Source organism: [Clostridium] celerecrescens 18A (genome assembly GCF_002797975.1).
Classification (GTDB): Bacteria; Bacillota; Clostridia; order Lachnospirales; family Lachnospiraceae; genus Lacrimispora; species Lacrimispora celerecrescens.
Map to the genome: position 1 here is coordinate 5,231,804 of NZ_PGET01000001.1, position 41,035 is coordinate 5,272,838.

Consider the following 41,035-nt stretch of genomic DNA (forward strand, 5'->3'; position numbering starts at 1 on the left):
GAATAGCATTATTTCTAACACTGTTCATTATGGACCCGGTGTTAAAGGATGTGAACACCAATGCTTACCAACCTTATGTCAGGGAGGAGATAAACCAGCAGGAGGCACTTAACCGGGCGACAGTTCCTATGAAACGGTTTATGCTCAAGCAGACGAAGACGGACACTTTGAATGTGTTTATGGATTTGTCCAAAACCGAAAAGCCGGAGAACATTGAGGAACTTCCTATGACAGTAGTGATACCATCTTTTATGACTTCAGAGCTGGAGCGGGCCTTTACGGCGGGTTTTATGATTTATCTGCCGTTTTTACTGGTTGATATTATTGTGTCCAGCACTTTGATGTCCATGGGTATGGTCATGCTGCCGCCGGCTATGATATCCCTTCCATTTAAATTACTGTTGTTTGTAACGGTTAATGGCTGGGAGCTGCTGTTTTCTAATTTGGTTAACAGCTTCCATTACTGACAGGACCTTCAACCTAGAATTAGCGAACAGCGTGCCCCGCTTTATCGGGCATCAAATGGATATGTAAGCATATCCGCTTGATTCATCAGGAGGTAAAATATGACGGATGTAGCAGTGAACAGCCTAATGTATGAGTTATTCGGTTTGGTGGTTAAAATGGCTGGTCCCGTGCTGATCGTCAGCATGGTCATCGGTATCATTATTTCCATAATACAGGCAGCAACCCAGATCCATGAACAAACCATTACCTTTGTTCCGAAGCTGATTGTAATTGGCCTGATGCTTTTGATGATGGGGGATCATATGATGACTACACTCAGTGATTTTACTATCAATATTTTTAATACCATGCTCAAATAAGAGGAAACACCCTACGGGTATACCTTTATGTCCAAAAAGCTTGGACAGTAATGATGAAAGGAAGATTCAGATGCCGGAAATAGGACAGATGATGCTGTTTTCCCTTATTTTTATGAGAATGTCAGGTTTTATTCTTTTGAACCCTATTTGGGGCAGAAAAAATATTCCGGCACAGGTCAAGGGCGGCATGATCATGGTATTTACGCTGCTTATTTATTCTTTTTCCTCGGCCCAGGTGCCCGAACCTGTGAATTCCATTGAATTTGCAGTGCTTCTTTTAAAAGAATTAGCTGTAGGGTTTGCCATTGGCTTTGTCATGGAATTATTTCTTATGATCATTACATTTGCCGGGACAATTATGGATTTTCAGATGGGATTGTCCATGGCAATGATCTATGACCCTCAGACCAACGCTCAGATTGCTCTTACGGGAACGCTTTATCAGGCGTATTTTATTCTGTTGTTCTTTGCGGTGGATGGCCATCTGGCACTGTTTCGGCTGCTTATAAATTCAGCTGAGATAGTTCCTTACGGACAGGTCGTGTTGGGAAGCCGTGCGGCGTGGGCAATGCTGGAAATTTTTATTCAATGTATTACTATGGCTGTAAAGTTTGCATTTCCTTTAATTGCCATTGAATTTTTAACTGAGATTGCAGTTGGGGTTTTAATGAAAATAATTCCTCAGATCAACGTGTTTGTTGTAAACATACAGGCTAAGATCGCAATTGGTTTCATAATGCTGATTTTTCTGTTTTCTCCTATGACGGATTATGTAGGCGGTGTGATAAGCCAGATGCTTTTAACAGTTCAGGATATAATCAGACTCTTATAAATGCAAAGGATGTGATGAACGGCAATGCAGGATCCTTCAAAAACCGAAAAGGCCTCACCGAAAAAACGGCGGGATGAACGAAAAAAGGGTCATGTTGCCATGAGTAAGGATGTAGTTATGATAGCTTCCTTACTTGGAACCTTCGTGCTGCTGAAAATTTTATTTCCTTTTATGTATCGGACCATACGGGATTATATGATTAAATATTTAAGCCTGGCTCCCGGGGTGGAGAATCTGTCTGATTATTCCGCCGGTATTTTTGCAGATACAGCGTGGTCGGTTTTAAAAGCAGCTCTCCCCATTCTTTTGGCAGGTATTGTACTGGCTGTACTGGGAACCGGGGTACAAACAAGATTTTTGTTTACAAAAAGTAATTTAGCCCCAAAGTTTAGCCGGTTAAATCCTATACAGGGGATAAAAAATATTATTTCTTTAAAAAGCCTGATAGAACTTTTGAAAAATTTGCTGAAGATTACCATACTTGGAATCATCCTGTATCAAATCATAAAAGGTGATTTAACACCTATAGCAAGAACCATTGATATGGACTTAAAAGATTCTTCTGTGTATGTGCTGAGTGCCATTATGGATATGGTCTTCAGGGTTTCTCTTATCTTCCTGGCCGTTGCTGGCTTTGACTTCTTTTATCAGCGGTGGGATTATGAACGCCAGATCAGAATGTCAAAGCAGGAACTAAAAGAGGAATTCAAGCAGACAGAAGGAAATCCTGAAATTAAGGGACGTATCCGAAGCCTCCAAAGAGAGAGGGCCCGTTCCAGGATGATGCAGTCGGTCCCTGAAGCGGATGTGATCATACGTAACCCCACCCATTTTGCGGTGGCTCTGCGCTATGACATAGAGAAGGATAATGCTCCTGTTCTATTGGCCAAGGGCCAGGATGAACTGGCTTTGAGGATTGTAGCGATAGGCGAGGAACATGGGGTATATGTGATTGAAAATAAACCTTTGGCAAGAGGCATTTTTGCCGCTACCCAGGTAGGGAACGAGATTCCTTCGGAATACTATGGTATGGTCGCTGAAATCCTGGTGTATGTATACCGCATGAATAACAAGATCATAGAATAAAGAAAAACAGCAGAGAAACTGAAAGAAATGGTGTAAAAGAATGAAGACATTACTGAAAAATTCTGTAGTAGTATTTGTCATTTTGATCGTACTTCTATTGATTATTCCATTGCCTCCGTTTTTTGTGGACGTAATGATTATTATAAATATTTCCCTTTCCATGATTATCTTGCTGATAACCATGAACATAAAAGAACCTTTGGAATTTTCAATCTTTCCGGCCCTGCTTTTGGTGACTACCCTGCTTCGTCTGGGATTGAATGTGTCTTCCACGAGAAATATTTTGTCTAATCAGGGATCCTCAGGACAGGTAATCAAAGCCTTCGGTGATTTCGTTTTACAGGGAAATGTTGTTGTTGGTTTTATCATATTCCTCATTATCGTTCTGGTAAACTTCCTGGTTATTACAAAGGGAACGGAACGTGTATCAGAAGTTGCGGCCAGGTTTACCTTAGACGCCATGCCTGGTAAACAGATGGCCATTGATGCGGATTTAAGCTCCGGTCTGATCAATGAGCAGGAAGCAAAGCTGAGACGGTATAAGGTACAGAAGGAAGCAGATTTCTACGGGGCCATGGATGGTGCCACGAAGTTTGTAAAGGGAGATGCTATCATGTCCCTGATCACCACTGCCATTAACTTTATTGGCGGTGCCATTATCGGCATGGTGCAATCAAATCTGGAGTTTGGACAGGTGATGTCCATTTATTCCATAGCCACGGTGGGTGATGGACTTGTTTCCCAGGTCCCGGCTCTTCTGATCGCTACGGCCACCGGTATGGTGGTAACCAGAGCCGTATCGGAAGGTACATTAAATGACGACGTATCCAGTCAGTTCATGGCTCAGCCCAGGGCGATTATGCTTACTGGTTTTGTTATGATCGTATTAATGCTGGTACCTGGAATGCCTAAGATTCAGTTGGCGGTTATGGCAGCGGTGCTTATTATAGCTGGTTATCAGTTAGGACATAAGGTTCGGCAGTCAGCCTCCGGCCTTCCGGAAACGGCGTTAGCTATGGCAGCGCCCGAAGAAGCGGCACAGGGTGCTTCCGACGAAGAGTCCTACTACCGGGATGTGAACAATGTTTACGCTCTTATAAACGTTGAACCTATTGAGATGGAATTTGGCTATAGTCTGATCCCGCTGATCGACGAGAGCAGTGGTGGAAAGATGATCAACCGGATTGTTATTTTCAGAAGACAGTATGCACAGGATATGGGACTTGTCATTCCTTCCGTCAGGCTTAGAGACAGTTCCAGTTTAAACACCAATCAGTATGTTATAAAGATCAGAGGGGAAGAAGTGTCCAGGGGAGAAATTTTAGTGGATTATTATCTGGCATTGGAACCTCCCGCTCTTTCTGGTGAAGTTGATGGAATTGAAACCGTGGAGCCGGCTTATGGAATTCCCAGTAAATGGATCAGGCCTGAAAACAAAGAAATGGCGGAAATTTACGGCTATACCGTTATTGATCCACTTTCTGTTATGCTGACTCATTTATCAGAGACCATCAGGCAGCACGCTTATGAACTGTTAGGGCGGCAGGAAGTTATGCAGTTGCTGGAAAATGTGAAGAAACATTCTCCGGAGCTGGTGGACGAACTATTCCCGAACCAGTTTACATATGGCAGCATTCAGAAAATTCTCATTAACCTTTTGAAGGAAGGGGTTCCAGTGAAGGACATGGAAACGATTCTGGCAACCATAGCAGATTCTCTTCCGACCACCAGGGATATGGATGTGATTACAGAGAACATCAGAATTGCATTAAAGAGGACCATAACCAGAATGTTCTGCGAAGGAGGACAGATGAAGGTACTCACCCTGGATGCAGAGCTGGAGAAAAACATTATAGGCAGTATGGCAAAAGGAGAACAGGGCATCTATCTGGCCCTCAGCCCGGATGTCATGCAGTCTGTGATTGGACAGGTGGGAGAGAAGATGAAGAAATTTGCGGATTTAGAGCAGAAGCCAGTGATACTCACAAGCCAGGTTGTAAGGCTCTATTTCTACCGATTGATCGAGCAGTTTTATCCCAATGCCTATGTCCTTTCCTTTAATGAGATTGCAAACAATATTCAGATTCAGGCAATCGGGAATATTACCCTTTGACCGGATTTTGTTACAGAAAGGCAGTGTTAGTCGGAATGGAACAGGATTTAAGCCAATATACCAATGAAGATTTATTAATTAAATACAAACGAACAAAAGACATCAGGGTCAAACATGAACTTGTGATGCGGTATATAAACATGGTCAGGAACATATCACTCCAGATGAGGGACGTATATTTAAGCTTTGCTCAGGTGGAGGATATTGTCAATGAAGGCGTATTAACGATTATGAACGGGATCGAAAAGTTTGATCCGGAATTAAATGTAAAGTTTGAAACTTATATTTCCAAGCGGATTCGTGGGATGGTTATCGATATGGCGAGAAAGCAGGACTGGATTCCCAGAAGCGTAAGAAAAAATGCTAAGATCATGGACAATGCGGTCATAGAATTGTGTAACCGTCTGGGGCGTTTTCCTACTTCAAAGGAAACGGCGGATTATATGGACATCACCATGGAAAAATATCAGGAAACTCTGGGTAAGACAAATGTTTACAGCATCATTTCCCTGGACATGGTCCTGGAGGCGGGAAGTGAAGAGAAAAAGTCAATGCAGCTTCCGTCGATGAACGAACATGACCAGCCTGAAAATCATTATCTCCAGAGGGAATTTAAGGAAATTTTGGTTTCTGCCATAAATGATTTAAAAGAAAATGAACAAAAGGTTATATCATTGTACTATATGGACGAATTAAATATGAGGGAGATTGCACAGATCATGAAAGTCAGTGAGCCAAGGATCTCCCAGATTCATTCCAATGCGCTTCAAAAGCTCAGATTGAATCTGACTAATTTCATAAATGAGTAGTAGGAAGGGAGAATAGAAATGTTTCAAGGATTCTACAATCTGGCATCAGGAATGCTGTATCAGACCAGGAACTTAAATGTAATCGGAAATAATATGGTCAATAGTGCAACACCGGGGTTTAAGCCTGACCGCATGGTCAGCACCACGTTTCGGGATGAAATGCTTTACCGGAGCGGAAATCGTGACAAAAGCAATCCTGTTCAGATTGGGTCCGTATCAATGATACGTGCTTCCAGAAGCACAGTGACCAGCCATAATCAGGGGGCGGTGGAGGAAACCGGAGGAAACCTGGATTTTGCTTTAACAAAACCAGGATTCTTTGCCATTGAGGATTCCGCAGGAAATCAGGTTTATACCAGAAACGGGTCTTTTACGATAGATGAAGAAGGATATCTTACCTCACCTTCCCGGGGCAGGGTGCTAGGGGAAGATGGAACCCCCATTGAGCTTCCTTCTGACCATATTACAGTGGATCCGTTAGGTAATATTTACGAAATGCCCATAAAAGGACTGAAAAACGGAGAGGACGATGGGAATACAGAGGAACAGGAACCAGTCCTCTTAGGAAAAATCCGCGTTGTGGACTTTGATGATTACTCTCAGCTTGTAAAGGGAGATAACGGCGTCTTTACCACGGCAGCTGCCGGGAATGGGGTGGATGGAGGAATCCAGTGGAAGTCACTGGAACGGTCCAATATTGACCCTATTGATGAGATGACTCAGATGATCACCAGCCAAAGGGCAACTCAAAGTGCTGCCCAGGTACTTCGGATATATGACCAGCTCATGGGCAAGGTATCCACTGAGATAGGAAGAGTATAAGGGGGAATAGCAGATGAACCAGTCTTTTTATATTGGAGCTTTGGGAGCCTTAAATCAGCAGACAAAGCTTAATGTGGTATCAAATAATATAGCTAATGTAAATACAACAGGCTTTAAACCTCAATACAGTGTGTTTTCGGATCTGATTTATGCCCAGACAAGGAGTTCTCAGGGCGGCAGTGCGGCGCAGACTGGCAGCGGTACCAGGGTAGACTTATTAAAGTCCGATATGACCGAAATGCCTTATAAAGAAACGGGACTTGAGAACGATCATGCCATAGAGGGAGAAGGCTTTTTCATGTTAAAGGACCCGGTTACAGGGGCCATTACCTACTCCAGGGACGGTCACTTTCAGCTTTCCATGATGGAAGACAATTATTACCTGGTAAATTCTTCGGGAAAGAGAGTCTTAAACATGGACCAGCAGGAAATTACCTATCCCGTTAAACCGGCTGTTTATCCTGGATCCGAAGAGGAAATCGAAGAAGAGGAAGAAGAACTGGAAGAAGATGAGCATGATCCAAAAGCCATAGGTGTGTATACCTTTGCAAGAAGAGACGGAATTTCCGACATAGGAAATAATGAATATACGGTAACAGAAAAAAATGGAGCTCCCATTCTGCTTGAAAATGCAAAAGTGATCAAAGGTGCCGAGGAGGTGTCCGGTACAGACTTTGCCCAGGAAATGACCAGGATGATGGAGGCGCAGAGAGCTTATTCTTATTCACTTAAAATGGTGCAGACCTCCGATGAAATTGAAACAACCATAAATTCTATTCGGCAATAGGATAGCTTATCAGGAAGGAGGGTGATATCATGAAGATAACACGTTACGATGAAATGAGTGGATTAGGACTGGACTTAATCCGGGAGATAGGCAGCATAGGCACAGGAAATTCAGCCACAGCGCTTTCCTCCATGCTGGGAAAGACCGTGCGCATGACTCTTCCGGATGTACAGATTCTCGATTATAACGATGCCATAAAGTTCTTGGGTGACCCGGAAGAAATTGTGGCGGCTATATTGGTAAAGATGTCAGGAGAGATCAACGGACTAATGTTGTTTGTTCTGAAGCTGGATTTTATCAACCAGGTCTTATCCAGCCTTATGAAGGAGGAAATTGAAGACTATTACCAGTTAAATGTATTGGAAACCTCTGCACTTGAAGAGGTGGGAAATATTATCATATCTTCTTACGTCAATGCCATCTCCTCCCTCAGTGACGTCTCCATTAGTTTGTCTGTTCCTGATACAGCGATCAATATGCTGGGCGGGATATTAAGCGTGCCCATGGTGGAGTTTGGCTATCAGACGGATAAAATGATGATGATCAGCGGTCAGTTTATCATAGGGGGCAAGGTGCTCCACAGTGATCTTTTAATGATGCCGGAGATTCAGTCATTGAACTTTTTAATGGAAAAGCTGGGGATAATCAATGGATAAAAATCTGACGGTTGGAATCGCAGACATGAAGTTTGCCAGGCAGGAGGGAATTTTAATCACGTATGCCCTTGGTTCCTGCATTGGGATTAGTTTGTATGACCCAATGATTAAGCTGGGAGCTTTGGTACATATTATGCTTCCCGAGGTATTCGGTTCAGGTGATGGGAATATATTTAAGTACGCAGATACCGGACTGGCTGAAACGCTGCGTAAGATAGAGATCATGGGAGCGAGAAAGCCCAGATTGATTGCTAAGATTGCCGGAGGAGCCAAGATGTTTGAATTACAGGGAAACAGTACTCTTGGTAATATCGGCGCCCGTAATATTATCAGCGTGAAACAGATTCTCCGCTCAGAGGGAATCCGCCTTGCGGCTGAGGATGTGGGAGAAAACTACGCACGGACCATGACCTTTGATGTCAGTACGGGAGGAGTCAGAATAAGGACTTACGGCAGAGCGGAAATTGATTTGTAAACATTATGAACCGGAGGAATTATGCCGATATTTTATTAGGCAGATGTTTTTGCCGGATTATATTGAGATAAAGGAGAAGAAGTATGGCAGAAACAGAGATTTTGTTAGAGTCAGGTACCAATGAGATCGAAATAATGGAATTTACCATTTACGGTGAATTGTATGGCATTAACGTAGCAAAAGTACGTGAAATCATGATGTCAGATAAAGTAAAGCCCATTCCTCATGCTCACCCTTCTGTGGAGGGAATATTCAAGCCCAGAGATATCCTTCTCACTGTAATTGACCTTCCTCACTATCTGACAGGAAGCAAAACAGAGCAGCAGCCGAAAGATTTATTCATTATTACAAACTTTAATAAGCTGCACATTGCGTTCCGTGTTCACAGCGTGGTGGGAATCAGCCGCATTTCATGGAAGGATATACAGAAGCCGGACAATACCATCAGCCGGGGGGAGGAAGGAGTGGCAACAGGCATTGCCCAGTGCGGGGAGGATTTGGTAACAATCCTGGATTTCGAAAAAATCGTAGCGGAAATTGCCCCGGAAACAGGGATTCAGTTAAATGAGATTAACAAATTTGAAGACAGGGAAAAAAATGGAAGCCCCATTCTGATTGCAGAGGATTCCATATTGTTAACCAGGATGATAGAAGCCTCGCTTAGGAAGGCGGGCTACCATAACCTGACTTTTAAGAATAACGGACAGGAAGCATGGGACTACTTAAATCAGATCCGGAATGATTCGGACTTTGCTAATAAAATAAGCCTGATTATTACAGATATTGAAATGCCGGAAATGGATGGTCACCACCTGACAAAGCTGGTGAAGGATGATAAAGCGTTACAGCACATTCCGATTGTTATTTTTTCTTCAATGATCAATCAGGAATTAATGATCAAAGGAAAGCAGCTGGGCGCAGATGAGCAGTTATCCAAACCGGAAATCGGCCATCTGGTGGAAGTGATTGACCATTTGCTTCAAAGGAGGTAAAACAATGGATAGATATGTCACCCGGCAGCCTATTAAGGCACTTAAGGAGGACAGGATCATTGGCTACGAGGTGCTCTTTCAGAAAGATTATGACGCCCTCTATAATAGTACCGATGTAGCGGCGGCAGATACCATAGCAGGCTTTCTTATGCAGAACACGGAAAGGATTTTTCAGGATAAACTTACGTTTGTAACATTTACTCCTTCTTTATTGTTCCGGAATATGCCGAAAATTTTTGATAAGGATAAATTAATTATTCAAATTGAAGATCATGTGATGATCCATCCCTTATCTCCTGCTATCATCAAAAGATACCGCACGGAAGGTTATATATTTGCAATCAATGATTTCCAGTTTTCTCCTAAGTATTTTACCATGCTGGATTATGTTACCTACATAAAAGTGGATATCAGCAATAAGCACGAAGGAAGAGAGCGGGTTTCCTTAAATAATCTTATCAACACCATGAAAGGTTTTGATAAGAAATGCATCGCAACCGGTGTTAATACCAAAGAGGACTATGAGCTTGCCATGGAAGTCGGTGCTGACTATGCGGAAGGCAGTTATGTCGCGGAAGCTATGGCCAAAAAAGTAAAACGGATGGAATTCCTGGAAGGGAACTTCTTCCAGCTTGTTGTGGAAGTATCGAAAGACGAACCGGATATTGATCAGATCGAAAAGGTTATAAGCCATGACGCTGCATTAAGTTACGCTCTACTTAAAATTGTAAATTCTGCTTATTTTGCTCTGCGCAGACGAGTGTCCTCCATCCGCCAGGCTCTGGTTACCATGGGGATCAGTCAGTTGAAGCAATGGGTATATCTTTTAAGTTTTAACAATGATTTTGAAAGTGATGAGTCCCGTGAGGCTATGCTTAAGCTGTCCTTTCTTCGGGCTAATTACGCGATGGTCCTTTCTGACCATATCAAGGATCTGCCAATTATCCGATCAGAGGTTTATATGATGGGAATGTTCTCTACCTTGCAGTACATGATTGATGCGCCATTGGAAGAAATACTGGAAGAAGTACCTGTGGCACAGGAGATCAAGGATGCATTGCTTAAGCAGGAAGGAATATGCGGATCGCTCTATAAACTCATACTTAGCTATGAAAATGCAGACTGGAAAGCTGTAAAATCTCTATCAAATGAATTAGGTATCCCTTCTTCTCTTCTGGCACAAACCTACATGGATTGTGTAGAAACGGTAAATGAGATATGGGAAGGGGTTGTAAGCAACGCTGACAGGGAAACAGAGAACATAATAAAAGAAGCCCACACCTAATGGTGTGGGTTTTCTTTTACAGCAGAACAAGCTTTGGTCAATTCTACAACTACTTGCTGAGAAAATCGGGTGGAATAAAAGTTTAAAAGAGGAGAAACGGTGGTATTCTCTGCGACTATGTATTTGGGAGGCAGATGGGACAGTGCCAGGGCTGTGACATCTGCGGTGCACCGATCACAGTTGCAAACATCGAATTTATCCATGTATTCTGATACCGCATTCTTTACGATGTATTCCATAACATTGAGATATTGAAATGATGGAATCGATATTTCCGGAGCATCAGGCTCTGTTTCCTGGTAAAGAGGAGGAGTCTCCGGTTCAGGAGCATCTTCCACCCCTTCGGCTTCCTCTAACTGCTCCCTGATCAATTCTGCCACCGGGTCGGGGGCTGAAGAAGACATGTCTATAATGGAAATAGGAGTAGGAGGAGAAGTCGGCTGATTTGAATCCGTAAGTTCCCTGATTTTTTCCGTGGAATCGGAGGTTTGCCGGGCTGCAAGATTTTCCCTGGCAGCCTCTTCTTTAGAGGATTCAGCCTCTTCTCCTGCTAACAGATTCATTACATGAGCTGTTTTACTGCTTTTTCTGGCCATAATTAAAACTCCCTTCGGGTAATTAATTTTTACGTTGTTTAATCAATTCCAGAACCTCGGAAATCAATTCCTTGTAGTCCTGAGCCGGATTGGATCTTGGGGCATAATCCAGTAGATTCTCTCCCTGGGCAGGGGCTTCCGCCACACAGACACTGGATCGAATATGGGTATTAAATACCGTAGAGTTGATCTGCAGTGCGATTTTCTGAGCCATTTCCTTTACTTCTTTGGAAAGGAGGGTTCTGGGATTATATTTGTTAAGCAATATTCCAAGGACCACCAGATCCGGATTGACGGAGGAACGGACGGTATTGATGGTATCTTTAATCTGGGAAACACCCAAAAGGCTTAGGATCTCCGGAACCATGGGGATGATCAGATAGTCAGCAGCTGCATATGCATTTACAGTGAGAATATTTAATGCAGGAGGAGTATCGATAATGATGTAATCGTAATATCCGGCCACAGTAGAGAGAATATTTTTCAGAATACATTCCCGCTGCTTTCCGGTAAACTCCAGTTCAGCCCCGCTTAACAGGATATTGGAGGCGATTACATCGCAGCGTTTTGTAGACTGAATGGCCTCCTGCAGGGAAGCGGTACCTTTTAAAACTTCGTAAATGGTTGCGCCGGATTCGATCTGCAGACCAAGGCTGAAGCCTAAGTTGCCTTGAGGGTCTAGATCCACCGCTAAAACTCTTTTATTATTCATGGCAAGACCGCAGGCAAGAGCACAGGAAGTGGTTGTTTTGCCTACGCCGCCTTTTTGATTTGTAATTGCAATGACTGTTGACAACTTCTATTCCTCCAATCGTAAATTAAAATAAAACTATTATCTTTAGTATACAATATGTCGATAAATAAGTATAGTAAAAACAAGAAAAAAGCAGAATTTTGGAGAATCAGATGATGTGTGTATTTAGAAAGGAGCTTCATTATGGCATCAGTATATAATAGTGTGACAAATAGCAGCTATTCTTCTTCTGTCCGCGGTTTCGGCGGCCTTGCCAGCGGCTTAGACCGGGATAGTCTGATTGAAGGAATGACCGCAGGTACAAGGGCGAAGATTGCGAAGCAGCAAAAGAGTAAACAGACCTTTCTGTGGAAACAGGACGCTTACCGCTCTATCAGTACGAAGCTGATTGAGTTTTCAAAAAAATATACATCCTATACAAATACGGAAACAAATCTTTCCAGCGCCTCTTTCTGGGCAAAAAGCAGTGTTACGCCATTAGGAACTAACAGCAAATATGTCCAGGTATCTGGAAGTCCTTCCAGTTCAAGTGCTGTTTCCATTGTAGGTGTGAAACAGTTGGCCCAGAATGCTTCTGTGGTTTCCAGCGATTATGTCACCGACGGAACGTTAAGTACAGGAGAGATTGATTTAAATGAAATCAAGACAGTCAGCACCCTGGAAGGGGAGAGCTTAAAGTTTCAGATTGGAAACAAGACGTTTAATGTTCCGTTAAGAAGCGGTACCGATCAGGATGGGAATCCATATAATTTTTCCAATGGAACGCAAACAGTGAAGTCCATCACAAAAGCATTGGAAGGAGTATCCATAGGAGGAGGCAAGACTCTGGCTGATATGATTGAGGTAACGGCGGATCCTGCTGGCTCCATAAATGATCCAGTGGGAACGCCATTTAAGCTGGATTTCAAATCAAAGGATACTGCAGGAAATGATATTCGTCTGGCAGGAGGAAGCGAGGGAGCATTGAAAGCCCTTGGCGTAGACAGTGGGGAAGCCTTTGCGGAACTTGGAGAACAGGGGAAGACGGTTATAACAGCCAGCGGAATGTCAGATGAATTAACGACGAATCAGAATCTTTTTAAACCTCTGACCTTTCAGGAGCAGGTTGATGGTAAAAAAATGTCCTTTACATATAATGGTGTTACAAAATCCATAATGCTTTCCTATAAGGCCGGAGATAGTTTGGATGATTTTGCAAATGATATTGAGAAAAAGCTTGCAAAAGAATTTGGAACAGGAAGAATTGACGTGAGAGCCGTAGATGTGACAGGGGATAAAGGGAAACTCCAGTTCACTACACAAAACCCGGATGGAACGAATGACAGATCTTCAGATCTGGCAATCTCCTTTGCCGATGCAGGAGTGATGGGAAAGGATGGGGCTTTAAATGTAGCAGAAGGGGAATCTAACCGACTCAGTATGAATGCAACTTTTTTAGAATCTGGGTTAAATGCAGATTCTTCGAAGTCGGAAACGGACCCATTGAACATCACCATCAATGGCGTGGATATCAAAGGGCTGACTTATGGAAGCAGTATCAATGATATTATCAAAAAGATCAATTCCTCCGATGCCGGTGTAACTGTGAGCTATCTTAGAAATGCGGACAGGTTTTCCATTGTATCTAAGGAGGAAGGGGCATCCGGAAAGATTGAATTTAATGCAACAACTACAGATGGCCAGAATACGGATAATGTGAAGCTGTTCGGATCCTTAGCCGGTACCCAGGATCCTAATACAGGAGTGGTAACTCCTCCCGCTGCAGTTGAAGGTAAAGATGCCGTTATTTACGTGAAATACGGGGATGCTTCGGCTCCGGTTGAATTGACCAGGGGAAGCAATTCCTTTAACCTGGATGGCTTAAATGTTACGGTCAGCGGAACCTTTAATGAGACAGGCGTATACGATAAAGAGCAGGAAGTCACCTTTAATGCCAAAACTGATACGGATAAGATCGTAAAAGTTATTTCTGATATGATCAAAGACTATAACGAAATCATTAAACAGGTAAATGAGCAAGTTTCAACAAAGCCAAACCGAAAATATGAGCCTTTGACGGACCAACAGAAGGAAAAGATGAAGGATTCCCAGATTGAAAAATGGGAAGAGGAAGCCAAAAAAGGTCTCCTTTTTAATGATCCTGAGCTGAGAAGCCTTTCTGACAGCCTGCGTTTTGTATTTTCGGCTGGTTCCGAGGATCAAAGGAAGCTGGCATCCTTTGGAATTACCACAAGCAAAGATTACTCAGAGCAGGGAAGCCTTGTACTTGACGAGACAAAGTTTCGAGCAGCTTTAGAAAATTCTGCTGAAGATCTAAAAGATCTCTTTACCAAGAAAGCGGATAAGACGACAGGAGAAACAGACGGCTTTATGTCCCGTCTAACTACCATAACCGATAACTATGCCTCTACAAAAGGAGCAGTCAAGGGCAGCCTGATTGAAAAGGCTGGTTCCACCTATGCTCCCACCAGCATATTGTCCAATACTATTAAAAAATCGATTGACGGAATCGATAGTATTATTGAACGCCTTCAGTCACAGCTGAAAACAGAGACAGACCGGTATATAAAGCAGTTTACTTCCTTAGAGACATTGATTTCACAGATGAACTCTCAAAGCAGTTGGCTGAGTTCAGTCGGTGGTCAATAAAGAATGGCGGTGCATAATATGAATGCAAATGGTTATCAGAATTACAAAGCCCAGGCGGTAAATACCATGACTCCCGGAGAAATGCTTGGTCTCCTGTATGATGAGTTGTTAAAGCGTCTGACTAGAGCGGAACTTGCCCTGGAAAAAAAAGATTATGCGCTTTTTGACCAGTCCATGCAGCGTTCCAATGACATTGTCAATTATTTAAAAAATACCCTGGATCATAAATATGAAATAAGCTCCGAGCTGAATCGGCTGTATGACTTCTTTCTTTATGAGTTCAGCCGGATTAGCGCCGGGAGAAATTCAAAGGTAATCGCAGAAGTCAGACCCTTGATTGTGGAATTGAGAGATGCCTTCAAAGAGGCTCAGCGGTTAAGCAGTTAAAAATGATGCCGGAGGGATAATTTCTCTCCGGCTATTTAATATTCAATTATGGGAATAAGAGAGGATGAATATGGAAGATTCCATGCTGGTTGAAATTCTTAAAGAGATGCAGAAGAAATATATGTTTATTGTTGAAATTGAGCGCATTACCCGGGAGATGGGAGATGCACTATCCCGGAATGACAGGGAATCCGTACAAATGTTGTTGGGAATGCGCCAGGATGAAATGAACAAAGCGGATGGATGTATCAGGAACATAGAATGCCTGTTATCTGCCCTTCAACCGGAAGAGGGCAGTCTGGTGAGAGAGTGGCTTAATGGCAGCGAAAACAGGAAGCCTGACAGTCCTATGGCTGATAGACTGGTGGAGAAAGGAAAGAGTATCAAACTCGCACTAAACCGGACCATTGAAGTGGACCGCCACATAAGCATGCGATTATCAGGAAAGGACTCTTTCTATCAATAATAATCAGGGAAGTCGGATTGCTTAACCCGGAGGGCCGATCATCCAAAGGGGTCCTCCGTTTGAAGCATGGTAGTTTAATTCTTTCAATATTAGAGAGGGATCCCAGTCTATTTGAGAATTATCGTATTGATTTGCATCAGCAATTTTTATCATTCCTTCTTCGGTAAAACGGGTAAGAATAATAAAATGACCATTTTGAGTAAAATGCCCCTTTTTCATAAGCGCTACGACCAAATGACCGGAATTTAATGCATCCGCCAACCCCTGGACCGTATAATTTTTAACGGGTTCAGCGGTCAGACCATAGGCCAGGGCGCTGTCTAGTATCAGTCGGTGATAAGAACCCTGACCGGGTGCCCAGGACTTGTTTGCTGCCGCCCACGCAGCCATATCAGGAGGAAGCACCTGATTGCCGGTAAGGCTTGTGACAACCATAGCCATGACCGTGGGACCGCAGCCATAGGTGGTAAGAGGATCCTTTCCTCCATATAGAAAGCTGCCCCATCTTGCATCAGACTGGTTATAGTAGGTAAGAGGCCCACATACGCTATCCAGCATGAGATCATATCTCCCCTCCTGAGGAAAGTCTGCAGTTGGCACTTCAGGGGTTACATTTTGAGAATAATCTGCATTAACTGATTGTTCTTCCTGGATCACCTGATCAAAGGAAGATGGAGAGGCCATAAAAGGAATTACACTCAGAAACAGGGTTCGGAACAGGATATATTGGATGGTATTCAACACATTCACCTTTTCTACAATAATAGTTATTTCTATGTTATTTATCGAACTACTGTCTGATAAAGTTAAGATTGCTGTAAAAAAACCGATATATAATATGTAAGGTGTTATATTTCAGCGATAAAAATATGCTGACAGCAGGGAAACGTATATTGATTAAAGGTGGAATCGTGAATGAGTAAAGGATACGAAGAACGGTATTTAATGACATTGCTGTCATCAGTGATAAATCAGAAGGAATCACCGGCACCGCTGAGGTACATAAATTGGGAGAAGATGTTTCGAATTGCTGATTATCATCGTGTAGCGCATGTTGTTTATTATGGAATTATGGGATTAGATGAAGAGATTCCTCAGTCCGTCCGTCAGCGTTTTTTTGGTAAATATTTAGAATCCGTTCATCGGGTTGAACGTTTACGTTCAACAGAAAGGCAGGTACAGACCCTTCTGGAAAGGAACGGGATAAACTGCTTTTTTTTAAATTATTCTGATTTTGTTAAATGTTATCCCATTGAAGAAATGTGCTGCAGGGAATTTATCGAGATCGGTACAGAAAAGAAGTATGCTCAGGTCATCAAAACACTTCTTTGGGACGCGGACTTTGAAGAACGATATACGGAAAAACGAGGCGAACTTTACTATCGGGTTCCAGGGAACAAGGTTTTGTGTTTCAATCAAGCCATGTTTTTCAGCAAGTCCATGCAGAAGTTTTATATCAATTTGGTTCGTTCTCTGCCAAATAAAAAGGGGTTGAACCATGTCCGGGAGATGAATGCCAGTGAGATGTATTTATTCCTCATGTGCAGGCTGACGGATTCTTATGCCAGAGGGGATATCAGCCTGAGCCAGATTATGGATTTTTGGGCATTTTATAAAACTCATGGGGAATTCTTTTTATGGCCTTATATTTACGAACGTTTGAAGGAACTTAAAATAGAGGAATTTGCGGAGCGTCTGGAATATCTTATCCTCCGCTGGTTTGGCACTGGAGCGGGAATTGAAAATGTGGAGATATACGATAACATGGAATCTTACATCTTCAGCAAAGGAACGGAAGGGCGTGAAGTCAGTGAGAAGTTCCTGCCCCTCATCAAAACGGTAGCTGATTGTTACTCCAGGGATAGGAAAAAAGAAGAATTCAGAAGGCTGGTAGCGTGGCTGTTTCCGGATCGGGAATATATGGAAACCATATATCCCATATTAGAAAAAATGGGAGCATTTCTTCCTGTTTTTTGGCTGATCCGTCTTGAAAGATATTTTAGAAGGCTGGTTGTCAGTAGAATAGAAGAAAGATTCCGGATCTCTAAAAAGACGCTTTTTCGGTTTATCTGGAAAAGATATAAGGGAGTAATAGAGGAAGTGATAGAAGAAAAAGAAGAGGTTGAGGAAAAAGAAGAGGTTGAGGAAAAAGAAGAGATAAAAGAAGAGATAAAAGAAAAAGAGCAAAAAGAGTTAGTACAAAGAAGAAATAAAAAGCATAATGAACATAAAGAGCAAGATGAATATAAATTGTTAGAAGAACATAAAGAACATAAAGAACATAAAGAACATATAGAGCATAATGAAGAAAAAACAGCGGAAATACCGAAATAAAATCAGGTATTTCCGCTGTTTTTTGACTGGCTCATCAAATCCTTGATTTTGGAAATTGAGCTTTCGTTTAGTTGGGAGGAAGCGGCCTCCTGATTGGCTGAGGCAGCTTCCAATAATTCGGTTCGAAGAATTGAAATTTCTTTTGGTGCATCGATGGCTAGTTTTACCCAGTCATTTCCAGTTTCCAGAATTGTAATAGTGATATTATCACCGATTGTTAGAGACTGGTTATTTTTTCTTTGAAGAATCAGCATACGAATCCCCTTTTTTTATAAAATCCTTAAGCGGGTGACGGAAGCGGTAAAGAGGATTATCTAAAATTATCTGTCTGGCTTCCCGGGTTTCTGTATTAACAGCAATAGGAGCCTTTAAATTTACCGTGCTGTCCTCCATGGGGTCATGGATTACACTGATAACATAATATGAAACCTTATCTTCACTGTCTGCAGTCTTTAACAGCATCTGATCGTCCTGAGATAATTCTGGTTCGTATTTCTCATAAAACTGGAATGGATTCATGAGAATAAAGGAAACGCTTAAATCATCTACGGACTGCAGGCAGATCAATGCATCACTGTTCTCCTGAAAGGCCAGAGGAACATAATTTTTTAAGTCAGTAAAACCAAACAACCCGTCAGAAAAATGTATGAATTCTTTTTCTGAACAGGAAATCTTGCCAAAATATTGAGTATTGATTTCCATAATTACCTCCAGAGTACAGGGTTAAGCGAGAATATCTACCGGAGTATGATTGAAGTAACTGGCCGCGCTGGGCGGAACATAAAGGGGCTTGCCGATATATTCAATATTCACGTCAGGCATTTGAGTGATTGATAACTCAACATTTCCGGGTATAAATTCAAAATTTCCATTTGCCACCTTTATGTCAAAGCTTAATTTATCCATTTGATATTGCATGGATAAATCCGGATCAGACCATTCGATATCAGGGCCCGTAGTAGGAAGAAAACGTAAACCGAATTCTCCAGTAGGCTGTTGGGCACGCTGACTGAATATCTGATCGAGTGTGATTTTAGGGTCTAACAACATGGCACCTTCCTTTGCATATGTAGCAGTAGCCTCCAGAGCGGCGGACTTACCCTTGGCAGCGGCTTGGCGCACGCTTTCCATTGTGGTAGGGCAGACTGAATTACGTGCATCGTACGTATCCAGATGTAATTTAATGGGGCGATTTTTTATGGTCAGGCCGCCCTTGATTCTGTCGGTTATCAGTTGTGATCTAGAACTGGAATATTCCAGTTTTGCTCTATGGATCTTCAGTTCGTATTCCATGGGTATGGTAGTAATCTTTAGCAATGCTTCCATTATAACACACCTCCATCAATATTACTTCATGAAATCAATAAAAGATGGAGATAAGATACTGGTTCCTACCTTAAGGGCGGCATTGTACGCGTACTGATTCCACATATAATCGGTAATAGCAGCAGCAGGGTCCATTCCTTCCACCTTTAACATCTGTTCTTGCAGAGAAATATCGTTATTTTCAAGCCGGTCCTTTGTAGTAGTTAAAAATTCTGATTTAACGCCCAGATTTGTAACCTCATTTAATACGTTGGTTCCTAAATCTTTAAACTTGTTCATAAGTTTTCCATAAGCCTCTGTATCAAAATCATCTGCCTCCAGGGCATCAGCCAGCTGTCCGGCTAATAAAATGACATTATCGCTCATCCCGTCCGCGTCTTTTCCAAATCCAGTGGCTTTTATGCCGGGAAGTGATATGTTAAATGCACTGGAGGGTACGACACGGTCGACGCCGTCGAGAGAAAGGCCCATCCCTAAGTCAACATAAAGAGTTTCATTGGACAATCTAGAGAGATCTTTATAATCTTGGCTGCCGAGTGCGGCATCCACATTAATGCCTCGGTATGTAAGGCTTTTCCCATCCTCTGATAACACAAAGGGCGGATTCTTTCCGTCTGAACCTGCAAATAAAAATGTGTCCTCGTAGGTGGAGTTAAGGCTTAAGGCCATGGATTTTTGAAACTGGCGAATGGCAGCGGCATAGGTCGCCCGTGTTTCAGGCGTCTGCTTGTCACCGCTCATAGCCTGTATGTTGTAATCAGAACTAATGGTTTTCATCGCATTCGATATCTGCATAAGGGCATCTTCCTGTCCATCCTGACGGGATTGGACGTCCGATAAGGTGTTTAAGTTATCCAGATTCTTGTAATATTTGCGGTGAAGCTGAGATGCGCGGGCTGCAGATGCAGGATCCTCTGCAACTCGGTTAAAGCTCCGCTGAGTCATAACATGGTCTCTGGATTTATTTAAATTGGCTATTGAAGCCGCAAGATTGCTTTTGTAATTCCGTATAATCGCATTAGTTGAAATTCTCATTAGAAACCTCCTATCTTCCTACGATGCCGGTACTGTTTATTAATGTGTTCAGTGCTTCGTCCAGGGTTGTCATTAGACGGGCAGCAGCTGAAAAGGATCTTTGGTACTGCATCAGATTAATTCCTTCGTCATCTAAGGAGACACCAGATACGGCATCCTTGCTGTCTGCAGTCTGTTGAAGCACAGATAAATGGTTATCAAGAATTGCCTGATTGGCGGAACTGTCAATACCCTGAGTGTTTTCCAGGTTAGAGTAGCACTGGGAAAAGTTTCCGGTATAGTGGGTAATATATCCGTTCTGTGGGACCCCGTTGTTATCCATGTAGGTGTATTCATATTTGAAAACTCGCTCATCAGTCAGGGATTTCAACATTTTAATAATATTATCATTGGCAGTGGAACCAGCATCCTCTTGAGTGGAAGAGATGATGTGAATGGTGTTGTTCATCCAGTCATCAGATATTTTAATGTTGCTGGCAGTAAAGCGGTTGCTTCCATCGGAAGTCTGGAACAAATCAAAGTTTCTTACATTGACAGGGTTTGCTTTATAGCCAAGGGATATATCTTTCCCATCAGCGGCTTTGATACTATCAACATCCGATGTTATGCCATTGTCACTGCGCCATTCCAGCTTTCCGGAAACATAAGACCATTTGCCGTTTTCGCTGTTGCCATTCACCAGCATAGATAGGGAAGATGGCTCGGTATTCAATTTAGCAGTCAGATTGTTTAAACTATCTTCAAGAGTTGCTCCAATGGGAATTTCGCCTGTACCGCTGCCAAATGTATATGTTGTGCCATTGACCTTAATTGTTTCTCCTCTTAAGAAGTTTCCGGTTGCCTTGGAAAAATCCATGCTGAATACTGCTTCCCCAGTAGAAGTGTCCTTTGATGCTGTACCCATACCCGGCAGCTGAGTCACACCGGTATAAGGTTTTGTATTGACATTCAGCTCATTAAAGTTCTTTGCAAAACTCTGGACAAAAGCTTCAAAAGATCTTTCATAATATCCGATTCCTCTGTAATCTGTGGCAGGGTTGTCCATTTCTCCGGATTTATTTAATATATCAACAGTCCCTTTTAAAGTTCCCTCTTTCAAATAATTCGTAATATCCGTTTTCAAGGAGCTTGTATCCGAGCTGTTCTGGAAATTGCTGGCAGGAATCAATGATATGGAAACTGTTCCGTCAGGCTCCCCGTTGTATCCTTTGTTTCGTGTCATAGAAATTGAAGCGACATTTTCACCATGTTCTCCTGCCGTAAGAGGATAGGTTATTCCATCACTGCCTCGGAATTTTACAACTGGATATTCAAATTTAGCACCTGAGGCAACGACCACATCATTGTAAGTAACGGTGATGGGAAGGTAACCAGCAAGCTCATCGAATTTTTCATTTCTCTGATCCAAAAGTTCAAGAGCGGGATTTCCCTGTACCTGGCTCTTCCAGATGGCGTCGTTTAGCTCTCCGATATCAGAAAGAAGACTATTGATTGCAGGGATATCCGTATTTTCCAGGCCATTGATGGTTTCCTCACGGACACTTTTAAGGTCAGCTGCCTTTTGGTGTATGTAATTTACAATGACCTGGGTCCTGGAACGGACGATGCTGTCAAACTCGCTGTTATTTGCATTGGAGGACAGCTGATCAAGGCTGGAACTTAAATCGCTGAGAGCTTTTTTTAATGCATCCCGATCGGTCTCATCAAAAATATCGGCTAATTGATCTAAGGTGGCCTGTCTTGCATCAGCTGTTCCTACCTTGGCAATCTGATTCCGGAACTGAACATCCAGAAATGGATCTCTTATCTGGGAAATGCCGGTAATCTCAACACCGTAGCCTATTTTAGAACCAGGGCCGGTGCTTACGTGATCTGCGCCTCTTGTATTAAAACTTACCAGATCCACCCTCTGTCTGGTGTAGCCCTTTGTGTTAATATTTGCTATATTCTGTCCGGTTACATCAATGGCTCGCTGGCTGGCAGTCATAGCCAGCTGTGCAATGGTAAAGCCAGAGAAAGTAGAGCGTGTCATAATAATCCCTCCCATTTTGCATTGTCTGGAGCCATTTTCCCTTGAGAATTCCTAATGGCTTTGTCTATCATATGAAGATTAAGTTCAATCATGGTGCGTGCACCGTCACTTATTTCCTGAAACAGCCTGACCTGATAGGAGAGCCTGTCAAACAGTTCTTTTAGCTGGTTATGCTCCTCACCCTCAGGGACTTTTGAAAGAATCTGCTGAAAGGTATCCCCCTTCATTCCAAGCCGTTCCTGGCAATCCTCCCGTTTTTTATCAAGGCCTCTCAGCTTTAATATGGAGGCCTGTTCCTTGTTCATGCAATCTTCCACATAAGTGACCCGGTTTTTCTTAGCGGCTTCCAGTTTTATCTGTTCAACCTGTACCAGGTCCTGAAAAAGCTGGATCATATCCTCAATTACTGCGGTAAAATCATTCATGGAAATCTGCTCCTTTGTATAAAAGAATCCTTTCGGCGATCTTATTTGCATCCACCTGATAGGTTCCGTCCTCAATCTTCTGTCTTAAGAGGTCCAGCTTTTCTTCTGATGCGGTCTGCTTAATTTCTTTCATGAGGGCATTTTTAAGGGTCGAGATGAATTTAGAATCCATTGCTTCCTGTGGAGCGGAACGGATAGTAATTTCATCGTAATTGTTCTTACCGGATTCAGAAAGGCTGATTTCGCTCTGATCCTGGTTCTGCCGTGTCACGGAGGTATTATACAGCGTACCGTAATAGTTCTGAGAAATACGCATTTACTTACTCCTTTCTAAGAATTTTATAAGGAAGTTCGATTTGCCTGTCGGCTCATCGAACGGTTGATTTTCTAAATGACCTAAGTACCCTAGTGGGTATAATGGTTAAGATTCAGGCGGCACTCTTGTTTTTCGTTATTAAGAAAACCAAACCACGGAAATTTTTTTATTACACCTATAATATCGTCAGTTTTAAGAAAATATTAACTTCTGGAGCAGAATTTCTCAATTAAAGAGAACTTAAGTGCTTCATCAGGACGCCTGCTATATTTGCGCAGGACACCTGCCTGGTAACAGCTCCTATGTTGTAGGCTACCATTGGCATTCCGTAAACAACGCAGCTTTCTGCATCCTGCCCAATGGTAAAAGCCCCCTTTTTTTTCATATTAAGAAGTCCTTCGGCCCCGTCTCGCCCCATGCCGGTCATGATGATCCCCACGGAGGAGGCTCCGGCTGTGTCGGCTATGGACTGGAACAGAACGTCAACGGAAGGACGGTGTCCGCTTACTTTTTCACCGGGATAGCAGCTTACCGTGTAACGGCTTCCCATTTTAACTACCTTCATCTGTAAGTCACCGGGAGCGATCAGCACTTGCCCCCTTTCAATGGCATCTCCGCTTTGGGCTTCTTTCACATTCATGGAGCAAAGCCGGTTTAAACGGTCTGCATACATTTTGGTAAAGCCCTCCGGCATATGTTGTGTGACCACAATACCAGGCGTGTCTGCAGGAAGGTCTTTCAGCACCTGGAGAGTGGCTTCTGTTCCGCCTGTGGAAGCGCCTATGGCAATTATGGTATTAGAGGCATTCAAGGAGAAAGCCGTTTTTCCCATGGCGGACTTTCCTGTTTCTGTGAGAGCAGGGGGAGAAACCGGGACTTTAATGACTGCTCGGGAAGCAATAAAAATTTTGCTGATCAAGGTATTTAAGAATGTGCTGGCAGTATTACTGCTGGACATGTCTGGTTTTTTTACAAAGTCCACAGCGCCTGCGGAAAGGGCTTCAAACACGTTTAAATTAAGAGAAGAGACTAAAATGACTGGAACAGGATGTTTAGGAAGAAGTTTTTTTACAAATTCCATACCATTGATCATGGGCATTTCTACATCAAGCGTCACTACGTCTGGTTTAAGTAAAGGAATCTTTCGTTCTGCGTCAAATGCATCGACCGCATATCCGACCACTTCTATATTTGGATTTTGAGAGAGATTATCAATTAATACCTTGCGAAACAGCAGGGAATCATCTACTATGAAAACTCGGATTTTTTTGGCCATAATTTATTCCTCCTGTTATTTCTTCATATCTGCCCACGTTTTATTGGCAGAGCCCACACCGCAGTTGAACTGCAATCCAAAATCCGTGTAATATAAAATCCATCTACTGAAATGGAGAGACAGTAAATAGATTTTATATTACGCAGATCATTCTTTTCGGTAAGTAGCCGGCATTAAATACCGGTAAGGCGTTTTTTCTTTGTTGATTGTTTCGGAGTGTCCGATAAATAAGTATCCGCCTGGGGCAGTTGCATCATAGAATCGCTGAATCAGCCCGTCTTTTGTATTCTGATCAAAATAAATCATGACATTTCTGCAAAAAATAATATCAAATTTTAACCGGAACCGAATGGGGTCCATTAGATTAAAGGTCTGGAAAATAACATTTGATTTAATTGCCGGAGCTACGGAATATAATCCCTGCTCCGGGGATTTGACAAAGTATTTGGATCTCCATGCAGGAGATAAGTTCTTTAAGGATTCCTCATCATATACCGCTTCCTTTGCGGCCTTTAATGCATTTTGAGAAATATCTGTGGCAAGGACCCTGGTATCCCAGAGGGCGGCCTGGGACCCCAGAGTATCCTTGATAATCATGGAAATGGTATAAGGTTCTTCGCCGGATGAACATCCGGCGCTCCATATGCTTAAAACTTTATTCTTTTTTGTGCTTATAAGATAAGGAAGAACGGTATCACGAAAAAAATTAAAATGTGCCTCTTCCCGCATAAAGTAAGTGTAGTTGGTTGTAAGCTTGTTGAGCATTATTTCCAGATCAGCCTGATTCTTTGATGATAGAATGTGATCCACATAATCAGTGAAGGAAGTGTACCCCATGGAAATGATGGTGTTTGACAATCTTCCCATAATGAGCTGCATCTTTTTAGACAGGTCGATTCCGTAATTTTTCTTCATGAAATCCACCAGCCGTATGAAATCATGCTGCGAAATTGTTAACATAGAGTAGCCGTCCTTTATGAGTTATTGACTAAGGTCTCGCAGTCCAGAAGAAGGACAATGTGGTTATCTGAAACGGATATCATACCGCTGACCAGTTCTTCCCGGTTATTGGCCGGAACCGGAGAGATTCTGGAATAATCAATATCAAGAACCTGCTCCACAGAATCCACGATGATTCCAATATATACGGAATCCACATTAAGAACTATGATACAGCTTGAGTTGGTATATTCTATATCCGGTTTGCCAAGTCTTGACCGGATATCCATGATGGGAACGATCTGCCCTCTTAAGTTGATGATTCCCTTTACATATCCTGGCACCATGGGCATGGCCGTAATGGTATGGTTGGTGATGATTTCAATGATATAATTGGTGCTTACACCAAAAGTAAGGTTTTCTGTGCGGAAGGTTAAATAGCGTTCCGTGGTTTCTGTCCGAGCGGAAGTAAAAGCTTCGGATGTAGCTGTATTTTCTGCTGGCATTTGTATTCCTCCGATTTTCATTTGCTTGCCCATTCTTTCTGGGCATAAAGGTATACCTGAAATTATTTCAATTAATAATACTGATTTTGTGATGCGGCATACAGGTTTAAAACATCTAATATGATGCTGATACTGCCATCACCAAGTATGGTACAGCCGCTGATACCTGAATCCTTAATGTTAAAGCTGTTTAAGAATACTGGAAGAGGCTTTACAACAACCTGCTGTTCCCCTAAGAGCTCATCGACAAAGAGACAGTAAGATTTATCACCGGATTCCACCCAAACCAGAATTCCGTCTTCAATACTTGTAATTTCTGTTTCAATGTTATAAAGTCTGTGAATGCGTATGATGGGGTAGAACTGGTTCATGCACCTTACGATCTCATTGCCTTCCGTATCGTAGATCACTTCTTCATTCTTCACCTTAAAGGACTGGCGGATATTCGCAATGGGGATGGTAAAGACAGATTTTCCCACTGAGATCTCCATACCGTCCACAATGGCCATGGTGAGTGGGATTTTCAAAGTAGTGCACATTCCTTTGCCTAATTCACTGGAAATGCTTATGGTACCACCGATGTTCTCCACATTTTTCTTGACCACATCCATACCCACTCCACGTCCGGAAAATTCAGTGACAACCTCATTGGTAGAAAAGCCAGGAGCCAGAAGAAGGTTTAAGATTTCCTTTTGTGAGTATTCACTTTCCGGTTTGGTAAGAATGCCGTTTTTCTTTGCTTTTGCAAGAACTCCTGCCGGATTAACACCCTTTCCGTCATCGCTGATGGTTATGATGACTTCGTTGGTTGTATGGCTTGCTGAGAGAGTCAGTTCACCCTGAGGATCTTTCCCGGCAGCAATACGTTCCTCGGCGGTTTCTTCTATTCCATGGTCCATGGAATTGCGGACAATGTGCATGATGGGATCTCCGATGCTGTCCACGATGGACTTGTCAACTTCCGTATTTTCACCGATAATGGTTAAGCGTACGTCTTTTTTCAGCTTTTGCTTCATATCCCGGACGATACGGTTCATTTTCTGGAATACGCCGGAAACAGGAACCATGCGCAGGGACATTACAATGTCCTGTAAGTCATCGGTCAGCTTGCGAAGCTGCCTTGTGGCCTTTAAAAAGCTGTCAAGGTTCTTTAAATTCTGAATATCAGGCGAGGAAGTCACCATGGACTCCGTAATAACAATCTCACCGACAATTGCCACCAGGTTGTCTAACTTTGCCAGATTTACGCTGATCAGATTCTGTTTGCTCGGCATCTGATGAGCGTTACCAGGGGCAGGAGAACTTATGGCCGGGGTGCTTTCACCTGCAGATGGGGCTGAAACAGCCGCAGCATTCTTCTTTTCTGTACTGGGAGCAACCTTTGCACGGGGATTTTCAATCAGCTCATAGGAACGGATGTTGTTCATATTGTTGATCTGTGATATGGCTGAGTCAGCTTCCTCACGGGTTTGGAACGTCAGGAAAAAGCCTTTCTCAATAATAGTTCCGCTGCTCTGGCTGTTGGTCTCTACATCAGAGGGATAATAACCAAACTCCAGTCCGGATTCTTTTAATGCGCTGATAAGCATAAAAGCCCGAAGGTTTTCCATTCCGCAGCCTTCATCAAAAAAGATACGAAGGAAAAAGGCAGCCAGATCTTCCGGGCATTCTGCGACGTCCAAACGGATTTCGTCCAGGCTGGTAGCAGACACAGGTGTAGAAACGACCGGTGCTGGCTGGGCAGCTTCTTTGGGACTGGAATGATCCGAATGATTTTTTTCCACGGCAGCGGTTGGACTGTCATCGCTGATTTTTTTCAGGAAGCTATTAATTTCTTGTGTCAGATGGTCGACATTATCACTAAGTGGTTCATTGTTTTCTACTTTTGAAACTTCAGCACGAAGCATATCAGTAGAACGGAACATTAAATCAAAAAGAGTGCTTTTGTGGGAACTGTCAAGGGAATCCAGACCATTCTCACGGATAAAAAAGAATAAATCTTCAATACGATGTGCGATCTGCATCAGAGAGGAAAATTCCATCATAGCAGAAGATCCTTTGATTGTGTGCATGATGCGGAAGATTTCATTTACGTCATCTACTGTAAAATCTCCTGCTTTTTCGGCTTCTATCAGGAGCTCGTCTAATTGCTCCAGGAGGGAATTGGTTTCAAAGAGGTACATATCAAGCATATTATCCATGCCGTTATCCATAGTATTTACACCGCCTTGTTTAGTTTAGTATATATCTATTTATCGGTATGGTTGGATAAAAAATAATAGCAAATTAAATAACCTTTCGAAAATAATATAAAATATCAGTTAAATGGAGGCATAGTATGGCAGATATTTTGAAAGTCACAACACCCCTTTCCGGTTATGATAATTCAACAATAAAAAACAACCCCCAGGCTGGACAGGGAGTCCAGATACAGAACCCAATCGATCCCTCAAAGGTGATGCGGGCGGATAACCGGACGGATTCCGGGGGAAACGGGAATCAACAGCTTGCATTTCAGTACGGTTCGAATTTCGGTTCATTTCTGAATCAGGTAAAAAACATACCTGATCTTACCAAAATTATGACCGATATTTTTTTCCAGAGTGAGGAAATGCTGACTGGCGGAGTCATGGGAGAAGAAGCGGCACAGAAGATCGCTTCCTTTTTTGAGGCAGCTCAGATGCAGGGAGAAGAGATTCTTCCATTTATAAAGGAACAGGCGGAATCAGCAGTTCGCTTTAACGGCGGCATTTTTGACCAGCTGCGTCATGTGATGGCAGAAACAACTTCTGTGGATTTAAAAGCAGAGATTTTAAATTTTATCAGAAAATTCAATGATATGTCTTCCGGTAAGCATATACTTCATGATATATTTAATACAGTAAAGGATATGGAGGCATATGTTTTTAGACAGACAAGAGAGCAGATAGAGGCTTTGCTTAAGGAACTGGACTTATCTGCTCCCGAAGGGCATACTTCAGAAAACAGCGCGCTCTTAAAGGAGAAAATCCTTCCTTTTTTGGGCCGATATATCGCAATGAATCACGACATGGGCACGATACGGGATAAGATATCACTTTTAACGGTATTAATAGCCAGGTATGAAAATGGGGACAGGGAAGAGGTGCTGCAGTCCTTTTCAAAGCTTGCAGGTTATCAGGGATTTCGCAAATTCTTTGGAGCCATGACTACAGAGCAGTTTGGTGAACTGCTTGATCAGGTCGATTTAGAGCAGGCGGCAGGGAAAAACCAATGGGCGGATAAGTTTGTTGATTTCTTAAGGACTGGTGTGAGTGGAGGAACTGGACTTGAGAATAAGCAGATGTTTCAGAACATGCTTCAATCCCTGGTTTTAAATGAAAGTGTTTATATGCCTCTGTTGCATCTGGCATTCCCCATGGAGATTGATGGGCGGAAGCTATTTTCCGAAATGTGGATTGATCCAGACGAGGAGGGCAGCAGCACCCAGGCGGGGGCAAAACACACGACCAGAATTTTCGTCAAATTTGATATCAGGGAATTGGGTCAGTTTAAGCTTCTGCTTCTTTATGGGGATAATGCAGCCTCCTTACAGCTTTTCTATCCGGAAAAAATGCAGAAAACAGAGGCGAATATTTATAAGGAGATTAAAAGTATCCTTGAGCGGTATCATTTCCGGGCAGACAGCTTGTATCTCCAGGCAGGAGGCGGCCCCTCCTCCCCAGTAGAGGTATTTCCCAAAATCCATGAAAGGAAAAATTCAGTTGATGTCAGAATTTAAAAATACATTAAATAAAAAAGCGGTTGCGATAAAATATGACGATGCAAAGAATTCTGCACCTGTTATCGTGGCCTCCGGTATGGGATATATGGCGGAAAAAATAATAGAAACTGCCAATGAAAGCGGTGTTCCCGTTTATGAGGATAATTCTCTTGCAACCATTTTGACCCAGCTTGAGCTTGGGAGCCAGGTGCCGGAGGAGTTATACCAGGCTATTGTGGATATTTACCTTTATTTCTTAAATTGTGTGCCAGGTACGGTAGAAAAAACGGTACCGGAGCCTATAAATGAAATAGGGGAAGAGGATTTAATGAAAGAGGAAATAATAAAAGAGGAAACGGTGGAGTAGTTTATGTTTACTGAGTGTGAAAAAGCGAGTGTCTTTTCTTTAACTGGTATCTTTATCGCAGAGGTAAAGGTAGTTGATTCCCATATGGACAGTATGGGGCTTATCTTTAATGAGGAAGATATGGATAAGGTGAGCACAGAATCCGTGATCGTATTTCACGACGGTGTCCAGGGGCTTGTTACATGCAAATGCCGTTTGTCAGGCAGGGTAAAGATCAGCGGCGAGGAAATTGGAGAGATCGGTAATGCGATCTATAAGGTTCCATGCGTGATCGATGAATTGATCGGTGTAGAACAAAGGCGTCGTGACCTTAAGGTCAGAGTCTCGTTTCCGGTTACTCTGGAGACGGCGGATTCAGACGGAAAAGTTACACATATAGACGCTAAGGTAAAAGATTTAAGTGCAGGCGGGGTCGGGCTTGAATCGGCAGTTGAATTAAGTGTAGAGCAGATCTTTTCCTTTCTGTTTGAAACGGACAGCGACTGTACCAGGCTCAAAGGCTGTATTCTATGGGTAAAGAAAATATCAGGCGAGAACGAACCGCCACGCTACCGGTATGGCAGCCGTTTCTTTGATATGACATCTTATCAGGAGTCCATGGTCAGGAAGTTCGCTTTTTTGGAACAGCTGAAAAAAAGGAAAACACAGTAATAGCGCGTTATGCGATAGTATTTAACTTCTTTTTACGGACGAAGAAACGGAGGAATAAGAAGATGTTTACTGTATGTAAAAAGGCCTGCATTTGCTCTTTTTCTGGGAATCTTCTTTCGGAAGGAAAAGAAACCATAGCATTGCTATTAGCAACTTGACGATAAAAATTTACAAATTGTAAAGTAAGGACTTATTAAAAAGGAGCGATTTCATGAGACAACAAAAGAGGGGATTGGCAATAGCAATTTTAGTCGCTTTTTGCCTGTGTCTCTTCCCTGAAAAAGCGATGGCAACAGAGGCAATTAATTCAATCAGCATTAAGGTGGTACTTAATATCGAGGCAGGTGACCGTCTGCCTGATATACAAATTAATCAAACAAGTGGGGAGTGCTATGTGACTTCCGGTGATAAAAAGTACACTGTCAGGGAGGCAAAGTGGGTCACCTCCACCTCAAAGGATATATCGGTGGGGGAAGAACCCAGGATGAGCGTTACTCTAACCCCTTCCGATGAATACGATGCTTATTTTAAATCTTCTTATGAGGCTACCAAGATGAAAATCACGGGAGGTTCCTATGTCAGCGCAAAGCGTAATGGTAGTGACCTGGTTGTCACCTTAAGGACGAAGCCTGTCAAAGGCCTGTACGCGGAACCGGAAGACGTGGGCTGGAAGGATACAAGGCTTGGCCAGGCTGTCTGGTCCAAAGGGGATAACACGTCGGGTGCTTATGAATTATGGCTTTATTGCGGTAAAAAAATAATATTAAAAAAGGAACAGGTAAAGGCCACCTCCTATAATTTCTATCCATATATGACAGAGGAAGGGACCTATTCTTATAAAATCCGTTCTGTTCCCTTCAAACAGGATGAGCTTAAGAATGGAAAGAAGAGCAGCTGGGTGGAGTCAGACGAACTGGTGATCAGGGACCGGGATGTATCCGATGGAACAGGAAAAGACTCTGACACAATTGCCGGTACAACAAATGGCTCGGGGATAAAAGAGGGCTGGGATCAGCAGTCCGGAGTGTGGTACTACCGGTATGCCGATGGAACAGTCCAGGCTAATTCCTGGATGGAACTTGACGATGTATGGTACCGCTTCAATCAGGAAGGGAAGATGGTAACCGGCTGGTTTATCCTGGATTCTGATATCTATTATATGAATTCCAAAGGAGCCATGGTGACCGGCTGGAATAAAATCGACAATACATGGTATTATTTTTATCCGGACAACGGCTACGAGGCCCCCTTGGGAGCCGCTGCAACGAACTGGCAGGTCATAGACGGTTATTATCATTATTTTAACAACCAGGGTGCCATGCAGAAGGACTGGATCAACCAGGCAGGGAGGTGGTACTATTTAAATACTGTACAGGGAAACTTAGAGGGTGCTATGCTGAAGGGCCTAATCACCCGGAATGGGCATACATATTTTACCGGGGAAGATGGAGTCATGGTGACCGGATGGCAGAAGATCGATGGACTGTGGCGATATTTTAATCAAGATGGTACGATGGCTGTTAATACGGTAGTCAATGGATTTCCGGTAAATGAAGATGGAGTATGGGTACAATGATGAGAGATAAGAGAAGAAAACTGCATTCTATGTTCCTTACTGTTTTGGTGGCAGCATTTACATGCTTGCCGGCTGTTATGTCCTTTGCCGCCGATTCTGTTGTAATTCGAAGCGTAAATCTTAAGTTTGACAGCCAGTATGGGAATGAAGAAATACTGATGCCTGGAATTTCTACTACCAATGCAGGAGTATCAGTTAAGGAGGTTGTCTGGAAACGGGATATCAGCAAATGGAAGGCAGCAAAGAATGAACGGGTCAGTGTGTTTTTAACATCAGACACCTCAATATTTGCAAACACCTACAACCGGTCAGAGTGCAAGATCACAGGGGCAAAGTTTGTTTCCGCCAAAGCATTGGATAACAATACCCTGGAAATAAAGGTGGATTATGTTCCTGTAGTTATTTTAGGAAGAACAGCCAGGGCCGGCTGGAGCGATAGCAAAAAGACGAAGGCTGTGTGGGATAAAGTTGAATTTGCTACTGGATATCAGGTTGCTCTATATGCAGATGACAAACTGAAGAAGCGTATTTCGGTAGAAACCAATACGGTGGATCTTTCTGAATACATGGATAAGGATGCTGTTTATTACTATGAAGTCCGGGCAATCGGCTATACTGCCGATGACCGGAAATATATGAAGGAAGGGGATTATGTCACTTCTGATGATACCATTATGGAATATGACGGAGATACATCAGGAGCATGGAAGGGAAATACCTACAAGCAGGAGGATGGTGGAATCGCCAGGAATTGCTGGAAGCAGATATTAAATGACTGGTATTATTTTGACGGGAATGGAACTTACCAGACAGGCTGGCTCCATTCAGGTCAAAGATGGTATTATTTAAATCCCAAGGATGGAAAGTTACTCATGGGCTGGCAGTTCGTCAATGGGAAATGGTACTATTTAAATCCGGGCGGAGGAGAAATGCTGACGGGCTGGATACAGCCCCAGCCAGGGATATGGTATTATTTAAATCCGGATGGCAGCATGGCAAGCAGCACAAAAGTCGGCAGTTATTGGGTGGATGCTTCAGGAAAATGGATTCCGTAAAAGTCGGAGATTGACGGGAGGATTAAAATTTTGGCAACGATAGACCAGTTAAGACTGTCTGCACTTACGAGTGCAAAGGCAGGACAGACAGGATATACGGCAGCTTCATCTGCCAAGGGGAATTTTAAACAGATTATAAAATCAGTAGCAAAGGCTCCGGAAAACCTTGAAGCCATATTCACAGAGGCATCTAAAAAATACGGCGTTTCAGAAAAGCTGTTAAAAGCGGTTGCTAAGGCAGAATCGAATTTCAACCCATCTGCTACTTCTAAGAAGGGGGCTGCCGGAGTCATGCAGTTAATGCCTGCGACTGCTAGATCCCTGGGAGTAGACGATCCTTATGATGCAAGAAGCAATATCATGGGAGGAGCTAAATACTTAAGAGAAAATCTGGAACGGTATAAAGGGAATGTGGATCTCACCCTGGCAGCCTATAATGCCGGAAGTAACAATGTAAGCAAATATGGAGGAATCCCTCCTTTTAAGGAAACACAGGAGTATGTAAAGAAAGTTAAGAATTATATGGGTGATTCAGAAGTATCAGGTTTTTCAGAAGCATCAGGATATTCATCGGACATATCAAGTACTTATGAATATCTGTCCAATCTATCTTCGGACGGAGAAAGCAGCAGTCTTGCACCTGCTAAATCTGATTATCTTTATTTAATTGAACTGATGAAGCTTCGGATGCAGATGGCTTCCTTCAGTATTTCCAATCAGTTTGATGCTGCTGATTCAACGACTGGTTCAATCTTTAATATATAAAAAGAAAAAGCTTAATGGAAGTCTTAGAAGCAGACTTCCATTAGGCTTTTTCTATGTAATAATAGATAACATGTCATTTTAGTTATATAAAAATTTATGTAGTGAAGACTTTACTTCTGGGAAATCGCATCACTTACTTTTAACAGGGCCTCAATAAAATATGACTTTTTAATTGGCTTGAAAACAAAAGGAAGGTTGGAGCTTAATTCTTGTACCATCTGTTGTGTTTCATCATAAGCAAGAGAGCTGATGATGATGATACCTGCTTCCGGATGATGCTTCAACAGGCGTTTGGAAGCTTCGATACCATCGATTCCAGGCATTATGATATCCATGGTCACAATATCGGGCTTTTCTCTTTCATAGGCTTCCAGAGCCTCTTCCCCGCTTCTACACTGATAGACGACGTCAAAATCTGTTCCTTTAAGTAATTGCTCTATCTCGCTGCGTGTTACTATGGAATCATCGACAATCATAATTGTTTTTTTCATAATAGCTTCCCTCCTTCTAATTTAATTACTTCCGATCGTAATTTCGCCTTCGCTGTTTTTATAAACAATACTCCGGGAGTATTCCTCCTGAACCAGCAGACTGGAAGAACCGATCCGTATGCGAACCACTGGCAGCAGCTGTTGGCATTGAATGATTCCGGACTGCTCCTTGTCGATTGCGGTTATTTCTTCCAAGCGGTTTGTAATCTCCTGTTCCCGGAGATTTAAATAAGTGGAGGCCTGCTTCAAATTATCAAGTAGCTCCTGTCTGTCCGGCCTTTGGGTGGTTTCAAGATAGGTGATATTTTTTCTTACTTCCGACATATTATGGTGAAGCTGTTCCAGCTCTCTGGCAAGCCGAGCGGATTCTTCTACGTTTCTTGGAACATTTGCAATGATTAGTTCGGTAACGAGCCGCCGTACTTTGGAACCAATCACACGTGCATTGATGGTATTAGCAGCCAAGAGGGTACCGCCGATAATGACGCCCATGCCGGAGGTAACAACAATATCCTGACCGCTTTCTATTTTGGAGTTGATAATACTTTCCGCATAAACATTGCCTTTGGCAGTGACCGTGCAATGTTCCAAATAACGGCACTTGATATCAGCGTCAGAAGTTAAAGTACCACGTCCGTTTCCTGACATGCCGCTGGCAATCGTAATGGATCCCTGGGCCGTTATCTGAGCACCTTCCACAGAGCCTCGGATGTCAATTCTTCCATTGGCTTTCACAGAAAAGCCATTTCTTACATCTCCAGTAATCAATATATCTCCGTCATAATCCAGGTTCCCTGTACTATTATCAATATTACCATTTATTTTTAGGATAGGATCTACCTGAAATTTTCCATTAACAAATGTTACATGGCCTGTTTTTTGGGAAACGAGCAGAGTCCGATCCTCCGTAAGCATCGTATTGCGGCCAACAGGTACGTGAACATCAGTTCCTTTAATAGTGCAGGGATAAGTCTGCCCGGTTATGGTCATACCATTTTCTCCCGGTATAGCAAGAGTTATGCTGCAGATTATTTCTCCTTCTTTAACAGACTGAATATTATTTAAATTTTTATAATCCACAGATCCGTTTTCATCTTCTATAAATTCAAGCTTAAGATCCCGTTTAAAATGGTCCTTAATAGAACCATCTATTCCGTTACGTGCCAGAATTCCCTTTGCAATCAATACAGCCTGGCCATAAACCTGATTTTCAACAATTGACTTCAGGGACTCCTCTATAATTCCTATGGATACATGCTCCTGATTGAGGATTGATTTTAAATCTTCTTCCTTAATATCCTGACCGTCGTTAAATGGAGGGATCACATAAATCCATGCAGCCATGCGGTCCTTTGAAACATAAAGATAGGCCTGAGCCGCTTTGGGCTGGGGAACCTGTTCTTGTGCAGATTCGGATGTCCGTCTAAAAACATTGGATAATGATTGCATTTTACTGGAAAACTGAGCGCACTCACTGTATAATGCCTCTTCATCCATCCGTACTATTAGCGGATCATAGGAAGGCTCCCATATTAAAGAAGAGGAAGGCGCTTCAAATTCTATTTCGGAAAATACGGTTGTTGCGGCAGAACTTTTTTGTTCGGTTGGATCGGATACTATCTCATTAAGATCTTCATTTTGGGATTCTTCAGGTGAAACGACAGAAGCTGCACTGATCTTTTCTGATGTTTCCGCAGAGCGCCTTACATTTTGGAAAAGGCTAAAGAATCCTTTTTTGTTTTTTTCTTTCATTTTCTTCCCCTAACATTAAAAAAATACCTGCTACTGTAACCCTGTAAGCAAGTAATTGGCTGATTTCGAATCGCTTCTTTGGAGGGAGTCAATAGACATCAACGCTATTAAACTTTTCAATCAAAGATGCTGGCTCTGGTTTCTGGTCATTCCATTCCTATGTATATACAGTCAGATGAAATGATTCTAGAGCTTTTGCTGATCAGATTACCTGGACCGGGCCATGTGAATCTATTTCGTTGGGTATTGGATTTAATTCTGCCTGGTCTTTGTAAAGCCACATTCCTTGAATTATCCATTGTTAAAAATAATCTGTCATGCAGATTGCCAGGCATTGAATTTCGTAGCGCTGGGATTCTTGAACCAAGATGCGTCATAGGAACACCTCCTTCTTAAATACAAATCGACTATATTTTATATCGGCAAACTATGCTATAAATATAACATAAGAGTTGCCTATTTGGTTACTTAATTTCAAATAAATATAAATGGTGACATAGAATGGTTACTGAAAGTTATAGTCTTGTAACTACAACCTGATTTATATAGGTTGGTTTTAAGGTTGTGATAGACTTGGTTCCTGGTTTGTGAAGAGAACACAGTCCTTTTCGATATTTATAGTACAATGACTTTATAGCAGAACAAATGGCATAAGAAAAGCAACGATCCGACTGTTTTATAATCTTACGGGATTCATTATATCTATATTTAACTTTTACATTTATACATAGGCGGCACATTCTAACAGAGGCATTATTTGCAATTAAATAAATTATAAAAACAATTTAAAATAATTGTTGACTTTTGTCAGATGCTTTGGTATGATATAACTCGCCGCTGAAAACGGCGGCAAAACTTCTTCTAAAACACATCGATGAGCGATGAAAAAGTTTTGAAGAAAAGCAAAAAAATGGTTGACAAGAACAATCGGTTATGATATCCTATAAAAGTTGCTGCTGAGACAGCGACACGAAATAAAGCACTTTGAAAACAGAAGATTGAACAGTATGTAAAACCCTGAAAATTCTAATAAAACAAGTCATGTTTGATGGCTTTGAATGAGAAAATTTCAGAACGAATACAAGCAATTGTATACGAACCAAACAACAAGTAAAACGGGAAATAAATTAGCTAGTTAGTTGATTTTGACCCCGGATTGAACACCTTTAATTTGAGAGTTCGATCCTGGCTCAGGATGAACGCTGGCGGCGTGCTTAACACATGCAAGTCGAGCGAAGCGATTTCAAGGAAGTTTTCGGACGGAATTGAAATTGACTGAGCGGCGGACGGGTGAGTAACGCGTGGGTAACCTGCCTCATACAGGGGGATAACAGTTGGAAACGACTGCTAATACCGCATAAGCACACAGTGCCGCATGGTACGGTGTGAAAAACTCCGGTGGTATGAGATGGACCCGCGTCTGATTAGGTAGTTGGTGAGGTAACGGCCCACCAAGCCGACGATCAGTAGCCGACCTGAGAGGGTGACCGGCCACATTGGGACTGAGACACGGCCCAAACTCCTACGGGAGGCAGCAGTGGGGAATATTGGACAATGGGGGAAACCCTGATCCAGCGACGCCGCGTGAGTGAAGAAGTATTTCGGTATGTAAAGCTCTATCAGCAGGGAAGAAAATGACGGTACCTGACTAAGAAGCCCCGGCTAACTACGTGCCAGCAGCCGCGGTAATACGTAGGGGGCAAGCGTTATCCGGATTTACTGGGTGTAAAGGGAGCGTAGACGGCACTGCAAGTCTGGAGTGAAAGCCCGGGGCTCAACCCCGGGACTGCTTTGGAAACTGTGGTGCTAGAGTGCAGGAGAGGTAAGTGGAATTCCTAGTGTAGCGGTGAAATGCGTAGATATTAGGAGGAACACCAGTGGCGAAGGCGGCTTACTGGACTGTAACTGACGTTGAGGCTCGAAAGCGTGGGGAGCAAACAGGATTAGATACCCTGGTAGTCCACGCCGTAAACGATGAATACTAGGTGTTGGGGAGCAAAGCTCTTCGGTGCCGCCGCTAACGCAATAAGTATTCCACCTGGGGAGTACGTTCGCAAGAATGAAACTCAAAGGAATTGACGGGGACCCGCACAAGCGGTGGAGCATGTGGTTTAATTCGAAGCAACGCGAAGAACCTTACCAAGTCTTGACATCGGAATGACCGGGATGTAACGATCCCTTCCCTACGGGGCATTCCAGACAGGTGGTGCATGGTTGTCGTCAGCTCGTGTCGTGAGATGTTGGGTTAAGTCCCGCAACGAGCGCAACCCTTATCCTTAGTAGCCAGCAGGTAAAGCTGGGCACTCTGGGGAGACTGCCAGGGATAACCTGGAGGAAGGTGGGGATGACGTCAAATCATCATGCCCCTTATGATTTGGGCTACACACGTGCTACAATGGCGTAAACAAAGGGAGGCAAAGGAGCGATCTGGAGCAAACCCCAAAAATAACGTCTCAGTTCGGATTGTAGTCTGCAACTCGACTACATGAAGCTGGAATCGCTAGTAATCGCGGATCAGAATGCCGCGGTGAATACGTTCCCGGGTCTTGTACACACCGCCCGTCACACCATGGGAGTTGGTAACGCCCGAAGTCAGTGACCCAACCGTAAGGAGGGAGCTGCCGAAGGCGGGACTGATAACTGGGGTGAAGTCGTAACAAGGTAGCCGTATCGGAAGGTGCGGCTGGATCACCTCCTTTCTAAGGAAGAAGAAGTAAGGGTTTTATATACTGTTGAGTCTTATGTTTCAAAGTTCCGTAATGTGTAACCTTGCGAACAAGTTCGCCCGGTCGCGGCTGCGCCGCTTATACAACAGAATACAAATGTGCTTATGAAAGCAAGCTTTCAACACACATTTCCATTCCGTTGTGCACGCATTACTAGTAAGACACGAAATTTCTGGTGCCGATGCGCTTAGGGGAGACACCCGTTCCCATCCCGAACACGATGGTTAAGACTTAAGCGGCCGATGGTACTATGCTGGAGACGGCATGGGAGAGCAGGTGGGTGCCAGATTATTTATGGGCTTATAGCTCAGCTGGTTAGAGCGCACGCCTGATAAGCGTGAGGTCGGTGGTTCGAGTCCACTTAAGCCCATTGGTTTATGAAACCAGATGATAAACATATAAAAAGAATATAGGGATAGCCTTTACAGGGTAGACCCACATCCAAGTTTTTCGGGGGTGTAGCTCAGTTGGGAGAGCACCTGCCTTGCAAGCAGGGGGTCAAGAGTTCGAATCTCTCCATCTCCATTTGGTGTAGTTGTGAAGGTGCACTTCGAAAAGCTGACGCTTTTCTCAGTCACGGCGTTACACGCCTATACAATGAAATACAAAACTGCTTATGAGAGCAAGCTTTCCACACAGTTTTCCATTCCATTGTGCACACTTTTAATTGCATCACGCATGTACCTTGAAAACCACATATTGAAATATATCTAGATTAGTTTTTATATGTCAAAGTATAAAAACAAAATCAAGACATCCGAGGTGTTACATCGCAAGATGTAACCAAACAAAACTCGTTAAAGTAACCGTAACGTACGGTGAAATAACAAACCTAAGACCAGAGATACAACGCTATGTATCTTAGATTAGTAGCCCGCACCCGCAGGTGAACATCGAATTGGTTAAGCTAATAAGAGCGCAGGGTGGATGCCTTGGCACTAAGAGCCGATGAAAGACGTGATAAGCTGCGAAAAGCTTCGGGGAGGAGCAAATATCCTTTGATCCGGAGATATCTGAATGGGGAAACCCAGCTGAGCAAACCTCAGTTGTCGTATGGTGAATCCATAGCCATACGTCGGGAACCCGGGGAACTGAAACATCTAAGTACCCGGAGGAAAAGAAAGAAAACTCGATTTCCAAAGTAGCGGCGAGCGAAATGGAAGGAGCCTAAACCAGTATGCGTGCATACTGGGGTTATGGACTGCAATAAGTGAGACGATTTGTTACCAGAACGGTCCTGGAAAGACCGGCCATAGAAAGTGAAAGCCTTGTATGGGAAAGCAATAGTCAGCGAGCAGGATCCAAAGTACCACGAGACACGAGAAACCTTGTGGGAATTCGGGGGGACCACCCCCCAAGGCTAAATACTACTTAGTGACCGATAGCGCATAGTACTGTGAAGGAAAGGTGAAAAGGACCCCGGGAGGGGAGTGAAAGAGAACCTGAAACCCTGTGTTTACAAGCTGTGGAACCACGTTAAAGGTGGAACCGCGTACTTTTTGTAGAACGGTCCGGCGAGTTACCGTTACTGGCAAGGTTAAGCACTTAAGGTGCGGAGCCGAAGGGAAACCAAGTCTTAATAGGGCGTTAAGTCAGTAAAAGGTAGACCCGAAACCGGTGATCTACCCATGTCCAGGTTGAAGTTTCCGTAAAAGAAATGGAGGACCGAACGCACATCCGTTGAAAAGGGTGGCGATGAGGTGTGGGGAGAAATTCCAATCGAACCCGGAGATAGCTGGTTCTCCTCGAAATAGCTTTTAGGGCTAGCCTCGTATTAGTCTGCCGAGGTAGAGCACTGAATTTCCTAGGGGGCGTCAAAGCTTACCAAAGAATATCAAACTCCGAATGCCGGCCAGATGATGTACGGGAGTCAGACTGCACGAGATAAGTTGGGTAGTCAAAAGGGAAAGAGCCCAGACCACCAGCTAAGGTCCCAAAGTGCGTGTTAAGTGGAAAAGGATGTGGGATTTCACAGACAACTAGGATGTTGGCTTAGAAGCAGCCACACATTCAAAGAGTGCGTAATAGCTCACTAGTCGAGAGGTCCCTGCGCCGAAAATGTCCGGGGGCTAAAACACGACACCGAAGCTGTGGAATGTATGTAAATACATTTGGTAGAGGAGCATTCTTAACGCACAGAAGCATTACCGTAAGGAGATGTGGAGTGTTAAGAAGAGAGAATGCC

Annotated in this window: 38 protein-coding genes, 2 tRNA genes and 3 rRNA genes (1 of these 43 only partly in view); 27 read left to right on the plus strand and 16 right to left on the minus strand. The window is 43.1% G+C overall.

Going from position 1 to position 41,035, the window contains the following annotated elements; translation table 11 throughout:
- The 12 genes from fliP to H171_RS23805 all read left to right on the plus strand — a co-directional run.
- A protein-coding gene (fliP, locus tag H171_RS23750) for a flagellar type III secretion system pore protein FliP (protein ID WP_100307324.1) crosses the window boundary here: on the plus strand, positions 1–467 show its 3' portion. Its footprint begins 196 nt before the window's first position; the window shows 467 of its 663 coding nt (coding positions 197–663); its start codon lies off the left edge, out of view; its stop codon occupies positions 465–467.
- A 99-nt stretch (positions 468–566) separates the two neighbouring features.
- On the plus strand, positions 567–827 hold the full coding sequence (locus H171_RS23755; RefSeq protein ID WP_100307325.1) for a flagellar biosynthetic protein FliQ: 261 nt from the start codon (positions 567–569) through the stop codon (positions 825–827).
- Between the two features lie 70 nt (positions 828–897).
- Entirely contained in the window at positions 898–1,659 is a 762-nt protein-coding gene (gene fliR, locus H171_RS23760) for a flagellar biosynthetic protein FliR (protein ID WP_100307326.1), read from the plus strand.
- A gap of 24 nt (positions 1,660–1,683) precedes the next feature.
- A complete protein-coding gene (flhB, locus tag H171_RS23765; protein ID WP_100307327.1) occupies positions 1,684–2,745 on the plus strand; it encodes a flagellar biosynthesis protein FlhB in 1,062 nt (353 codons plus the stop codon).
- A 40-nt stretch (positions 2,746–2,785) separates the two neighbouring features.
- Complete coding sequence (gene flhA / locus H171_RS23770) at positions 2,786–4,858, plus strand: flagellar biosynthesis protein FlhA (protein ID WP_100307328.1); 2,073 nt, start codon at positions 2,786–2,788, stop codon at positions 4,856–4,858.
- 35 nt (positions 4,859–4,893) lie between these two features.
- On the plus strand, positions 4,894–5,667 hold the full coding sequence (locus tag H171_RS23775) for a sigma-70 family RNA polymerase sigma factor (protein ID WP_100307647.1): 774 nt from the start codon (positions 4,894–4,896) through the stop codon (positions 5,665–5,667).
- Between the two features lie 18 nt (positions 5,668–5,685).
- A complete protein-coding gene (locus tag H171_RS23780; protein ID WP_100307329.1) occupies positions 5,686–6,489 on the plus strand; it encodes a flagellar hook-basal body protein in 804 nt (267 codons plus the stop codon).
- Positions 6,490–6,502: 13 nt separating this feature from the next.
- Positions 6,503–7,276 (plus strand): flagellar hook-basal body protein, encoded by a 774-nt coding sequence (locus tag H171_RS23785; RefSeq protein ID WP_100307330.1) that lies wholly within the window; start codon positions 6,503–6,505, stop codon positions 7,274–7,276.
- A gap of 29 nt (positions 7,277–7,305) precedes the next feature.
- Positions 7,306–7,932 (plus strand): chemotaxis protein CheC, encoded by a 627-nt coding sequence (locus tag H171_RS23790; protein ID WP_100307331.1) that lies wholly within the window; start codon positions 7,306–7,308, stop codon positions 7,930–7,932.
- Complete coding sequence (locus tag H171_RS23795) at positions 7,925–8,407, plus strand: chemotaxis protein CheD (RefSeq protein WP_100307332.1); 483 nt, start codon at positions 7,925–7,927, stop codon at positions 8,405–8,407. Before H171_RS23790 ends, H171_RS23795 begins: the two co-directional genes overlap by 8 nt.
- 83 nt (positions 8,408–8,490) lie before the next feature.
- Entirely contained in the window at positions 8,491–9,399 is a 909-nt protein-coding gene (locus H171_RS23800) for a chemotaxis protein (protein ID WP_100307333.1), read from the plus strand.
- Positions 9,400–9,403: 4 nt separating this feature from the next.
- The gene (locus tag H171_RS23805) at positions 9,404–10,684 is read left to right on the plus strand and encodes an EAL and HDOD domain-containing protein (protein WP_100307334.1); all 1,281 of its coding nucleotides are present in this window, start codon (positions 9,404–9,406) and stop codon (positions 10,682–10,684) included.
- Here the strand turns inward: H171_RS23805 and H171_RS23810 are convergent.
- Both H171_RS23810 and H171_RS23815 read right to left on the minus strand, forming a co-directional pair.
- A complete protein-coding gene (locus H171_RS23810; protein WP_100307335.1) occupies positions 10,681–11,280 on the minus strand; it encodes a late competence development ComFB family protein in 600 nt (199 codons plus the stop codon). The genes H171_RS23805 and H171_RS23810 overlap by 4 nt on opposite strands.
- Before the next feature lie 22 nt (positions 11,281–11,302).
- The gene (locus tag H171_RS23815; protein WP_100307336.1) at positions 11,303–12,076 is read right to left on the minus strand and encodes a ParA family protein; all 774 of its coding nucleotides are present in this window, start codon (positions 12,074–12,076) and stop codon (positions 11,303–11,305) included.
- 141 nt (positions 12,077–12,217) lie between these two features.
- On the opposite strand from H171_RS23815, the gene fliD reads away from it, so the two are divergent.
- The 3 genes from fliD to H171_RS23830 all read left to right on the plus strand — a co-directional run bounded on the left by fliD (position 12,218) and on the right by H171_RS23830 (position 15,536).
- Positions 12,218–14,683, plus strand: a complete 2,466-nt coding sequence (fliD, locus tag H171_RS23820) for a flagellar filament capping protein FliD (protein ID WP_100307337.1) — start codon at positions 12,218–12,220, stop codon at positions 14,681–14,683.
- Between the two features lie 18 nt (positions 14,684–14,701).
- Positions 14,702–15,070, plus strand: coding sequence for a flagellar export chaperone FliS (gene fliS, locus H171_RS23825; protein ID WP_100307338.1), 369 nt, complete (start codon positions 14,702–14,704; stop codon positions 15,068–15,070).
- Positions 15,071–15,140: 70 nt separating this feature from the next.
- Positions 15,141–15,536, plus strand: coding sequence for a hypothetical protein (locus H171_RS23830; RefSeq protein ID WP_100307339.1), 396 nt, complete (start codon positions 15,141–15,143; stop codon positions 15,534–15,536).
- Positions 15,537–15,557: 21 nt separating this feature from the next.
- Here H171_RS23830 and H171_RS23835 read toward each other — a convergent pair whose 3' ends face one another.
- Positions 15,558–16,277, minus strand: a complete 720-nt coding sequence (locus H171_RS23835) for a C39 family peptidase (protein ID WP_100307340.1) — start codon at positions 16,275–16,277, stop codon at positions 15,558–15,560.
- Positions 16,278–16,451: 174 nt separating this feature from the next.
- Between H171_RS23835 and H171_RS23840 the strand changes: the two genes are divergently transcribed.
- Complete coding sequence (locus H171_RS23840; protein WP_100307341.1) at positions 16,452–17,870, plus strand: nucleotidyltransferase domain-containing protein; 1,419 nt, start codon at positions 16,452–16,454, stop codon at positions 17,868–17,870.
- Positions 17,871–17,872: 2 nt separating this feature from the next.
- Here the strand turns inward: H171_RS23840 and H171_RS23845 are convergent, their stop codons facing one another.
- The 11 genes from H171_RS23845 to H171_RS23895 form a co-directional block, all read right to left on the minus strand.
- A complete protein-coding gene (locus H171_RS23845; protein ID WP_100307342.1) occupies positions 17,873–18,124 on the minus strand; it encodes a carbon storage regulator in 252 nt (83 codons plus the stop codon).
- Positions 18,099–18,572 carry a flagellar assembly protein FliW gene (gene fliW / locus H171_RS23850; RefSeq protein ID WP_100307343.1) on the minus strand — a complete coding sequence of 158 codons (474 nt, stop codon included), beginning with the start codon at positions 18,570–18,572 and terminating at the stop codon, positions 18,099–18,101. The genes H171_RS23845 and fliW overlap by 26 nt, the downstream gene beginning before the upstream one ends.
- 21 nt (positions 18,573–18,593) lie before the next feature.
- Positions 18,594–19,196 (minus strand): DUF6470 family protein, encoded by a 603-nt coding sequence (locus H171_RS23855; protein ID WP_100307344.1) that lies wholly within the window; start codon positions 19,194–19,196, stop codon positions 18,594–18,596.
- Positions 19,197–19,217: 21 nt separating this feature from the next.
- On the minus strand, positions 19,218–20,231 hold the full coding sequence (locus H171_RS23860; RefSeq protein WP_100307345.1) for a flagellin N-terminal helical domain-containing protein: 1,014 nt from the start codon (positions 20,229–20,231) through the stop codon (positions 19,218–19,220).
- Between the two features lie 10 nt (positions 20,232–20,241).
- Positions 20,242–22,263 (minus strand): flagellar hook-associated protein FlgK, encoded by a 2,022-nt coding sequence (locus H171_RS23865; RefSeq protein ID WP_166433653.1) that lies wholly within the window; start codon positions 22,261–22,263, stop codon positions 20,242–20,244.
- Complete coding sequence (flgN, locus tag H171_RS23870; protein ID WP_157803221.1) at positions 22,260–22,688, minus strand: flagellar export chaperone FlgN; 429 nt, start codon at positions 22,686–22,688, stop codon at positions 22,260–22,262. The genes H171_RS23865 and flgN overlap by 4 nt, the downstream gene beginning before the upstream one ends.
- Entirely contained in the window at positions 22,681–23,004 is a 324-nt protein-coding gene (locus H171_RS23875) for a flagellar biosynthesis anti-sigma factor FlgM (protein WP_100307348.1), read from the minus strand. The genes flgN and H171_RS23875 overlap by 8 nt, the downstream gene beginning before the upstream one ends.
- 229 nt (positions 23,005–23,233) lie before the next feature.
- Positions 23,234–24,280, minus strand: a complete 1,047-nt coding sequence (locus H171_RS23880; RefSeq protein ID WP_100307349.1) for a protein-glutamate methylesterase/protein-glutamine glutaminase — start codon at positions 24,278–24,280, stop codon at positions 23,234–23,236.
- Between the two features lie 147 nt (positions 24,281–24,427).
- The gene (locus tag H171_RS23885; protein ID WP_100307350.1) at positions 24,428–25,240 is read right to left on the minus strand and encodes a CheR family methyltransferase; all 813 of its coding nucleotides are present in this window, start codon (positions 25,238–25,240) and stop codon (positions 24,428–24,430) included.
- 14 nt (positions 25,241–25,254) lie between these two features.
- Positions 25,255–25,725, minus strand: a complete 471-nt coding sequence (locus H171_RS23890; protein ID WP_166433654.1) for a chemotaxis protein CheW — start codon at positions 25,723–25,725, stop codon at positions 25,255–25,257.
- 71 nt (positions 25,726–25,796) lie between these two features.
- On the minus strand, positions 25,797–27,938 hold the full coding sequence (locus H171_RS23895; protein ID WP_207655214.1) for a chemotaxis protein CheA: 2,142 nt from the start codon (positions 27,936–27,938) through the stop codon (positions 25,797–25,799).
- 125 nt (positions 27,939–28,063) lie between these two features.
- Here H171_RS23895 and H171_RS23900 point away from each other — a divergent pair, with 125 nt between their 5' ends.
- The 6 genes from H171_RS23900 (at position 28,064) to H171_RS23925 (ending at position 33,881) form a co-directional block, all read left to right on the plus strand.
- The gene (locus H171_RS23900) at positions 28,064–29,485 is read left to right on the plus strand and encodes a hypothetical protein (protein WP_100307352.1); all 1,422 of its coding nucleotides are present in this window, start codon (positions 28,064–28,066) and stop codon (positions 29,483–29,485) included.
- A complete protein-coding gene (locus H171_RS23905; RefSeq protein ID WP_100307353.1) occupies positions 29,472–29,834 on the plus strand; it encodes an EscU/YscU/HrcU family type III secretion system export apparatus switch protein in 363 nt (120 codons plus the stop codon). The genes H171_RS23900 and H171_RS23905 overlap by 14 nt, the downstream gene beginning before the upstream one ends.
- 3 nt (positions 29,835–29,837) lie before the next feature.
- Positions 29,838–30,485 carry a PilZ domain-containing protein gene (locus tag H171_RS23910; RefSeq protein ID WP_100307354.1) on the plus strand — a complete coding sequence of 216 codons (648 nt, stop codon included), beginning with the start codon at positions 29,838–29,840 and terminating at the stop codon, positions 30,483–30,485.
- 211 nt (positions 30,486–30,696) lie between these two features.
- A complete protein-coding gene (locus H171_RS23915; RefSeq protein WP_100307355.1) occupies positions 30,697–32,061 on the plus strand; it encodes an N-acetylmuramoyl-L-alanine amidase family protein in 1,365 nt (454 codons plus the stop codon).
- A complete protein-coding gene (locus tag H171_RS23920) occupies positions 32,058–33,116 on the plus strand; it encodes an N-acetylmuramoyl-L-alanine amidase family protein (RefSeq protein WP_166433655.1) in 1,059 nt (352 codons plus the stop codon). The genes H171_RS23915 and H171_RS23920 overlap by 4 nt, the downstream gene beginning before the upstream one ends.
- Positions 33,117–33,146: 30 nt before the next feature.
- The gene (locus H171_RS23925) at positions 33,147–33,881 is read left to right on the plus strand and encodes a lytic transglycosylase domain-containing protein (protein WP_330398859.1); all 735 of its coding nucleotides are present in this window, start codon (positions 33,147–33,149) and stop codon (positions 33,879–33,881) included.
- A gap of 110 nt (positions 33,882–33,991) precedes the next feature.
- On the opposite strand, the gene H171_RS23930 is transcribed toward H171_RS23925, so the two are convergent.
- Both H171_RS23930 and H171_RS23935 read right to left on the minus strand, forming a co-directional pair.
- Positions 33,992–34,372: a response regulator transcription factor gene (locus tag H171_RS23930; protein WP_100307357.1), complete on the minus strand. Its 381-nt coding sequence runs from the start codon at positions 34,370–34,372 to the stop codon at positions 33,992–33,994.
- A gap of 21 nt (positions 34,373–34,393) precedes the next feature.
- Positions 34,394–36,124: a DUF342 domain-containing protein gene (locus H171_RS23935; RefSeq protein WP_100307358.1), complete on the minus strand. Its 1,731-nt coding sequence runs from the start codon at positions 36,122–36,124 to the stop codon at positions 34,394–34,396.
- Between the two features lie 1,167 nt (positions 36,125–37,291).
- On the opposite strand from H171_RS23935, the gene H171_RS23945 reads away from it, so the two are divergent.
- The 5 genes from H171_RS23945 to H171_RS23965 form a co-directional block, all read left to right on the plus strand.
- Positions 37,292–38,823 (plus strand): 16S ribosomal RNA (locus tag H171_RS23945).
- Positions 38,824–39,021: 198 nt separating this feature from the next.
- Positions 39,022–39,139, plus strand: a 5S ribosomal RNA gene (gene rrf / locus H171_RS23950).
- A 7-nt stretch (positions 39,140–39,146) separates the two neighbouring features.
- Positions 39,147–39,220, plus strand: a tRNA-Ile gene (locus H171_RS23955).
- Between the two features lie 82 nt (positions 39,221–39,302).
- Positions 39,303–39,375 (plus strand) — tRNA-Ala (locus H171_RS23960).
- A 375-nt stretch (positions 39,376–39,750) separates the two neighbouring features.
- Positions 39,751–41,035, plus strand: a 23S ribosomal RNA gene (locus H171_RS23965); the annotation flags it as partial.

Excerpts from the sequence above, each read along its gene's own strand:
- H171_RS23755 (WP_100307325.1), top strand. The coding sequence starts at position 567 with ATGACGGATGTAGCAGTGAACAGCCTAATGTATGAGTTATTCGGTTTG.
- fliR (WP_100307326.1), top strand. The coding sequence starts at position 898 with ATGCCGGAAATAGGACAGATGATGCTGTTTTCCCTTATTTTTATGAGA.
- flhB (WP_100307327.1), top strand. The coding sequence starts at position 1,684 with ATGCAGGATCCTTCAAAAACCGAAAAGGCCTCACCGAAAAAACGGCGG.
- flhA (WP_100307328.1), top strand. The coding sequence starts at position 2,786 with ATGAAGACATTACTGAAAAATTCTGTAGTAGTATTTGTCATTTTGATC.
- H171_RS23775 (WP_100307647.1), top strand. The coding sequence starts at position 4,894 with ATGGAACAGGATTTAAGCCAATATACCAATGAAGATTTATTAATTAAA.
- H171_RS23780 (WP_100307329.1), top strand. The coding sequence starts at position 5,686 with ATGTTTCAAGGATTCTACAATCTGGCATCAGGAATGCTGTATCAGACC.
- H171_RS23785 (WP_100307330.1), top strand. The coding sequence starts at position 6,503 with ATGAACCAGTCTTTTTATATTGGAGCTTTGGGAGCCTTAAATCAGCAG.
- H171_RS23790 (WP_100307331.1), top strand. The coding sequence starts at position 7,306 with ATGAAGATAACACGTTACGATGAAATGAGTGGATTAGGACTGGACTTA.
- H171_RS23795 (WP_100307332.1), top strand. The coding sequence starts at position 7,925 with ATGGATAAAAATCTGACGGTTGGAATCGCAGACATGAAGTTTGCCAGG.
- H171_RS23800 (WP_100307333.1), top strand. The coding sequence starts at position 8,491 with ATGGCAGAAACAGAGATTTTGTTAGAGTCAGGTACCAATGAGATCGAA.
- H171_RS23805 (WP_100307334.1), top strand. The coding sequence starts at position 9,404 with ATGGATAGATATGTCACCCGGCAGCCTATTAAGGCACTTAAGGAGGAC.
- H171_RS23810 (WP_100307335.1), bottom strand. The coding sequence starts at position 11,280 with ATGGCCAGAAAAAGCAGTAAAACAGCTCATGTAATGAATCTGTTAGCA.
- fliD (WP_100307337.1), top strand. The coding sequence starts at position 12,218 with ATGGCATCAGTATATAATAGTGTGACAAATAGCAGCTATTCTTCTTCT.
- fliS (WP_100307338.1), top strand. The coding sequence starts at position 14,702 with ATGAATGCAAATGGTTATCAGAATTACAAAGCCCAGGCGGTAAATACC.
- H171_RS23830 (WP_100307339.1), top strand. The coding sequence starts at position 15,141 with ATGGAAGATTCCATGCTGGTTGAAATTCTTAAAGAGATGCAGAAGAAA.
- H171_RS23840 (WP_100307341.1), top strand. The coding sequence starts at position 16,452 with ATGAGTAAAGGATACGAAGAACGGTATTTAATGACATTGCTGTCATCA.
- H171_RS23845 (WP_100307342.1), bottom strand. The coding sequence starts at position 18,124 with ATGCTGATTCTTCAAAGAAAAAATAACCAGTCTCTAACAATCGGTGAT.
- fliW (WP_100307343.1), bottom strand. The coding sequence starts at position 18,572 with ATGGAAATCAATACTCAATATTTTGGCAAGATTTCCTGTTCAGAAAAA.
- H171_RS23855 (WP_100307344.1), bottom strand. The coding sequence starts at position 19,196 with ATGGAAGCATTGCTAAAGATTACTACCATACCCATGGAATACGAACTG.
- H171_RS23860 (WP_100307345.1), bottom strand. The coding sequence starts at position 20,231 with ATGAGAATTTCAACTAATGCGATTATACGGAATTACAAAAGCAATCTT.
- H171_RS23865 (WP_166433653.1), bottom strand. The coding sequence starts at position 22,263 with ATGACACGCTCTACTTTCTCTGGCTTTACCATTGCACAGCTGGCTATG.
- flgN (WP_157803221.1), bottom strand. The coding sequence starts at position 22,688 with ATGAATGATTTTACCGCAGTAATTGAGGATATGATCCAGCTTTTTCAG.
- H171_RS23875 (WP_100307348.1), bottom strand. The coding sequence starts at position 23,004 with ATGCGTATTTCTCAGAACTATTACGGTACGCTGTATAATACCTCCGTG.
- H171_RS23880 (WP_100307349.1), bottom strand. The coding sequence starts at position 24,280 with ATGGCCAAAAAAATCCGAGTTTTCATAGTAGATGATTCCCTGCTGTTT.
- H171_RS23885 (WP_100307350.1), bottom strand. The coding sequence starts at position 25,240 with ATGTTAACAATTTCGCAGCATGATTTCATACGGCTGGTGGATTTCATG.
- H171_RS23890 (WP_166433654.1), bottom strand. The coding sequence starts at position 25,725 with ATGCCAGCAGAAAATACAGCTACATCCGAAGCTTTTACTTCCGCTCGG.
- H171_RS23895 (WP_207655214.1), bottom strand. The coding sequence starts at position 27,938 with ATGGATAACGGCATGGATAATATGCTTGATATGTACCTCTTTGAAACC.
- H171_RS23900 (WP_100307352.1), top strand. The coding sequence starts at position 28,064 with ATGGCAGATATTTTGAAAGTCACAACACCCCTTTCCGGTTATGATAAT.
- H171_RS23905 (WP_100307353.1), top strand. The coding sequence starts at position 29,472 with ATGTCAGAATTTAAAAATACATTAAATAAAAAAGCGGTTGCGATAAAA.
- H171_RS23910 (WP_100307354.1), top strand. The coding sequence starts at position 29,838 with ATGTTTACTGAGTGTGAAAAAGCGAGTGTCTTTTCTTTAACTGGTATC.
- H171_RS23915 (WP_100307355.1), top strand. The coding sequence starts at position 30,697 with ATGAGACAACAAAAGAGGGGATTGGCAATAGCAATTTTAGTCGCTTTT.
- H171_RS23920 (WP_166433655.1), top strand. The coding sequence starts at position 32,058 with ATGATGAGAGATAAGAGAAGAAAACTGCATTCTATGTTCCTTACTGTT.
- H171_RS23930 (WP_100307357.1), bottom strand. The coding sequence starts at position 34,372 with ATGAAAAAAACAATTATGATTGTCGATGATTCCATAGTAACACGCAGC.
- H171_RS23935 (WP_100307358.1), bottom strand. The coding sequence starts at position 36,124 with ATGAAAGAAAAAAACAAAAAAGGATTCTTTAGCCTTTTCCAAAATGTA.